Genomic DNA, 53,850 nt, shown 5'->3' with positions numbered 1-53,850 from the left:
GACGATCTCGATCCCGCAGGTCTCCTTCAGGTACGCACGGGCGACGGCGCCCAGCGCGACCCGGGCCGCCGTCTCACGGGCGCTCGCGCGCTCCAGGATCGGGCGGGCCTCCTCGATCGAGTACTTCTGCATCCCCGCCAGATCCGCGTGACCCGGACGGGGACGGGTCAGCGCCTCGTTACGGGCCAGGCCGGCGAGAACCTCGGGGTCGACCGGGTCGGCCGACATGACCTGCTCCCACTTCGGCCACTCCGTGTTGCCCACCATGACCGCCACCGGGCTGCCCATCGTCAGACCGTGCCGGACACCGCCGAGGAACGTCACCTCGTCCTGCTCGAACTTCATCCGCGCGCCGCGACCGTAACCGAGCCGGCGGCGCGCCAGCGCGTCGGCCACCACGGCGGTGGTGACCGGTACACCAGCGGGCAGGCCCTCCAGCGTCGCGACCAGTGCGGGACCGTGCGACTCCCCCGCCGTCAGCCAGCGCAACGTACCCAACGGAGCTCCTTCATCAGCGGGCCGGGAACAGCCGGCGCAGTTCGGCGTGGAAGCCGGGGAACGTCTTGGTCACGCACGCGGGGTCGTCGAGTTCGAGACCGGGCGCGCGCAGGCCGAGGACGGAGAACGCCATCGCGATCCGGTGGTCGCGGTGGCACCTGATCCGGGTCGGCCGGACGCCCCCGGGGTGCACGGTGATCCGGTCCTGGCGCGTCTCGACCGCGACGCCGCAGGCGGCCAGGTTCCCGGCGACCGCCTCGATGCGGTCCGACTCCTTGAGGCGCGCGTGGGCGATGCCGCGGATGGTGATCGGCGCGTCGGCCAGCGGGGCGATCGCGGCGAGCGTCATGAACGTGTCCGAGATCCCGCCCATGTCGACCTCGAAGCCGCCGCGCAGCCGCCCCGTCCCGGTGACCGTCGTCGCGTCCGGGCCGACCTCGACCCGGGCGCCCGCGGTGCGCAGCACCTCGACGAAGCCGAGGTCGCCCTGCAGGCTGTCCCGGCCCAGGCCCGGGACGGTGACCGCGCGCCCGGTGACCGCCGCGGCCGCGAAGACGTAGGAGGCCGTCGAGGCGTCCGGTTCGACGGCCAGGTCGGTGGCCGTGTATCCGCCGGTGCCGATCCCGATGACGCCGGGGTCCACCTCGGTCACCGAGGCGCCGAAGCGGCGCATCAGTGCGATGGTCATGTCGACGTACGGCCGGCTGACCAGGTCGCGCACGGTCACCGTCAGCGGAGTGCGCAGCAGCGGCGCCGCCATCAGCAGGCCGCTGAGGAACTGGCTGCTGTGCCGGCCGTCCACGGTGAGTTCGCCACCGCGCAGCCCGTCGGCGTCCACCCGCAGCGGCAGTCCGCCGCTCCCGCCGGCGCTGACGCGCGCGCCGAGCCGGGTCAGGGCGTCGGCGAGGGGGCGCAGCGGGCGGGCGCGCAGCTGGTCGGAGCCGTCGAAGAGGTAGCGGCCCCGGCCGGTCGCGGCGAACGGGGGCAGGAAGCGGGCGGCGGTCCCGGCGTCGGCGCACCGGATCGTGGCCCCGCCGGACGGGCCGCCGCCGATCCCGGTGACCCGCCACTGGCCGTCCTGCGGGCCGGTTTCGACGGGCACGCCCAGGTCGGTCAGCGCCGTCCGGAAGGCGAGCGTGTCGTCGCTGGTCAGCGGTGCCCGCAGCCGGCTGGTGCCGGTCGCGGCCGCGGCGAGCAGCAGGGCCCGGTTGGTGATGCTCTTGGAGCCCGGGATCCGGGCGGCGAGCGGCGGGGCGGCGGCCGTCACCGGTGGACCTCCCGGGCCGTTCCGGTCAGCGGTCGCACGAGCGCACCACTTCGGTCAGCAGGCCGGCGACGATGCGCACGCCGTCGCGGGTGAGCACCGACTCGGCGTGGAACTGCATGGACGCGAAGCCGCGGCCCCGCAGGGCGTGCACCTCGCCGGTGGCGGCGTCCCGGCTGAGCTCGACGACGCCGAACTCGGGGTGCGTGATCTTGTCGTCGTCGCTGCGGGCGGCGAACGTGTTGTAGAAGCCGACCCGCTCGGGCGCGCCGAACAGGTCGATCTCCTTCTGGACGCCCTGGTTGGGCACGTCCCGCCGGGCCAGTTCGAGGCCGAGCAGCGTGGACAGCACCTGGTGGCTGAGGCAGACCGCGAGGAACGGCCGCTGCTCCCGCAGGAGCCGGGAGACCGCGGCCCGCAGGTGGGCGATCTTGGGGTGGCCGGTGTCCCGCGGGTCGCCGGGGCCCGGGCCCATCACGACCAGGTCGTGGTCGTCGGTGTCGTACGGCTCGTCGAACCGACGAACCGTCACCTCGAGGCCCATGGCGCCGAGTTGGTGGCCGATCATCGACGTGAACGTGTCCTCCGCGTCCACGATCAGCACCCGGCGGCCGATCAGTTCCGCCACGCCGCCCGCGCCGCCCGCCCCGCCGGCAGCGTCCGCCCGGCCCGCGCCCTCCCGCAACCAGAAGTCGGCGATACCGGCGTTGCGCTGCTCCAGCGCCTCGCGGACCCGGGGGTGCTCGGCGAACCGGCCGGTGCCCCCGGCTTCGAGCGCGGCCAGCAGCCCGGCCGCCTTGGCACGGGTCTCGGCGACCTCGCTCTGCGGGTCGGAGTGCCGCACCAGGGTCGCGCCGACCCCGATCCGCACCAGGCCGCCGCGGTCGATGTCGGCGGTGCGGATCAGGATGGCCGAGTCCATGGTGCGGCCGCCGTCCTCGTCACGGCCGATCAGCGCCATCACGCCGCTGTAGTAGCCCCGTCCTTCGGGCTCGTACCTGCTGATCACCTTGCAGGCGCTCTCCAGCGGGCTGCCGGTGACGGTCGGGGCGAACATCGTCTCGCGCAGGATGTCCCGGACGTCGTGGGAGGTCCGGCCCTCGATGAAGTACTCGGTGTGCGCGAGCCGGGCCATCTCCTTGAGGTAGGGGCCGACGACGCGGCCGCCCCGCTCGCAGATCCGGGCCATCATCTTCAGCTCTTCGTCCACCACCATGTAGAGCTCGTCGGCCTCCTTGCGGTCGGCGAGGAAGGCCATGACGCCCGCCAGGTCGGGGCCGGCCGCCGGGTACCGGTAGGTGCCGCTGATCGGGTTCATCACGGCGGTGCCGTCGCGCAGGCTGACGTGCCGCTCCGGACTGGCGCCGACGAAGGTGCGGTCGCCCGCCCGGACCAGGAAGGTCCAGTACGCGCCGGACTCCCGCTCCACCAGCCGCCGGAAGAACGACAGGGCGCTGCGCGGCGTGTAGTCGGTGATCTCGGCGACGAACGAGCGCTTGATGACGAAGTTCGCGCCCTCGCCGTTGCCGATCTCCCGGTCGATGACCCGGCGCACGGTGGCCGCGTACGTCTCGTCGTCCACGTCGAACCGCCCGCCGGACAGCGTGATCGGCTCGTTCGGCAGCCGGCGCAGCGCCTGGGCGAGCGGCAGGGCGGCCTGCTCGGCGACCGTGAGCGTGATCAGCGGCGCGCCGTCGTCGACGCCGGCGTAGCCGCGCTCGGTGATCTGCCGGTACGGGACGACGGCCAGCACCTCGTGCCGGGCGCCCCCGTGCGCGGCGGCCCCCGGGCCGGACGCCGGCGCGTCCGGCACGGGGATCGCGGCGAGGGTGTCCACGGCGGAGGCCTCGCCGAGCAGGACTTCGATCACGTCCTGCCCGGCCGCCTCGGGTCGGTACAGCAGGGCGTAGGCGCCGGGGAGCTCGGTGAGCACCCGGTCCAGCAGGTCCGCCCCCATCGGGCTCTCCTCTCGGTGTTGCGACTGGTTCACCGGCCGGCCTCCGCGAACGGGGCGAGCCCGGCGAGCAGGGACTTGGTGGAGGTGACCACCGCGCAGCGCTCGGCCGCGTAGGTGAGCGCCAGCCGGTGGTAGGCCTGCGAGAAGTCGGCCACCGCGTCGGCGACCAGGAACGCCTGGATGTCGTTGGTGAAGGCCTCCACCGCCGTCATCAGCACTCCGACGTGGGCGTACACGCCGCAGACGACGAGCTGGTCCCGGCCGTGGGCGCGCATCCGCTCCAGCAGGTCCGACTTGTGGAACGCGCTGTAGCGCCATTTGGTGAACACCCAGTCGGACGGGCCCGGTCCGAGCGGCTCGACGACCTGCCGGTCCTCCGGCGACACCTCCATGCCGGGCCCCCAGAAGTCCTTGAGGAGGCCGCGCTGTTCGGCGGTCATGCCGCCGGGCTGCGCCGTGTAGGCGACCTGGGCGCCGAGCGCCGCGAACTCCTCGCGCAGCAGCGCGGTGTTCTGCACCAGTGGCCGCCCGGGAGACTCGTCGGCCGGGAACGGCCGCAGGAAGTAGCGCTGCATGTCGTGGATCAAGAGGACCGCCCGGTCGGGATCGACCGTCCAGCGCGCGGTGTTGGCCGGCAGGTCGTTCTCGGAGGGCATCGGATAGGGGTCGATGGACGGAAGGCCCGCCATGGTCGTCCTTTCGGTGGGCGGCCTGCCGTTGAGGGGCGGCCGCTTCGGGGCTTGGGGGAGGTGGCCGGGCGTCAGCCGAGCCAGGCGGACACGACCGAGACGGCCTGGCGCGGGTTCAGCCGCGGATCGCAGAAGCTCGTGTACTTGCCGCCGACCTCGTGGAGCCGGTCCCGGTCCGCGACGCACTCGGTGACCTCGTCCGGCGTCGTCTCCAGGTGGATCCCGCCCGCCGTGCCGCCCGCGCACGTGACGGCCCGGTGGAAGTCCACGACCTCCTTGACGACCGTCGTCACCAGCCGGGTCTTGAGCCCCCCGGGGCCGCTGACGGTGTTGCCGTGCATCGGGTCGGTCAGCCAGACGACCGGGTGGCCGGCCAGGCGGACGGCCCTGACCAGGTCGGGGAGCCGCTCGCCCACCGTGTCCGCTCCCATCCGGGCGATCAGCGTGAGGCGGCCCGGGGTCCGCTGCGGGTCGAGCTTCGCGCACAGCGCCAGCAGCTCGTCGGCGGTCATGGTCGGGCCGACCTTGCACGCGACCGGGTTCGCCACGGCCGCGAGCATCGCGACGTGCGCGCCGTCCACCTGCCGGGTGCGCTCGCCGATCCACGGCCAGTGGGTGGAGCCGAGGAGCAGCCGGCCGTCCGGCTGGGTGCGCAGCATGGGGAGCTCGTAGTCGAGCAGCAGCGCCTCGTGACTGGTCCACGCCGGGGTGTCCGGCCGGGCGCTCCGTCCCCGGCCGCCCCAGCCCAGCAACCCGACGATCTCACGGGCGGACTGATAGCCAGTCAGCATTCGCGTCGGGTCCGGCCGCCGCAGTTCGGCGTCGGGCTCCGGCGAGTTGACCATGTGGCCCCGGTAGACCGGGAGTTCGACGTCGCCGACGGTCTCGGTCGGCTTCGAGCGCGGCTTGGCGTACTGGCCGGCCAGCCGGCCCACCCGCAGGACCGGCTTGTGCGAGGTCATCCGCATGACGCCCGCCAGCACCTCCAGCAGGCCCGCCTTGCGGGCCACGTCGCCCGGCGTGGTCTCGGCCCAGTCCTCGGCGCAGTCGCCGGACTGGATGATCTGTATTCGGCCGACCGCCGCCTCGGCGAGCAGCATGCGGAGCGCGTCGGTGTCCTCGACGGCGACGAGCGGTGGCAGCGAGGCGAGTTCGCCCCTGACCGGGCCGAGTTCGGGGTGACCGGCCCAGTCCGGCTGCTGGACCGCGGGCAACGAGCGGAGGAATTCGTCGACACTGGGCACCTGGTGCCTCCAAGGAGAGGGGAAACCGCCCGTTCGGCATCTCCGGAGCGGCTGCGCACCGACTCTCCGGGAGGGAACGGCCCGACCAGAAGCCGCGGCCCCGGACTCCGTCAAATGGCACCGGACTTCGCCCCGACTTGACGGAGTCCCGCGGCCGGCGTTGCGAACGGGCCACCGCCCGAACAGAGTCCAGTGCGGCGGCCCCGAACGGCCGCCGGAATTCCCCGATCCCCGTGGAGGTCACCGATGTCCGAGGCCGAGCAGCCGCCGGCATTCCAGAACGACGACGAGATCCGCCGGCACAACCGGTCGATCGTCGAGCAGTACATGAACACCCGGGGCGAGGACCGCCTCAAGCGGCACCTGCTGTTCACCGAGGACGGCTGCGGCGGGCTGTGGACCACCGACACCGGCGAGCCGATCGTCACCCACGGCCGGGACCGGCTGGGCGAGCACGCGGTGTGGTCGCTGCAGTGCTTCCCGGACTGGGTGTGGACCAACGTCGAGATCTTCGAGACGCAGGATCCGAACCGCTTCTGGGTGGAGTGCGACGGCGAGGGGAAGATCCTGTTCCCCGGCTATCCGGAGGGTCACTACCGCAACCACTTCATCCACTCGTTCGAGTTCGAGAACGGGAAGATCAAGCGGGAGCGGGAGTTCATGAACCCGAACCAGCAGCTGCGCGCGCTCGGGATCCCGGTGCCGGCCGTCCGGCGCGAGGGGATCCCCACCTGAACCGGCCGACGGCACCGGAGGAGACGGACCCGTGAAGGCCGACATCGCCTGGTGGGAGCTGGACGGCTCCCCGCAGACCATCGAGTCGCTCGCCGAGCACCTGCGGGACGGCGCCGTGGCGCCGTGGGCCGACGTGCCCGGACTGCGCCTGAAGTTCTGGATCGCCGACCGGGAGAACAACCGCTGGGGCGCGGTCATGGTCTGGGAGACGGACCGCCCCGCGGACCGGCCGCTGCCGCCGAACCGCGCGGCCGAGCTGATCGGCGCCCCGCCCACCCACCGGATGCGCTTCGACGTCGAGGCCGTCGCCGAGGGCCTGCACTCCCTGCCGGTGCTGCACGGCCTCGGCACCGCCCTGGCCCCCTGACCGGATCCGTCGACGATCCGTCGGCGGGCCGGCGGCGATCCGTCAGGGATCCGTCAGGGATCCACTGCACCACCTCTCCAGGAGACCCCTTGCACGACTACATCGTTGTGGACGCCTTCTCCCGCAAACCGCTGGAGGGCAACCCGGTCGCCGTCTTCTTCGACGCCGAGGACCTGCCGGCCGAGCGGATGCAGCAGATCGCGAAGGAGATGAACCTCTCCGAGTGCACCTTCGTGCTCCCGGCCGAGCAGGGCGGCGACGCGCGCATCCGGATCTTCACCCCGGTCAACGAACTCCCGTTCGCCGGGCACCCCATGCTGGGCACCTCGGTCGCCCTCGGCCGGACGTGGAAGGCCGACCGGCTGCGGCTGGAGACCGCCATGGGCGTCATCCCCTTCGAACTCGACCACGGGGAGGACTCCAGCTCCTCCCGGATGCGGCAGCCGATCCCCACCTGGGAGCCGTACGAGCACGCGGAGGAGCTGCTCGCGGCGCTCGGCGTGACGGATCCGCTCACCCCGGTGGTGGCCTACCGCAACGGCCCGCGCCACGTGTTCGTCGGCCTGGAGAGCGTCGAGGCGCTCTCGGCGCTGCGCCCCGACCACCGCGCGCTCACGCGCTTCCCCGACATGGCCGCCAACTGCTTCGCCGGCTCGGGCACCGCGTGGCGCACCCGGATGTTCTCCCCCGCCTACGGCGTGGTCGAGGACGCGGCGACCGGCTCGGCGGCCGGCCCGCTCGCCATCCACCTGGCCCGGTTCGGGCTCGCCGCGTACGGGCAGGAGCTGGAGATCCTCCAGGGGGTCGAGATGGGCCGCCCCTCGCTCATGCTCGCGCACGCCGAGGGCGACGGCGACCTGCCCCGCGTCGTCCACGTCGGCGGCCACGGCGCCGTCGTCGCCCGCGGCACCATCTACGTCTAGGAGACTCCGGTGAGCACCACCGCCAACCAGACCCCGACCGGCAACTCCAGCAGGTTCGAGTCGCTCAGCGGGGAGACCGACCTCCCCTTCCCCGAGTACGACGCCCCGCCGGCCGAGCCGATCGGGCTGCTGCAGTCCTGGCTGGCCCGGGCCGCCGAGCGCGGCGTCCGGGAGCCCCGGGCGCTCGCCCTGGCCACCGCCGACGCCAAGGGCCGCCCCTCCACCCGGATCATCGCGATCAGCCGGGTGACCGAGAGGGGCCTGGTATTCCTCAGCCACACCAGCAGCCAGAAGGGCCGGGAGATCGCCGAGACCGGTTGGGCGTCGGGCCTGCTGTACTGGCGGGAGACCGCGCAGCAGGTGTCCGTCTCCGGACCGGTCGAACGGCTCGACGACGCCGAGTCCGACGCGATGTGGTCGGCCCGGCCGGTGCCGATGCACGCGATGTCCACGGCCGCCCACCAGAGCGACCCGCTGACCGACGTGGCCGCGCTGCGCGCCGAGGCCGAGCGGCTGGAGGCCGCCGGCGTCGCGCTGCCGCGGCCCGAGCGCTTCGTCGGCTACCTGCTGGCGCCCGCCGCGATCGAGTTCTGGGCCGCCAGTTCCGACCGGCTGCACCGCCGGCTGCGCTACGACCGCCGGGACGACCTGAGCTGGACCACCACCAAGCTGCAGCCGTGAGCTGACGCAAGGCGCGAGAAGGAGAGCGGCCGGGACATGGACGTGATCATCATCGGGGGCGGGATCGGTGGCCTGACCACCGCGCTCAGCCTCCACGCGGCGGGCATCCGCGCGACCGTGCTGGAACGGACCCGGGAGATCCGGCCGCTCGGCGTGGGAATCAACGTGCAGCCGCACGCGGTGCGGGAGTTGACGGAACTGGGGCTCGGCGACGAGCTCGCCGCGCTCGGCGTGGCCACCGCCGACATGGTCTGGGTCGACGCACACGGCGAGGCCCAGCACCGGGAGGAACGCGGACTCGCCCGGGGCTACCGGTGGCCGCAGTACAGCATCCACCGCGGCGGGCTCCAGCTGCTGCTGCTCGACGCGGTCCGGGCGCGGCTGGGCGCCGACGCGGTCCGCACCGGCACGGTGTTCGAGGCCGTCGAGCAGACCCCGGAGGGCGTACGGGTCAGGGTCACCGACCGGACGACCGGTGAGCCCGGCCTGCTCACCGCCGACCTGCTCGTGGGGGCGGACGGGCTGCACTCCGCGGTGCGGGCCGGGCTCCACCCCGGCGAAGGGCCGTTGCACTGGTCCGGGGTCATGATGTGGCGCGGGGTGACGCCGACCGCGCCGTTCCTCACCGGCCGGACGATGATCCACGCCGACGCCGGCCGCGGCGCCCGCCTGATCGCGTACCCGATCGGCCCGGCCGCCGGGGAGCCGGGCCGGGTGCTGACGAACTGGGTGTGCATGGTCTCGACGGCCGAGCCGCAGCCGCTCGGCGGCGACGCGCGGTGGAACCGGCCGGGCCGACTGGAGGACTTCCTCCCGCACTTCGCCGACTGGGACCTCGGCTGGCTGGACGTGCCGGCGCTGCTGAGCGGCAGCACCGGCGTCCTGGAGTACCCGATGGTCGACCGCGACCCGCTGCCCCGGTGGGGAGAGGGACGGGTGACGCTGCTGGGCGACGCCGCGCACCCGATGTACCCCGTCGGCGCGAACGGCGCCTCGCAGGCCGTCGTCGACGCCCGCGTCCTGGCCCACCGGCTCGCGACGACCGAGGACCCCGTGGCCGCGCTGCGCGGCTACGAGGACGAACGGCGCGAGGCCACGACCGCCGTCGTGCTCGCGAACCGGCGGATGGACCGGTCGAAGCCGAAGGACACCGGCGACACCGCCGGCGCGCCCGCCGAGGGCGTCTACACCGCCATCGCCAAGACGTACGGCCGGGCCACCGGCGACGACGCGGCCGAACTCAACGCCCGGGCCTCGCTGACCCCGCCGGTGCGGGCGTCGGCCGGCGCGGACCCACGCCGAAGGACGAGAGGAAGCGACGACATGAGCGTCAACCCCGTGGACGTGACCGCGACGTACTACGCGGCCTGGAAGGCCAAGGACTACGACACCCTGCGCTCGGTACTGGCCGACGACATCGAGTTCACCGGCCCGTTCGGCAACGCCAGCGGCGCCGACGACCTCCGGGAGAAGATCGAGAAGGCACCGGGCTCCTTCACCGACATCGTGATCCGGAAGGTCTTCAGCGACGGCCCGGACGTCGTCACCTGGTTCGAGATGCACACCAGCTTCGCGCCCCCGGTCCAGGTCGCCGCCTGGAGCCACGTCGTGGACGGGAAGATCGCGCGCCACCAGGCCGCCCTGGACCCGCGGGCACTGCTCGGGCTCGGGCAGGAGTAGTCCGGCCACACCCCTGCGCGCGACCGCCGGGCCGGGCGGTGGACGGGTCCGCCCGCCACCCGGCCCGGCGGTCGCGCGCAGTGCCGGGACACCCTTCCCCCGGCGCGACGGGGTGGCCCCTGCACCTGGCCTGCGGCACCCCTCCCGGGCGACGCTTGAGGGGCTTGAGCAAGCCGCAAGAGCAGTGCATAGAGGGGGATTCTGTGAACGCTGCTGGCAACATCAGAGCCGTCCGACACCGACGCACCGCGCCGTTCCACCTGGGATCGGTGCGGCCGGTGTCCGACTGCGAGTTCGTCCTGAGGGACCTGAGCACCACCCTCTTCGCGTCGCTACCGCGAAGGGACCAACGGCACAAGGGGGAACAGTACCTCCGTGGACTGCTGGCCGCGCAGGGCCGCAGGTCGATCAGGAACATCGCGGCCTGCCTCGGGGACCCGGCGCTCGACCAGAGCCTCCACCACTTCATCTGCAGCTCCACCTGGGACTGGATGCCGGTGCGCGAGGCGCTCGCGGACTGGCTCGAACCCACCGTCCGGCCGCAGGCCTGGGTGGTGCGGCAACTGTCGATCCCGAAGTCGGGACGGCACTCCGTGGGCGTGGGCCGGGGCTTCGACCACCACCTGGACCAGGAGTTCCACGGACAGCGGGCGTTCGGCCTGTGGGCCGCCGCGGAGCGGGCCAGCGCCCCGGTCAACTGGCGGCTGCTGTTCGCCGACCGGCGGACGGCGGACGGCGCCGGCCGGGGCCTGCCCGCGCGGCCCCGGCGGATCGGGGAGCCGCAGCACGGGGAGACCCCCGACGACTGCGCCAGCGCCGTGGCGCTGGACTTCGCCCGGCTCCACGACGCCACCCGGCGTCCGGTGGTGCTCGACGTACCGGTCGAGGACCCGGTCGGCGTGCTCCGGCGGTTCGACCGGGCCGGCGTGCGCGCGCTCGTCCGCGTCGGCGCCACCGAGCGGCTGACCGTCGAGGACCCGGCCCTGCCCGGCCACGGCCCCGGACCGCAGGAGGCGCGACGGATCCTCGACTCCGCCGCGGGGCTGCGCCGGCTGGTCGGCTGGCCCGACCCGACGGCGCCGTCCGGCATGCGGCGGGCGTCGGCGGCCGCCGTACAGGTGGGCCTGCCGGGCGCGGACCCGGGCCTGACCGGCGGACGCGACAGCGGGCTCGTCCTGGTCGGCGAATGGGACGACCCGCGGCGCCGGCCCACCGGGCTGTGGCTCGGCAACCTGGCCGGGGCGCCCGCGGCCACGCTGCTGCGGCTGACCAAGCTGGCCGACCGGGTCGGGCGCGACCTGGCCGGCTTCGGGGACCGGGCCGGGCTGCGGGACTTCGAGGGACGTTCGCTGCGCGGCTGGCACTGCCACAGCACGCTGGCGTCCGCGGCGCACGCGGTGGAGGTGCTGATGGCGGCCCACCGCGAGACCGCGGAGCACGCCCCCAAGATCCCCGCCTGAGGTGCCCCGTGCGGCGGCCGCGAGGCTCCGGCCTCCCGGCCGCCGCACGGCGCCCCGCTACGGTGCCAGCGCCGTGTCCCGCTGCCGCCACAGCACTTCCCTGGCCCTCAACAGCCGCAGCGCGAGCTGGACTTCGAGCGTGCGTCCGGGCTGCTGCCAGGCGGGGCCGAGGAGTTCGGTGATCCGGTCCAGGCGGCGGGCCACCGTGTTGGGGTGGACGTGCAGGTCCTCGGCCGCCCGGGTGGGGCTGGCGCCGGACGCGAAGTAGGCCTCCAGGGTGGCGATCAGGCTGGTCGCCCGCTCGGCGTCGTGCTCCAGCAGCGGACCGAGGAGCGAGGCGACGAACCCCTCGACGTCGTGGTCGTCGGAGAGCAGCAGCCCCAGGAAGCCGAGGTCGGCCATCGCCGCGGCGCTCCCCGCGCCGTCCAGCGCGGTCAGCGCGTCCAGGCAGCGCAGCGCCTCCTGGTGCACCCGGGCGACCGACGCGAGCCCGGTGGCCGGACCGGCCGCCCCGACGGTGACGGGCTGCCCCAGCAGCGGGGAGAGCTCCGTGGAGACCGAACGGGCGGCGGCCGAGGCGTCCGTACCGGGCAGCAGCAGCACCACGCACCCGTCGCGCGCCGTCTTGAGCCCGGACCGCCGGTACGCGTACGACGCGGCCCACACCGCGGCCTTCCCGTGCTCGCCGCCCTCCGGCCGGGCCACCACGACGACATGCGGCCCCTCCGGGTCGATTCCGAACTGGCCCGCCTGATAGGCGATCTGACTCGACGGCTGGACGGGGGCCGCGAGCAGGACGTCGAAGAACTCGTCCCGGCCCGGCCCGGCCGCGACGGGCACGCTGCGCCGGCCCACGACCTGCAGCGCCACCGCCCGCCCGACGAAGGCGAGGAAGCCCTCCTCGTCGGAGCCGAGCGGTCTCGCGACCCGGGCCACCACCACCCCGAGGTCCTCGACACCGGCACCGACCGGCGCCACCCAGAGGTCCTGCGCCGGCGTCACCGGGGCCCGTGCCGCGTGCGCCTCCAGGGCGGCCCGGCCGGTCAGCACCTCCGCGAGGCCGGGCACCTCCCCGGTGGAGGCGAGCACCTGCCCGTGCGCGTCGCCGATCGCGAGCGTGGCGCCCAGCGCCTCCGCGGCCGTCCTCGCGACGACGTGCAGGTCACAGCCGTTCAGCACCTGGTCGGCCAGCCGGATCCGGGCCTCGGCCAGCTCCCGGGTCCGCGCGATCGTGTCCCGCGCGCGGGCGCCCGCGGACTCCAGCTCCGCGATCTCCAGCCGCGTGCGGTCCAGCAGCCTGGCCCGCTCCAGCGCGACCGCCGCGAAGTCCGCCAGGGAGCGCATCAGGCTGATCTCGTCGGGCGTGAAGTGGCGCACCACGCGGTCGGCGCCGTAGAGGGCGCCGATGGAGTCCGTCCCCACCTGGATCGGCACCGCGATCACCGCGCGCAGCCCCTCGGCGCGGACCACCTCGTCGATCTTCTCGCTGTGCGGGATCCGGTCGTCGTTCAGGTAGTCCGGCGACCAGAACGCGCCGCCCTGCCCCTGCGCCATCTGGCCGAGGCCGTGGTGCTCCTCGACCACCAGGCCCACGTTGAGCGTCGTGGTCTGGCCGTCCGAGCAGTGCACGTACGACCCGCCCCGGGGCAACGGCAGGCTGATGTAGGCCATGTCGAAGCCCAGCAGCCGGCGGGTCCGGCTGGTGATGACCCTCAGCAGGGTGTCCGGGTCGTACGGGGCGGTCATGTCGTGGATCATGTCCACCAGGGCGGCCGTGGCCGCCTCCCGCTGCCGGCGCTGGTCGAGCGAGGCGTGGATCCTCAGCCCCAGCTGGACGGCCCGTTCGAGCTCCGCGCGCCGGCCCGGCGGCAGCCGCTCCCCGCCGGGATCCGCCGCGCGGTACAGCAACTCGTGGAAGCGGCCCAGTGGCGCCTCCGCGGCGAGCAGTTCGAGAATCGCCAGGGCAGGCGCGTCCTCGAACCCGGAATCCAACGGCATGGTTCCCCCTCCACAGCCGGTGAAGATCATCAACACCCGAGCCTAGGCGGCCCGCGAGAGGGGGGTCAAGCCGCTGGCCTGCGATTTAACACGCCCGTAGTGCCCCGGACACCGCCCCGAACACGGGGTGCTGTTACGCCGCCACCTTCCCGGAAGCGGACGGCGGGAGGAACAATTCCAGGCGGGCGCCGCGGGAGCGGTGCCCGCTCGCATGACAACGGGGGACATATGAATAGGCTCACGGACTACGGGCGTTCACTCGCCCGCAGCCGGGCCGCACGGCTCCACACCGACCGGCGCGATACCTTCACCCTGGCCGGGCGCGAATGGGACCTGTTGGACGAGGTGTTCGCGCCGCCCTTTTCGGCGTCGTCCGGGATCGCCCTGGAACTGCTCGGCCTGGACGGGACGCAGGGAACGCCCGCAGCGCCCGGAACGCCCGGAACGCCCTGGCACGGCTCGTTCCTGGAGGTCGGCTGCGGCACCGGCATCATCGCCGTGTCCGCCGCACTGGCGGGCTGTGACCGCGTGACGGCCCTGGACATCAGCGAACCGGCCGTCCGGAACACGGCGCGGAACGCCGAACGGCACGGCGTGGCGGACCGGCTGACCGTCCTGCACAGCGACCTCTTCGGGAACGTTCCGGCAGGCGAGCGGTTCGACACCGTCTACTGGCACTCGAATCTCGTGCTCGCCCCGCCGGAGTACCGGCACAAAACGATCCACGAACGCGCCTACGTGGACCCCGGCTACCGGGACCACCGCAGATTCCTCGCCGACGCACCGTCATTCCTGACCGAACGCGGGAGAATCCTGCTGCATTTCAGCAATCGCGGGAACGCGGCCCGGCTCCACGAGATCGCCGCCGAATACGGCCGGGAACTCCGGGAACTCCGCAGTCTCCGGGTGCGCGAAGGGGAAGACCTGGTCGAGCACGTTCTCCTAGAGATATCCGTCGCGCCGCGGCCATGAGAACACTACTGGTCGACAATTACGATTCCTTCACCTTCAACCTCTACCACTACCTGGCCCGGGTGAACGGTTCCGAGCCGGTGGTGATCCGCAATGACGACCCGTCCTGGGACCTGTCCCGGCTCTCCGGCTTCGACAACGTCGTGCTCTCCCCCGGTCCGGGCGATCCGGCCCGGGCGGCCGACTTCGGGATCTGCCGCGACATCGTCGAGCGGGGCGAACTGCCGCTGCTGGGCATCTGCCTCGGCCACCAGGGCGCGGCGCTGCTGCACGGCGGCACCGTCACCCGGGCCCCGGAAGCGCGGCACGGCCGCACCTCGCCCGTCCTGCACGACGGCACCGGCCTGTTCCACGGTCTCCCGTCCCCGTTCGAGGCGGTGCGCTACCACTCGCTGACCGTGTCCGAACTGCCGGACGAAATGGAGGCCGTCGCCCGGACGCCCGACGGGGTGCTGATGGGACACCGGCACCGGCGCCGGCCGATCTGGGGGCTGCAGTTCCACCCCGAGTCGGTCCTCACCCGGTTCGGCCATGAACTACTCGCCAATTTCACCCGGCTGAGCCGGGAATGGCACGCGGCCCGGGGCTCGGCCGTCCGCCCGGCCCCGCCCGCGCCCGCGCCGGCCCCGCCGGAGCCGGCGGGCGCGGCGGGCGCGGCGGGCGCGGCGGGTCCGGGCGGCACCCGACGGCTCCGGGTCCTCGCGGAGCGCCTCCGGACCGAATGGGTCGACGAGGTCGCCTTCCAACGGCTCTTCGGCGCGTCCGCCCACGCGTTCTGGCTGGACAGCAGCCGCCCGGACGCCGGCGCGGGCCGGTTCTCCGTCCTCGGGGACGCCTCCGGCCCGCTCGCGCGGATCGCCGAGGGCGACGTGCGGAGCCGGACCGTCACCGTGCGCTCCGCGGCCGGCTCGCGGAGCGTCACCGGCGACTTCCTCGACTGGATCGACCGGGACCTACGCGGCATCCGGACCGAACTGCCCGACCTCCCCTTCGAGTTCGCCCTCGGCTGGGTGGGATACCTCGGGTACGAGCTGAAGGCCCAGTGCGGTGCCGCGGCGGCCCACCGGGCCGAGGACGCCGACGCCACCATGGTGTTCGCCGACCGCGCGGTGGTCCTGGACCACCTCACCGGCACCACCCACCTGCTGGCGCTGGCGCAGGACGGGGACGAGGACCCCGCCAGGTCCTGGCTGCGGGGCGCCGCGCGGGCCCTGGCCTCCGTGGCCGGCCGCCCGGCCGCGGAGCCCGTCCCGCCAGCCCCGCTCTCCGCCGTCCGGCTGCGCCACGACCGCGAGGCCTACCTGCGGCTGATCGCCTCCTGCCAGGAGGAGATCGCCGCCGGGGAGACGTACGAGGTCTGCCTGACCAACATCGCCGAGGCCGGCGGCGACCTCGACCCCTGGGAGGGCTACCGCGTGCTGCGCCGCTTCAGCCCCGCCCCGTACGCGGCGCTGCTCCGCTTCGGGCCGCTCGCGGTGCTCAGCACCTCGCCGGAGCGCTTCCTGCGCGTGGGGGCGGACGGCGTCGCGGAGTCCAAGCCGATCAAGGGCACCCGGCCGCGCGGCGCGACGCCCGAGGAGGACGCCGCGATCGTCGCGGACCTGCGCGCGGACGAGAAGGACCGCGCGGAGAACCTGATGATCGTCGACCTGGTCCGCAACGACCTCGGGCGGCACGCCGAGATCGGCTCGGTCGAGGTGGCGGGCCTCTTCGACGTCGAGACTTACGCGACCGTCCACCAGCTGGTGAGCACGGTGCGGGCGCGGCTGCGGCCGGACCGCACCGCCGTGGACTGCGTCCGGGCCGCGTTCCCCGCCGGTTCGATGACGGGCGCACCCAAGCTGCGGACCATGGAGGTGATCGACCGGCTGGAGGCCGGGCCGCGCGGCGTCTACTCCGGGGCCATCGGCTACTTCTCGCTGTCCGGCGCGGCCGATCTGAGCGTCGCGATCCGCACGGCGGTGGTCACGCCGGGGCGCGTGCGCTACGGGGTCGGCGGGGCGATCGTCGCGCTGTCGGACCCGGAGGCCGAGTTCGAGGAGACGGCGGTCAAGTCGGCGCCGCTGCTGCGGCTGACCGGGTCCGCGTTCCCCGGGCGCCGGCCGGTGCCGGCGCCCGGCTGATCCGGCCGGTCCCCGGGGTCCGGCGCGCTCCCGGGGTCCGGTGCGCCCGCGGGCTCCGGCGCGCCGCGGCCGGTGCGCCGGCCGCCGGCCAGCAGCGCGGCGGGGCCGGCCTCCCGGTACCGGGCGACCAGGTCCTCCAGCAGCCGCCTGGTCTCCGGGTCGCCGGGCGTGTGGATCCACATCTTCGTGTCGGGCGCGGAGGCCGCCGTGAACGCGTTGGTCACCACGCTGAGCCGCTCGCCGTCCACGCTCCAGAACGACTTGCGCCGGGTGTTCGACGCGGCGACCTCGTGCCTGGCCCACATCTCGGCGAAGCGCGGGCTGGCCTCCCCGAGCCGCCGCACGAAGTCGCTCCAGTGCGGGTCCTTGAGCCGGTGGCCGGACTCGGCCCGCAACTGGGCCACCATGACGGCCGTCTCGTTCTCCCACTCCACGAGCGGCTGGAGCCGCCGCTCGACCGTGAACAGGTGCCACAGCACGTTGCGCTCCCCCGGCGGCAGCAGGACGATCGCCGGATCGAGCGCCCCGTACGCGTCGTTGAAGGCGAGCACGTCGTAACGCGCCGTCACGATGCAGGCCGGCAGCGGGTTCAGCGCGTCCAGGATGGCCTGGTTCTCGGCCGGGTCGGCGAGCCGCGCCGACGCGTCCAGCGGCACGGCCGGCACCGCCGCGAGCCGGTAGAGGTGGCCGCGCTCGGCCCGGTCGAGACGCAGCGTGCGCGCGATCGCGTCGAGCACCTGGACGCTCGGGTTGATCCGCCGGCCCTGCTCCAGCCACGTGTACCAGGCCGCACCGATGCCGGAGAGCTCCGCAACCTCCTCGCGCCGCAGGCCGGGCGTGCGCCGCCGCAGACCGGGCGACAGCCCGACGTCCTCGGGCTTGGTGCGCTCGCGTCGGAGCCTCAGGAACGCGCCCAGCTCCGCGCGTCGCTGGGCCTCACCGGTCGGAGGGGGGCCGTCGGTCGCTCTGGTCACCGGACGATTCTCCCGGACGGCGGGCCGGTCCCGGTAGCCGGGTACTCCCGGTTCCAGGATCACTGGATATCTGGTACCCCCCACGCGGCCACCGGGATCATCGCTGCCATGACCGAGAAGACTCAGGAGCGGGCGGCGTCCGCCGCCCGGCCCACGCCCCCCGCAGGTCCGGAGACCGTGCTCCCGACCCCCGACGCGGCCGCACGGACCCGCCGGAACAACCAGATGCTGGTGGTCCTGCTGGGTGCGGTCTTCATGGCCCTGCTCGACTCGACGATCGTCAACGTCGCCACCCCGACGATCCGGACCGACCTCGGCACCACGGGGTCCGCGCTCCAGCTGATCGTCTCCGGCTACACGATCGCGTACGCCACGCTGCTCGTCACCGGTGCCCGGCTCGGCGCCCGCAACGGCTTCCGGACGGTGTTCCTGGCCGGACTCGTCACCTTCACCGTGGCCTCGCTCGCCTGCGGCCTGGCGCCCGACGAGGGCACCCTGATCGGCGCCCGGGTGGTCCAGGGCGTCGGCGCGGCGATGATGATGCCGCAGATCTACAGCCTGATCCAGCTGAAGTTCGAGGGCGCCGCCCGGGCCCGGGCGCTGAGCCTGTACGCGGCCACCATCGGCCTCGGCGTCGTGGTCGGCCAGGTCGCCGGCGGACTGCTGGTCAGCGCCGACCTGTTCGGCACGGGCTGGCGCCCGGTGTTCCTGATCAACGTGCCGGTCGGGGTGGTCCTGGTGGCCGCCGGTCTGCGCGTGCTGCCGAAGGGCCGCCCCGAGAACCCCAAGGGCCTCGACATCCCCGGGCTGATCACGCTGACCGCCGCACTGCTGCTGCTGGTCATCCCGCTGGTGCTCGGCCACGAACAGCACTGGCCGGCCTGGATGGTGGTCTCGCTGGTCCTGTCCGTCCCCGTGTTCGTCGCCTTCGCGTTCGTCGAGCGCTCGGTCGCGCGCCGTGGCGGTGCGCCGCTGATCCCCGGCCGGGTCCTGAAGACGCCCGGCCTGCTGCCCGGGGCGAGCGCGATGTTCCTCGCGATGGCCGGCTACGCGGGCTTCCTGTTCTCCTTCTCCCAGCACATGCAGTCGGGGCTCGGCGAGTCCGCCACCCGCACCGGCCTGACCTTCGCGCCGCTCGCGCTCGGCGTCGCCACGGGCAGCCTCACCTGGCAGAAGGTCCCGGCCGCGTGGCACCGCCGGATGATCGTCATCGCGTGCACCGTCACGGCCGTCGGCCACTTCGGCATCGGCTTCGCCGTCCGCTCGGGCGGGCACGGCGGCGTCGCCCTACCGCTGCTGCAGCTCGTGGTCGGCCTCGGCATGGGCTACATCACGAGCCCGCTGCTGACCGTCTCGCTGGCCCGGGTCACCCCGGCCGACGCGTCGGACGCCAGTGGCGTGATGACCACGTCGGCGCAGATCGCCCAGGTGCTCGGCATCGCGACCTACGGCAGCGTGTTCCTGAGCACCGCCGACGGCCAGGGGGCGCACCCGTCGGCCCACGCCATGTTCGTCACCGCGATGCTCGTGGCCGCGGGCGCCCTGTTGAGCGCCGTCGCGTCGATGAAGCTGCCCCGCCCCCAGAAGGCCTGAATCCGGCGGTCCCCGGAGGTCGTTGCCGCGAGCACGGCCGTTCCGACCGGACCGCGGCGGATTCGCGCGAGACGCTCGGCCGGGAATTCCCGTCCGAGCGTTTCGCGTGCGCGGCGCGGCCCTCGCCCCTGACGGCACGGCCGGTTCTGCCGTTCCTTCCCAGCTCAGGGGCTTGATCGACCATCCGGCGCCAGCAGAAGGTCAGCAAGACGCCCGGGATTCGACAACCATGGCCACCATCAACCTCGTCCGCGGCAGGGGCAGCTTCTTCACGGAGTGTGAGCACTCCGAGAGCAGATGGGTACGACCCCGACGCCGAGGAGACCCCCAGGCCGCAGCATCGCTCCATGGTGAGCGGCGAGGCGCTGCACTCCGTGCCGACCGGGGCCGAGCGCTGTCCCGGGTGCACGCCGACGACGCGGCGCGGGCCGTCGCCGCCGCGATCGAGGGCGGCCGAGCCGGCGAGGCGTACAACATCGCCGACGACACGCCGCTCGGCTTCGGCGCCCACATCCGCGCGGTGGCCGACGCGTTCGGCACGCCGGAGCCCCCTGTTGGAGGGCCGCCGGCCGCTCGGGACGCCGGGTCGCCGGAACAGCCGCTGGTCGTGCCGGGACGCCGACCGCGTCACACGGTCGCGGCGGCCGCCCGCCGAAGGGCGGTCGTCGCGCCGTGGACGATCGGCTCGCCGTGTCCGAAGACCGCGGTCTCGACCTCCAGTTCGGCCAACTTCCGCAGCGATCGGACGGCCCTGGCGCGGTCGGTGTTGAAGACGCCCATCATGGTCCGGCCGCCATTGGCGACCGCGTCGCCGGTGAACAGCACCCTCGGGCCGGGGAGATGGAGCGCGATCGACCCGTCCGTGTGGCCGGGCACGGCGACCACGACAGCCCCGTCGCCGAAGTCCAGCACCTCGCCATCCTCCACCTCGCGGTCCACCCGGCAGGGTGGAGCCGGCGGCAGCGGCGGGAGCGCCGCCCTGATCGGTACCTCGAAGTCCTCCAGCACCGCCGGCGCTCCGGCCGCCCGCCCCCGGATCACCGGCGCCTCCAGCCGGTGCGCCACCACCTCGGCACCGTGCCGGGCGGCCAGGGCGGCGGCCGAGCCGGTGTGGTCCTCGTGCCCGTGCGTCAGCACGATCCGGAGGAGGTCGCCGTCCAACACCTGCTCGATCTCCCACGCGCAGTCGGCCGTCCCGGTGTCGATCAGGGTCAGCCCGTCGCCGTCCCGCCACAGATAGGCCGCACCCACGGCGAAGCGGAGCATCCGAAGCCTCGGCAGCACCTCGACAACATCCATGGTCCGAGTCTGAGCGTCCTGGGCCGCCGCCATGCTCCCCTTCGCTGACAGCCAACCCGGTGGCAGGACAGGACCGGACCCGCCCTCGCACAACCGATCCGGCGTTCCGGCGGGTCGGGCGGCGCGCCGAGGGCTACCCGGGCAGCGGCATCCGCAGGATCAGCCGGTCGCCGCCCGCGCCGAAGTAATCGGCCCGGTGGTCGACCTGGACGAAGCCGAGCGACTCGTACAGGCCGCGAGCGGCACGGTTGCCCGGGGCGACGGTGATCATCACCTCGCGGACACCATCGACGGTGAGACGGTCCAGGCCCTCGGCCATCAGCGAGCGCCCGTAGCCGAGCCCCCGCGCACCGGGGACGACGCCGAGGGCCAGCACCCAACTGCGCCGACCGTCCGGGGTGGTGGCGAACAGCGCGTACCCGCCGAGTTCGCCGCCGCGCTCCACGACCAGCAGCCGGTCGCGGTACAGCTCGTACAACTGACGGAGCACGAAGTGCGGGTAGGGCATGTCCGGGAAGAGCCGGTGGTCCATCCGGACCAGTTCCGGAAGTTCGTGCTCGGCCACGGGCCGCACGGTTCCACGGTCGGGACCGTCGGGTCCCCTGCTCAGGTGCACAGTCATCACCTCTCGTTGGTAGCCTCGTCGAACCATGCCCCCAGCCAACGGCGACCTACCCTGGAACGACTTCGACCCGGAGTCCTACGCGGCGTACAACTACCGGTCGCTGCGCGCCGACGACGGCCAGATCCTGGCCGCCGTCCGGGACCACTTCGGCGCCCTGGCCAGGGACCTGCCGTCCGGGGCGCTGCGCGGCGTCGACGTCGGCTCGGGAAGCAACCTCTACCCGGCGCTCGCCATGCTGCCATGGTGTTCCAGGATCTCCCTCCTCGAACGCGGCAAGCGCAACGTCGACTGGCTCCGGCGCGAGCTCGGGCGGTACTCGGAGAACTGGGACGAGTTCTGGCGGGTACTGGGCGAGGACCCCGCCTACCGAGCGGTGGCCGACCCGCGCCGGCGGCTCGCGCAGATCGCCCGGGTGGTCGACGGGAACCTGTTCTCCGACCTGCCGGAGCACAGCGCCGACATCGGCACGATGTTCTTCGTCGCCGAGTCGGTCTCCGCGCACCACGAGGAGTTCGCGGCGGCCGTCGACCGGTTCGCCGCGGCACTGCGGCCCGGCGCGCCGTTCGCGGTGGCGTTCATGGAGAACTCGCTCGGTTACGAGGTCGGCGACCTGCGGTTCCCGGCCTGCCGGATCACTGCCGAGGACGCCCTCGCCGCGCTCGCCGGACACGCCGCGAGTGATCTAGGAGTGATCCGGATAGAAACCCCTGAGACCGGACCGCTGCGGGACGGATACACCGGGATACTCCTGGCACTCGGACGAAAAGGGGCGGAGGGACAGAACATTGACATGCAGTCAGTTCGAGGTGATCCGCCGGACGCCCCTCCGCCCCGAACGCCGGGACCGCGACCGGCGCCGTAAGGCCGGGCCGTGACCGCCCGCGCCCGGGAGGGGACGGCCGAGCAGGCACTCCCGGAGCAGGGCCGCAGGCCGGGCGAGGCCGCGCCGCCGTTCGCCCATCTCTCGCTGGAACTGGGCCACTTCTACCCGAGCGACCTGCGCGCCGGGCCCGCGCGCCTGCGTGAGCGGTTCGACCGGGTCGCGCCGTGGGCCGAGGCGGCCCGCCGGGCGTGCGCGGCCCAGGTCGGCCCGGCGGCCAGGATCAGCACCTGCGTCCTGATCGACGACCACGCCGCCCGGCGCACCGCACCGAGCGAGGTGCTGCCCAAGCTGCTGGCGGTGGCCGCCGACGCCGGGCTCGACATCGACTACCTGGCCCGCGAGTCGGCCTGCGCCCGAGCGGGAGCGGTCCGCCCGGCCCGGCTGGTCGAGGCCCGGCTGGCGCCCTCCCTGGCGGCCGGCCCCGACAGCTCCCGTCCGGCGCCGAGCGTGAACGGCTGGCTGAGCAACGGCGAGCGCTCCCCGTCAGCCGGAGCGCCGGGCGGCGGACCGCTCTGGCGGCCCCCGCGGGAGAGCGGGAGGCACCGCCACTCGGTCTTCGTGGACATCGAGCTCTGGAGCGAGCGGAGCGGCGGCCGGGCCTGGTCGTGCTCCTTCCTGGCCGCGGTGTGGCAGCTCCTGCGGCTCGGCCTGCTGCGCGATCGGAGCCGGGCGGTCCTCGAAGCCGTTGCCGCCACCGGGGAGTTCCCGGACTCGTGGCGGGACCTGCCCCCGCTGATCCGGATCCGGCCCGAGGCCGAGCCGTTCACCGCGTACCGCACCTGCTCGGTGCTGCCCTCCGGGTTCCTGCCGGTCGAGCACGCCGTCAAGGTGGTGCTGGACCACTGGGCCCCGCCGCCGGAGGCCCTGGCACAGCTCGCCGCGCACGCCGCCCACGAGGGCCGCACGTTGCCCGCGGAGGTCGCCCACCGGGTCGACTACGTGTTCTACGGGCCGTCGTGACGGTGCCTCAGTCCCCGCGTCAGCCGCTGCCACTGCCGCTCCAGGCGTCGGGAGCTCGCTGCCGGCCCGGACCCGACCGACTCACACCTGGGGGGAACGAGTGACACAGGAAGCTTCGGCGCCACCGCTGGTGCGGATGCCTCCGATCGTCCGCAAGATCCTCGTCTCGCTGACGGGCGGCGGGATCGCCTACCTGCTCACCAACGCGACGGCGCAGCCGCAGAGCATCACGCTGATCCTGTCGTCGTTCGTCGGCGGCACGCTGCTGATGGTCCAGTTCCTGGTCGACTTCGAACGCCGCCTGCTGTCGGTGGAGGGAGCGCTGGTGAACGGCCTCGCGGGCGTCAGCGAGGCCTCCCGGCAGATGCGGCAGCTCCGATCGTCCCGGCTCGACGCCGCGACCGTGACCCGACTGCTGAACCAGACCGCGGAGGTCGGCCAGAACGGACCGGCCGTCATGTACGCCTTCCTGGAACAGGAGATCCGGCGGCTGGCCGAGCTCATCCGGGAACTCCCCGCCGGTGAGGCCGCCTACGACGGCGAGGACCGCGACTGGCTGCTCTCGCTCACCGCCGTCGCGGTGGGCAGCATCGACGCCACCAGTGCCGCCGCGGACTCCGAGTTCTGGGACTCCGAGCTCGGGCTGCGCTACCTCGCCCTGCAGGGCGAGGCCGTGCGCCGCGGTGTGACGGTGCGTCGGGTGTTCATCCTGGACAGCGAGGACCCGGCCGCCCTCCGCGAGGTCGAACAGGTCTGCCGCCAACAGGCCGAGGCGGGCATCGTGGTCCGGGTGATGCGGTCCAGCGGCCTGGCCGCGTCCTCCCGGGTCGATCCGATGTTCGACTTCATCGTGTTCGACCAGACCCTGAGCTACGAGGTCTCCTCGGCCCGCGCCCTCGACCAGGGCGGCCGCCTGGCCATCGCCAACACCCGCCTGGTGGTTCGTCCGGAGCGGGTCGAACGCCGCATCCGCCGCTTCGAGGAACTCTGGAACGCCGCGAGCCCGCCCGCCCGATGACCCCCACGGATCGACAGCTCTCAGCACCTACGACAAGGCGAGTTCAAGCGGAGTGGACGCCGTCACACGTGGCCGGACATGAGATTTGGCAGGCCCTCATTTCGAACCTCCAGAGCGGCCCGCACGACGCTGGGGTGCCCCTCATGCCGGGGCCTGAGGGGCACCCGGAGCGCACCGGCCAGCAAGCACCGGGCATAGTCCCGCGAACGGCGCCTTCGCAGGTCAGCGCGCCCGCCCGCGAGGTTTCAGGGGGATCGACGGGAGCTCTGGGGCCCGCAACCGGGCGCCGTCGTAGCCGTGGACCTCGCCGAAGCGGGAGGTGGTCATCCAGTCGGCCCTGGCCTGCGCGATGTCCTCGGTGGAGCGGCCGATGAAGTTCCACCACATGACGATCTTCTCGTCGAACGGCTCCCCGCCCAGCAGCAGGACGGCGGCGTCGGTGCGGGCGAGCAGCGGGAGTTCGGGGCGGCCGCAGCCGAGGTAGAGCATCGAGCCGGGTTCGATGCGGACGCCGTCGACGTCGACGCTGCCGGACATGGCGAGCACGGCGTACTCGAAATCCGGCACCAGCGGCAGCTCGAGGTCCGCGCCGGCGGCGAGCGCCAGGTCGGCGCCGACGAGCGGGGTGTAGGTGGTGCCGGGCGAGGTGGCCGTGTCCAGGGTTCCGAGGATGACGGTCGCGTTCAGGCCCGGGGCCGTCACGACCGGCAGATCGGGGTGGTGCTCGAACGCGGGGGCGGCGTGCCGGTGTGCGTCGGGGAGCGCGACCCAGAGCTGCGCGCCGTGCAGGTAAGGGGCGTGCGGGCGCGGGGACTCCTCGGAGTGCGAGATGGCCCGGCCGGACGTCATCAGGCCCAGCTCGTACGGGCGGACGGTCTGCAGGCTGCCGAGGCTGTCGCGGTGCAGCACCTCGCCCTGGTGGAGCCAGCTGACCGTCTGCAGGCCCATGTGCGGGTGGGGCGGCACCTGCATGCCGGGCTCGTCGGCGATGTCGTCGGGGCCGTAGTGGTCGACGAAGCACCAGGCGCCGACCATCCGGCGGCCCAGGTTGGGGAGCAGGCGCCGCACCACGGTGCTTTCGCCGAGGGGGACCCGGCGCCCGGTGAGGAGTTCCTTCACCGGGCCGCCGCTGGCCTCCCGGCCGCAGGGGGTCGGGGCGGGCTTGAGGTCGAGGTTGCTCATGTGCGGGTCCACCACCGTACGGAGAGGGGCGACGAGGGGCGTTCGTCAGTGATCGTCCCTCACCTCGCCGGGAACCCGCGGCCGCGACGCGGACTCAGCCGGACGTCGAACGTCGGGCTCAGTGCGCGCAGGCCCACCAGGCGTCGGTGGTGGCGGCGGTCGCCAGGTCGCGCAGCTTGCGGACGGCCTCGGCCGGGTCCTGCGCGCCGTAGACGGCCGAGCCGGCCACGAAGACGTCCGCGCCGGCCTCGGCGCAGCGCTCGATGGTGCTCGCGGAGACGCCGCCGTCGACCTGGAGCCACAGTTCGAGGCCGTGCTTGGCGATCAGCTCCCGGGTGCGGCGGATCTTCGGCAGCATGATGTCAAGGAAGGCCTGGCCGCCGAAGCCGGGCTCGACGGTCATGATCAGCAGCATGTCGAGCTCGGGCAGCAGGTCCTCGTAGGGCTCGATCGGGGTGGCGGGCTTGAGGGCCATCGAGGCGCGGGCGCCCTTGGCGCGGATCTCGCGGGCCAGCCGGACCGGCGCGGCGGCGGCCTCGGCGTGGAAGGTGACCGAGCCGGCGCCGGCCTCGACGTACTGCGGGGCCCAGCGGTCCGGATCCTCGATCATGAGGTGGCAGTCGAGCGGGATGTCGGTGGCACGGGTGAGCGACTCCACGACCGGGACGCCCAGGGTGAGGTTGGGTACGAAGTGGTTGTCCATGACGTCGACGTGCAGCCAGTCCGAGCCCCGGACGGCCTCGGCCTCCTCGCCGAGACGGGCGAAGTCCGCGGACAGGATGCTGGGGTTGATCTGCGCCATTACCAATACCTTCACACGAGGGCTCGGGCACCACCGTGAGCGGGCACCCCACCCCATCATCTCCCGCAGCGGGACCGGCCCGCGCACCGGTCGGGCGCCCGCGTGACCGTCATCACACCCGGGGCTGGGTTACCGCACCCGTCGCCGTGGTCATCAGCACTGGAGCGACCGCCGGTTCAGTCGCCCACCTCCGATTCCGAGGAAGGTCTCGCGATGGCCGATCTCGTCCACCCCGCCCGCTCTCTCTGGTGGCTCTTCGAGCCGGTGCACTCTCTCACCTACTTCTCGCCCGAAGGCCAGGCGGCCTTCGAGGCGGCCGGACTGCGGGGCGGGTGGCGCGGCTACTTCGCCAGCCGGTCGGCGCCGCTGGGCGCGGTGGACGCGCCGCCCGTGATCGCCGCGTTCTTCAGCTTCGCGCCGGCGGTCGTCGAGCGCGCGGTACCCGAGGTGTGGACGCACGCGAGCCCGGAGAAGGCGCTGGCCGCCCGGGCCGAGGGGTCGTCCGCGGCGCTGGCCCGGGTGCTGAAGCACGTCGACCCGGCCCAGGTCGAGCTGGCCGCCGACGCGCTGGAGCGGGCGGCGGCCCGGCTGGACTGCGCCGGGCGCGTCCTGGCCGCCGCGAACGCCGCGCTGCCCCGGCCGGCCGACCTCTACGGGCGGCTGTGGCAGGCCGCGACCGTGATGCGCGAGCACCGCGGGGACGGGCACGTGGCCGCGCTCGTCACGGCCGGCCTCGACGGCTGCGAGGCGCTCGTCGTCCGCTGCGCGCTGGACGTCCGGCGCGAGGACCTCCAGCCGCGGCGCGGGTGGACGGACGAGGAGTGGGAGGCCGCGTCGCGGCGGCTGGTCGAGCGGGGCTGGCTGACGGCGGGGGGCACGGTCACCGAGCTCGGCCGGATCCGGCACCAGTCCCTGGAGGCCGCGACCGACCTGGCCGCCGCCCGGGTCTGGGAGGACTACCCGCGCAGCGAGCTCGACCGGCTGGCGGCCGCGTTGAAGCCGATCTCGGCCCTGTGTCGCGGCGAACTGCCGGTCGACCTGCTGGGCCTGCCGAGCATCAGGCCGTAGCGCTCCCCGATTCGCCGGACCCTGCCCGCGGACCGGATTCGCCGGACACGCCGGACCCGCCCCGCGGACCGGATTCGCCGGGCGGGCCGAGGACGATCCCCCGCCCGGCGAAGAAGCGCCCGAAGTCCCGCCACGGCACGTGTGCGAAGGACTGCGACCCGCCCGGGAACCCGGACGGGTTGTGGATCACCAGCGCCGTGCTCGTGGCGCCCACCGCGAGCACCAGGTGCCCGCCCCGGCGCGTCGGGTCCGGCCCCTGCGGCTCGCGGATCGACGGGTGCACCGACAGCATCGGCAACCGCCCGCCGGCCACCTCCGCCGCGATCTCGCCGGGCGCCAACTCCCGTGCCTCGGCGGCCAGTCCCCACCGCTGTCGGACGTGGGCGGCGAACGGCGCGTGGATCAGCCCGCGCAGGCCGCCGCCCTCCCGGACGTACGCGCCCGCCGCCTCGCACTCCCGCGCGAGCACGAGCGCCGGGGGCGCGAGGCCCCACCAGAAGTCGAGCGCCATGCGCAGGCAGGCCACCCCGCACAGCCGCCACGACCACCACCCGTACTCCTCGGGCGTGGCCGCCCCGGACTGCCCCCACCGCGGATCGTCGGCGGCGTCCACCGCGCCGCCGACGATCTCCCGCACGAGCTCCGCCGACTCCCACTGCGCGTAGTACGGCACGTCGTGCACAACCGCGTCGTCACCCATCCCCCGACGCTCTCACGCACCGCCGCCCCACGCGACCCGCCACACACGGCCGGCCACACACAGCCCGTGCCCTACCAGGCGTAGTCCTCCGGGGCCGGGCGGTGGCCCGGGAAGAGGTCGTCGAGGCGGTCGAGGGTCTTGCGGTCGAGTTCGACGTCCAGGGCCCGGACCGCCGAGTCGAGGTGCTCCTGCGTCCGCGGGCCGATGATCGGGGCGGTGACGGCCGGGCGGCCAAGGAGCCAGGCGAGGGCGAGCTCCCCGGGGGCGACGCCGAGTTCGTCGGCGAGGTCCTCGTAGGCCTGGATGCGGTCGCGGTGGGTGGTGAGGAGCTCGTCGGCGTGCGCCTGCGCGGCCCGCACCCGGGTGCCCTCGCGCTCCTTGCGCAGCGCGCCGCCGAGCAGCCCGCTGCGCAGCGGGGACCACGGCAGGAGGCCGAGGCCGTAGTGCTGGAGGGCCGGCACGACCTCCAGTTCGACGGTGCGGTCGAGCAGGTTGTAGAGGGACTGCTCGCTGACCAGGCCGAGGAAATGGCGGCTGCGGGCGGCCTCCTGGGCCTGGGCGACGTGCCAGCCGGCGAAGTTGCTGGAGCCGACGTAGATGATCTTGCCCTGGGCGACCAGGACCTCCATCGCCTGCCAGATCTCCTCCCAGGGCGTGTCCCGGTCGATGTGGTGCATCTGGTAGAGGTCGATGTGGTCGGTGTTCAGGCGCCGCAGGCTCGCCTCGACGGCCCGCCGGACGGCGAGCGCGGAGAGCTTGCCCTCGTTGGGCCACTCCCCCATCGCGGCGTAGGCCTTGGTCGCGAGGACGGTCCGCTCGCGGCGCCCGCCGCCCTGGGCGAACCAGCGGCCGATGATCTCCTCGGTACGGCCCTTGAGGTTGCCCTCGCCGTCCCGGCCGTAGGCGTTGGCGGTGTCGAAGAAGTTGATGCCCCGGTCGTGGGCGACATCCATGATGCGGTGGGCGTCGGCCTCCTCGGTGTGCGGGCCGAAGTTCATGGTGCCCAGGCAGAGGCGGGAGACGGTCAGGCCGGTGCGGCCGAGGTGGGTGTACTCCATGGCCTCCACCTTCGACCGCACCGGCACGGGTGTCCAGCACCTTCACCGGACCGGCGGGTCAGCTCCCGTACGCCTGCACGCCCTCACCGCCCGTGGGTGGCGAACTTCCGTACGGCCAGCGGCATGCAGAGCACGAGCAGCACCGCGCTCCACAGCAGCGCGGCGAGCACCGCGTGCTGCATGGGCCAGGCCCCGCCGGGTGCGGAGGGGTTGCCGAACAGGCTCCGGCTCGCCTCGACCACCGCGCTGATCGGGTTCCAGTCCGCGACGATCCGCAGCCAGCCCGGCATGCCGCCGGTCGGCACGTACGCGTTGGTGATCATCGCCAACGGGAAGACGGCGACCGAGAGCTGACCGGCGGCCTCCTCCTCGCCGACGGCGAGGCCGAGGCACGTGCCCACCCACGTCATGACGAAGCGGAAGAGCAGCAGCAGCCCGAACGCCCCCGCCGCGTCCGCGAACCCGTGCCGGACGCGCCAGCCCGCGGCCAGCCCGACGGCCGCCAGCAGCGCGAGCACGACGATGCTGACCAGCAGGTCGGCGAGGGTCTGGCCGAGCAGGAGCCCGGTGCGCGAGACGGGCATCGAGCGCAGCCGGTCGGTGACCCCGCGCCCGACGTCGCGGGCGGCGCCGACCATGGTGGGCATGATGCCGTTGGTGGCGACCATGGCGAACAGACCGGGCATCAGGAACTCCCGGTAGTCGCCCCCGCCCGGCACCCGCATGGCACTGCCGAAGACGTACCCGAAGACCACCACCATGATCACCGGCACGCCCAGTGAGGCGGCCAGCAGGCCCGGCGAGTGGCGGTAGTTGAGCAGGACGCGGAGCATCGACGTCCCGGTGTCGGTGACCAGGCGGGACGGTCCGGCGGCGACCGGCGCCGCGTACGTGGCGGCCATCAGGCGGCACTCCTCAGGTCGGCGGTGCGGGTGGCGGTGAGCGCGAGGAACACGTCGTCCAGCGAGGGCGCCCGGACCGCGACGTCCTGCGCGACGACGCCCTGGGCGTCCAACTCCCTCACCAGTGACGGGAGCAGGACCTCGGCGCCCGGCGGTGTCACCACCGTGACCAGGCGCTCGGCGACGTCCACCTGCGCGTCGCCGCCGGATAGGCGGGACAACACGACTGCGGCATGGCCCAGTTGGGCCGCGTCGGCGAGGGTGACGGACACCCGACTGCCGATCTGCGCCTTGAGCCGGGCCGGCGGACCGGTGGCGATCGCGGCGCCGTGGTCGACGACGACGATGTCGTCGGCGAGCCGGTCGGCCTCCTCCAGGTACTGGGTGGTGAGCAGCACGGTGGTGCCGTCGTCGGCCGACTCCTTGACGGTGTCCCAGATCTCCTGGCGGCTGCGCGGGTCGAGCCCGGTGGTGGGTTCGTCGAGGAAGAGCACCGGCGGGCTGGTGACGAGGCTGGCGATCAGGTCGAGTCGCCGGCGCATGCCACCGGAGTACGTGCGGACGAGCCGGTCGCCGGCGTCGGCGAGGCCGAAGCGCTCGAGCAGTTCGTCGGCGCGGGCGCGCGCCCGGCGGCCGCCGAGGTGGTGCAGCCGGCCGAACAGGCGCAGGTTGTCGCGCCCGGTGATGCCCTCGTCGACGGCGGCGTGCTGCCCGGCCAGGCCGATGGCGCGGCGCACGGCCTCGCACTCGCGGGCGACGTCGTGACCGGCGACCCGGGCGGTGCCGCGGTCGGGGGCGACGAGGGTGGCGAGGACGCGGACGGCGGTGGTCTTGCCGGCGCCGTTGGGGCCGAGGAGGCCGCAGACGGTGCCGGCGGGGACGGTGAGGTCGAGGCCGCGCAGGGCCTCGGTGGCGCCGAAGCGTTTCGTCACGCCCGTCATCTCGATGGCGGGCCCACGGTGGTCGGAGCGGTCGGGCATGGCGGTCTCCACCCTTCTCTAGGTACAGCGTACGTAGAAGCGCGTGCGGACACATCGTACTACGTACGCCGTACGTATCTAAGATGGGTGAGCGAGGTGATCTTCCAGTGCCGTCCAGCAAGCGCCCCACCAGCCCGGAGGAACCCGGGCAGCAGACGACCGCGGCCGACAACGCGGCCGGGAACCCGGCTGACCACGGGACCGGACCCGCGACGCCGACGCCCCCCGACGCGCCCGAGCTGATCTGGCTGCGCCCCGAGCGCACCGGCCGCGGCCCCCGCCCGGCCCACAGCCGGGCGTCCATCGCCGCCGCCGCGATCGCCATCGCGGACGCCGAGGGCCTGGACGCCGTCTCGATGCGCCGCGTCGCCGCCGCCCTCGGCGCGGGCACGATGTCGCTCTACAACTACGTGCCGAAGAAGGAACACCTCCTCGACCTGATGCTCGATGCCACCGCCGGCGAGTACGAGCTCCCGCCCGCGCCCGGCGGCGACTGCCGGACGGACCTGATCGCCCTCGCCCGGCAGCAGCTCTCAATCTTCCGCCGCCACCCGTGGCTGCCCGGCCTCGTCCTGGCCCGCCCCGGCATCGGCCCCAACGCGCTGCGCTACACCGACCACTTCCTCGCCGTCACCGCCCCGACGGGCCTCGGCGGCGGCGCGCGGATGGAGGCGATGGCGCTGTTCAACGGCTTCGTCTGCCAGTTCGCCCAGTACGAGCGGACGGCGGCGGCCGGGGCCAAGTGGCAGGCGGAGCTGACGGGTTACCTGGCCCGGGCGGCGATGAGCGGCGAGTACCCACACCTGGCGCAGGCGTTCACCGCTCCCGGCCCACCCGCGGACCCGTCCACCGCCTTCGAGCGCTCGCTGGACCGGGTGATCACCGCCATCCTCGCGCCGCCCCCGTGACCCGCTCGCGCGTAATACGCTCGTGCGCGGCGCACGACTCCCGTACGGTGGGCCGGTCGATGATCTTGGCGCGACACCACCCCGGCGGCGCGGTCACGTGGCATCGTCGACGTGACACCGGGCGGGAACAGGCGGAGGACGGACAGCAGCATGCAGCAGTACGAGGGTTGGGCCGACGAGCGCTTCGGGCCCGTCGCGGACGAGTTCGCCCGCAACTTCGCCGAGTTCCCCGAGCTCGGCGCTGCCGTCACGGTCTACTCGGGCGGCCGCAAGGTCGTCGAGCTGTGGGGCGGCACCGCCGACGAGCGCACCGGCAGGGCGTGGACGCGGGACACGGTCGTCCCCGTCTTCTCGGTCGCCAAGGGCGCGGTGAGCATCGCCGCACACCTCCTCGCGCAGCGCGGCCGGCTCGACCTCGACGCCCCGGTCGCCCGCTACTGGCCGGAGTTCGCCCGGCACGGCAAGCAGGACGTCACCACCCGCATGATCCTCGGCCACCGGGCCGGCCTGCCCGCGCTCGACGCGGTGCTCCCGTTCGAGGAGATCGCCGCGTGGGAGCCGGTCGTGCGGGCGATCGAGGAGCAGCCGCCGCTGTGGGAGCCGGGCACCACGTACGAGTACCACGGCCACGTGCTCGGCTTCGCGGTCGGCGAGGTGATCCGCCGGATCACCGGCCTCACCCCGGGCGCCTTCCTGCGCGAGGAGATCGCCGGACCGCTCGGCGGCCTGCCGGTCTGGATCGGCCTCCCGGAGGAGCAACTCCCGCACCTGGCACGGCTGGTGGAGGCTGACGGCCGCCGCCCGATGCCCGGCCCCGAGCACCTGCTCACCCGGATCGTCACGATGAACGGCGCCCTCGTCTTCCCCGGCCTCGACGCGCCGCACGGCTGGAACGACCCGGCCCTGCACGCGATCGAGCTGCCGGGCGCGGGCGCCGTCGCCTCCGCGACCGGGCTCGCGGCCCTGTACGCGGCCGCCGTCACCGGCCTCGACGGCGGCGAGCGCCTGCTGTCGCACGACACCGTGACCGACGCGGTGCGCGAAGTCTCCTCCGGCGCGGGCTTCCTGGGCTTCGACATGGGCGCCCGCTGGGGATCCGGCGTCCTGCTGGACTCCCCCGCGTTCCGCCCGCTGTACGGCCCGCGGAGCTTCGGCAACGACGGTGCCGGCGGCCAGTTCGCCTTCGGGGACGACGAGTTCGGCATCGGCTTCGGCTACGTGGCGAACCGGATGATCGGCCACGGCGACGCCCGCGCCACCCGGCTGATCCAGGCGGTCCGCGGGTGCCTGGGGTGACGGAGTTCCTCGCCCGCCTCACCGAGCTGGCCGCCACCGGCGGCCTCGGCCCGCTGCGCTACGACGCCCCGCTGCCCGAACTCGCCGCCCGCTACGGCGATCCGTACGACTGCGGGCGGATCCACAAGGACACCCGCTGGCCGCACGCCTTCGGCTGGGGAGACGCGTGGACGGTGTTCTGCAGCTGCCGCCGGCTGCGCTCGCTCTCGCTACCGGCCTGGCACGGCGAGCTCGAACTCCCCTTGCACGAGGGCGGGTTGCGCACGGTCGACACGCACGTCACGCAATCCGCGCTGGTCGCCGCGCTCACCGGGGCCGGCTGCACGTGGGAGACGGTGACGTACGAGAACATCCCCGGCCAGCGCACCCTGGAGGTCGCGCCGGCCGAGGACGTCCGGGTCGCCTTCGTCCTCACCGACCAGGACGTCCACGACGAACTCCCGTCCGACGGCTGGCTGTTGAACAAGGTCGGCCTGTGGGGCTACGACCACCCCGACTGCCCCGAGCCCGACCGGGCCACGCCCGACGACGGCTGGGGCGCATAGGGCCCGACGACCGACCCGGACCGTTCCGCCCCCCGCGCGGAACGGTCCGGGGTTCCCCGCCGTGCGGCCTCAGCCGCCGAGCAGGAAGTCGTACACCGCCTGCCGCCCGATCTCGTTGGTCGCCCGGGTCTGGACCGAGTGCGACGCCCCGGGGACGACCACGACGCGCGGCGCGTGCGCCATCGCCGCCTCCCGGAACATCCAGGCCAGCGGCGTGGACAGGTCGCGGTCGCCGCCGAGCAGCAGCACCGGCACGTTGGGCAGCTTGTGGTGCTCCGACGGCGTCGCCGGCACCTCCTCCCGCGGCCAGTCCAGGCAGGTGAGCAGGGTGCCCGTCCCGGTCGCGGTGGCCGGGTCGAACGGCCAGGTCTCCGCGGGGCTCAGCTCGTCCCCCGCCTCGGCCAGCGCGGCCGCCCGCCCCTCGACCGGGGTGTCCGAGGTGCCCCACGGGAAGTGCCCGTCGGCGCACAGGGTGCTGGCGTGCAGGCCCTGGCTCAGGAACTCGGCGGGCGCCGCGTTGCCCTGGTGCGCGCCGTCGATGTAGCGCTGGAGCATGGCGGGCTGCCCGGCCGCGGCCTCGTGCAGCGCCTCCGGGACCCCGCGGTAGTCCGGGTCGACGAACTCGAAGCTGGTGATCGCGTCCAGCACGTCCGGCCCGTCGTGGTACCGGCGGACCGTCTCGGCGAGGTCGGCCGCCGGGTCGGTGGTGCAACCGGTGGCCGCGCACGCGGCGGTGAGCACCCGGGCGGTGGCCTTCAGCGGCACGGGGTCGAGCGGGTCGTAGCCCTGCTGCGGCACCACGGAGTCCAGCACCAGCCGGGCGACGTGCGCCGGGTGCGCCATCGCGTACCGCTCGGCGGTGAACGTGCCGTACGAGACGCCGTCCAGGGTCAGGCGCTGGTCGCCGAGGGCCCGGCGCAGCTGGTCGATGTCGGCGACGGTGTCCGCGGTGCTGTAGAACCGCCGGTCCGGGCCGAGCGCGGCCGCGCAGTCGGTGACGGCCTTCGGTGTGGGCGGGGCGAGGTCGGAGGCGCCCATCTGCTCCTGGAGCTCCGGGCACTGGAGGGCGTTGCCACCGGTGCCGCGCTGGTCGAACATCACCAGGCGGTAGTCCTTGAGGACGGGCGACAGCCGGCTCACGATCCGGTTCACCAGCGGGACGCCGGGCTGGCCGGGGCCGCCGGTGAGGAACAGCAGGTCGCCCCTGGGCGCGTCGGTGTTGCCGCCGACGGCGACCCGGAGGTCGAGGGTGCCCGGGGCGGCGCCGCCGTGGTCGAGCGGGACGGTGAGCGTGCCGCAGGTGAAGCCGGGGCTGCCCGCACAGGGCGCCTGCCCGGTGAGCCCGCCGCCCGCACCGCCTGCCGCGGCGACGGCCGGGGAGACCAGCGTCGTCCCGGCGACCACCGCGACGGCGCCCAGCAGGGCGGCGACGCGGCCGCGCGTTCTCGTCATGTTCGTTCGTCCTTCCCCGTGCCGGATGTCCTGGAAGAGCTTGTGCCGCGGGGGCACCGCGGCGCGACGATTCCTGCGAGGATTCGAGCAGATTCGAAACGTCGGCGCCCGGAAAGGGCCCGGACGACGGCGATTCGATCAGGGTCGGCGCGGCCCGGAACCGGCCGAACCGTCCGACGGGGGGAAGGACACCGATGATCACGCTCACCATCGACTCGACCGGCCTGGCCCGCTCGCGCTTCGTCGTCTCGCCGCTGCACGAGGCCGTCAACACCCTGATGTCCTGCGGCCTGACGTCCCGCACCGGCCCGTACGCCTGGGTCAGCCGCACCCGGCGGGTGCTGCGCCGGGAGGGGCTGGAGCTGCTCACCGGGCTGGCCCTGGACAAGGACGGCGGCTACCTGCCCGACTTCCTGTCCCCGCATCCGAGCGGCCCGGCGCCCGAGGTCGCGGAGCAGTTGGCGGCCGTCCGCGCCACACCGCCCGAACGCGTCCTCGGCGAGCTGCTGACCGTCCGGTACGGCCGTCCGGAGGCCGGCCTGACGGGCCGTCCGCTGCCGGAGGCCGTCGAGCGGGCGATCGACCGCGGCGCCAGGTACTTCGCGCACCGGGTCGCGGACGAGCTGGGCCGCTACTGGGAGCTCGCGATCGCGCCGTACTGGCCGGACGCCCGCGCCGTCATCGACGCCGAGATCGACCGGCGGGGCCGTTTCCTCGCCCGGTACGGCACCGGGGCCCTGATCAACTCCCTCGCCCCGCAGCTCTCCTGGGCGGAGGGCCGGATCGAGCTGGAGAGCCGGTTCACGGTGGCGCTGCCGGCCCGGATGGTGCTGCTGATGCCGACGCTGGTGACCCGCGAGATCCACGTCATCCTGGACCCGATCGACGGAGTCCACCGGGCCCCGACGCTGATGTACCCCGTCGCGGACCGCCGGGCGGCCCGCCTGGAGCCCAGCCCGGCGCTGGCCCAGCTGCTCGGCCCCACCCGGGCGGACCTGCTCAGCGCCCTGGTCGGCCCGGCCACGACGGCGGCGCTGGCGGACCGGCACTTCCTGAGCGCGGGCACGGTCTCCTACCACCTGGGCGTGCTGCACCGGTCGGGGCTGGTGAGCCGGGTGCGCAGCGGCCGGGAGGTGCTGTACCGGCGGACGCCGCGCGGCGAGGAACTGGCCTGCGCGCGCCCGTAGGGCCCGTCTCGGCTACAGGTGTGTCACATCAGCGCCCGCGGGAGCACCACCCGCACCCACTCCTCCGGCTGCGACAGGTGCGGAGCGTGACCGGCACCCTTGTAGAGGTGGCGCTCCGCCTTCGCCAGGGTGAGGTCGATCAGGTCCAGCACCTCGCCGAACATCGGCGCGCTGTCGTCGCTCTGCGTGAGCAGGGCCGGGTCTCCGTAGCGGGCCAGGCCGGTGAGGTCGAGGTCCAGGGCGTCCGGGTCGCGCAGCTCGTCCAGATAGGTGGGCGCGTTGCGGACGTACGTGTGCCGCACGGGCGCCGGCAGCTGCGCCCACGCGCCGGGGCCGAAGGCGAGGGTGTCGACGTACAGTTCGGCCGCCGCGGCCGACTCGGCCTGCTCCAGCAGTTCGCGGACGGCGGCGATCCGGTCCGCGAAGGCCGTCCCGATCGGGCGCAGGTCCGGGTCGGCGAGCAGGATGCCGGTGCCGGGCGGCTCGTGGACGGCGATGCCGCGCAGGAGGTCGGGGCGGGCGGCGGCCAGCCGCAGGGTGACCAGCGCGCCGTAGGAGTCGCCGGCGACGAACGCCGGGGCGAGTCCGAGGCCCTGCACCAGGCCGGCCAGGTCGGCGGCGTCCTCGTGCACCGATCCCTGGGTGAGCAGGTCCTCGCTGCGGCTGTGACCCCGGCGGTCGTAGGTGACGACGGTGGTCGACCCGGCCAGTCCGGGGACGACGTGCGCCCACGTGTCGCCGTCGCTCCAGGAGCCGTGCACCAGGACGACGCCCGGTCCCTCGCCGCTGGCCTCGTAGTGCAGCGAGACCCCGTTGACCCTGATCCCGGCCATCACGAGCCTCCCGGTTTCGGCGGTGCTCCCCCACCAGCCTGACACAACCGGCCTGCGGGGTCAGCTCAGCGTTCCGGGGCCGCCGCAGTCACCGAACGTGACGGCGCGCGGCGCGATCACGGCCGTCGCACTGCGTGACGACCGGCGGCCCGGAGGACGTCCGGCGCCGCCGTCGTCACCGTCCGCGCCATGCGCTAGCTTGATCGACTGTCAGTCGGCCGACTGACCACTCCCTGCACACGCGTATTCGGGGGAATACCTGCCATGCGTTCTCCGCGCATATCCGTCGCCGCCGGCGTCATCGTCCCGCTCGCCCTGCTCACCGCCGCCTGCGGGCCCAACGACGACAAGTCCGGTGGCACCACCGCCACCACCGCGGCCACGGCCGCCGCCACCGGGGGTGCGACCGGCGCCGCCACGGGCACCACCGGAGCCACCGGCACCACCGGCAGCAAGGCCCCGGCCGCCGGCAAGGCCCTGACGCAGGACCAGCTCGTCAAGGCCCTGCTCACCACCGCCGACCTCAAGGCCGACGCCCAGCGCTCGTCCCTCGGCGCGACCAGGCCCGACCACCGGCTCACCGCCGGGAAGCCCGCCTGCCAGCCGCTGCTCGACCTCGTCGACAACGGCAGCGCGGCCACCCCCGCGCCGTCCGCCACCGGCGTGTACTACGGGCCCAACGGTCGCGAGTTCACCTTCGTCCAGCTCACCCAGCTCGGCGCCGGCCAGGCCGCGAAGGCGCTGACCGCCGCGGACACCGCGCTCGCCGGGTGCGCGTCGTTCACCGCCACCGGCGCGGGCGGGGCCCCGGTGAAGGTCACCTTCGCCAAGGCCACCGCTGCGGCGGTCGGCGAGTCGACGCTCGCCCTCAACGCGACGTTCACCGCCGACGACTGCGCCACGGCGCTCTGCGAGGCGCGCGGCTACGTCATCACGCACACCGGGGACGTACTGACCCAGGTCTCGGACTCCGCGCTCGCCGACCCGGGCCTGCCGGAGCAGGCGCTGGTCAAGAAGCAGCTCGACAAGGTGCAGGCCGCCGCCAAGTGACGTCCGCGCCGCGTGCCGCGAAGGAAGTCGGCCGGTCCGACTTCCTTCGCGGCACGCCCGCTACTTCCGCCGCCCCGCCGTCTCCTGCCACCTGCGCCCGATCGACCGCAGGAGCCCCGGGTACACCACGACGTACCGGAACGGCTTGATGCCCAGCAGGTACGCGGCGCCGAGCAGGCCGTTGGGCTTCACCAGCACGGCCATCTGCCCGCGGTACCCGCCCGCGCCGTCCGGGACCCAGCCGAGGTGCAGCACCGCGTGGACCGTCCGGTTCGCCAGCTCGGCCGCCCACTCGTCGTGCAGCAGGTAGACGGAGCGGAACGGCAGCGCGTCCGAATCCGGCCCCCGCGGCGCTGCCAGCAGGTCCGCCGGCAGCCGGTCGCGGAGCGACGCCACCCGGCCGCCCACGCCGCCGTCGGCGTCGTCCAGGTGCAGCAGGCGCCCGAGCCGCCGGCGGACCGCGAAGAGCGTCCGGTAGGCGAACGAGGAGCCGGCCATCCCCGGCTCCTCGCCCTCGGTGAACTGGCCCACCAGGTGCGGGAGGTCGTCGGGCCCGCCCGGCGTGGGCAGCGCCCACACGTCCTCCACCCGGAAGTCCGGGGCGATCCCGTGGATCCGCCACGGGCGCGAGGTGTGCGCGGTGCTGGGGAGTCTCATGCGTCGGCCCCTTTGTCTATACGATGCCGTATACAAGCAGGCTAGACCCGTTTATACGGCAGCGTATAGACCGGCACCGCAGTGCGGCTCGCGGTCGTGCACGTCGTGCGAGTCGCGCAGGACGTGTGAGTCCTACAAGTCGTCGATCGGAGAAACCCGTGGCCAACTCCCGCACCCCGCGCGAGGCGTGGATCGTCGAAGGCCTCCGGGCGCTCGCCGGCGGCGGGCCCGACGCCGTGCGCGTCGAGGTCCTCGCACAGTCGATGGGCGTCACCAAGGGCGGCTTCTACGGCTACTTCCGCAACCGGGACGCCCTCCTCGCCGAGATGCTCGACACCTGGGAGCACGCCGTCGCCGGGAACGTGATCGAGGAGATCGAGCGCGGCGGCGGCGACGCGCGGGCGAAGCTCACCCGCCTCCACGCGCTGGCCTCCGCCCCCGGCGACCCGCTGACCGACATCTCCACCGAACTCGCCGTCCGCGACTGGGCCCGCCGCGAGCCGAGCGTCGCCGAGCGCCTCCGGCGCGTCGACAACCGGCGCATGGCCTACATGCGCACGCTGTACCGGGAGTTCTGCACCGACGAGGGCGAGGTCGAGATGCGCTGCCTGATCAGCCTCTCCACCCGCATCGGCAACCACTTCGTCGCCGCCGACGACGGCCCGCGCAGCCGCGAGGAGGTCGTCGCCCTGACCCGCGCGTGGCTCCTGAGCTGAGCGACGCCGCTACGGCTGCCCCGGCACCCACCCCTGGAGCGTCGGCAGCACCGCCTCGGCCACCCGCTGCACCGCCGCGTCGTCCACGGCCCCGTCGCCGCTCCGCCAGACCGCGACCTCGTACGAACCGGCGTCCTCCCGCGGGCCCTTGGCGACGACGAGGTGCCGCGCGATGCCGCCGGTGCCGGTGGTGGTGGTCTTGCCGTTGAAGGCGAGCGACATCGTGTGGTCCGCGTACGCCGCGGCCGGGTGGCCGAGCACCGAGCCGGGCAGCGCCGTCGGGGCCAGGAGGTCGGTGAAGGTGCGCAGCGAGAGGTCGCCGTTGTCGGCGACGCGTACGAAGTAGGTGTCCAACTGCACCTCGGCCGCCGGGTCGTGGCCCTTCCCGTCCTTGGCGGAGGCGCTCACGAAGCCCGCCGAGTGCGCGCCGAGGGCGTGCTCGCCGGGCGCCCCGACCAGCGAGGCCAGGTCCGGGCGGTTGAGGGCGGCGCACAGCGCCGGGTAGCCGGGCGCGTCCGTGTCCTTCGGCGGAGTGCACACGGCGGGCTTGGCCACCGGCGCGGCCGTCTCCTCCCGGCCCTGCACGACCACCACCACCGCCACGACGGCCAGCGCCAACACGAGCGCCGCCCCCACCTGACCCGCCGCACCTCTGCCTTCGTTCACCGACGGACCGTATCCCGACGAACGACCTCCACGCACGGGTTTTCGGGCCGGAAACGGATCTTCGCCGATTCGCCGACCCGTCAATTCCGTACGTTCCCGACCGATTCGGACAAGGCCCGACCAGGGGGGCCTCCCCCGCCCGGCGGCACACCGACGTGGGGCCCCGCCGGGGCGCCACCCTCCGCCGCGTCCTCGCGACCGACCGAGCCTCTCACCCAACTGCACCACGACACTGGCGCCTTGTCACCGCACGGCTTCGACGCCGCACTCCGGCCGTTGCGCCAACCGGGTGGGCGTCGCGCCTGATCAGTGTGCATGCGAAGGGCCGGCTCGTTCTGCTGTGCATGCCCCCCTTCTCCTCCGCATGTCCCCCTCTGTCCGTACACGACGCTCCGCCGGGGCTCCGGTGGCCCTGATCGGCCGGGCCACGGCGGCCGCCCTCTCGCTGACGATCCTGCTCGTCCCCGCCGCCGTCACCGGCGGCCCGCGCCCGCCCGAGGTCGGGACCGGGTGGTGGGAGGTCTCCGCGAACGCCGCGAACGTCCGGCTCGACCACTCCGGCGGCGACACCGTGCTGGGCCTCGCCCGCTACGGCGACCGCGTCGAGGTCGTGGACACCTGGACATCACCGCTCGGGGCCCGCTGGGCCGAGGTCATGGTCGTGCGCACCAGGGTCACCGGCTGGGTGCTGTGGTCGCTGCTGAGCCACCACGACCCCGTCGCGGAACCGTAGAATCCGCCGACAGGCACCAGGAGGGGATGCACGTGTTCCGAAGGCGGCGGGGGCTCCGGTCCGCACGGTTGACGACGTGGCAGGGCGCGGGCTCCGGCGGCCCGGCGAACGATTCCGCGGGTTGCGCCGGTGGCTCCGGGGACGCGGGTCCGGTGCGCGGTGTCGCCCTGCTGCTGCCCGGCGGGTTCGTCCGCGGGCACGGCGGTCCGCTGCGGATCGCCGAGCTCGGCCTGCGCGACCTGGCCGCCGGACTCGCCGAGCGCGGACGCGCCCACGGCGTCGCCGTGCACCTGCTGCGCTACCGCCACAGCGGCTGGAACGGCGCGGACGCCGACACCGCCGTGGACACCCGCTGGGCGCTCGGCGAGCTCGAACGCCGCTACGGGCCGGTCCCGGTCGTGCTGATCGGCAACTCGCTCGGCGGGCGCGCCGCGTTCTGGTGCGCCGGGCACCCGAACGTCACCGGCGTGGCCGGCATCGCACCCTGGCTGCCCAGTGGGGACGGGGTCTCCCACCTCGCCGGGCGGCGCGTGCTGATCGTCCACGGCACCCACGACCGCAGTGAGGCGAGTGCGACCGGGTCGCTGGAGTACGCCCTGCGGGCCCGCGAGGTGGTGCCGGACCTCGCCCGCTACGAGGCCCCGGGCGGCAGCCACTACCTCGTCCGGCAGGCCGCCGACGTCGGCGCGCTGACCACGGACTTCACGTTGGCGGCGCTCGGCGCCGAGCCGGCCGCGCTCGCCGAGGGGAGGGTCTGCACCCCACTGCCCTCCCGGGCCTGAGGGGCACCCGAGGGGTTCCCGATGGGCTCCAACCCTGCTGAACGGCAGGGTCGGTGACGCATCTTCCGGCGTAGGTTATGCCGATCGGCACATGTATCGGAGGGGGTGCGGCGGCCAGGCTTGGGACATCGAAGCGGCGGCCGCAGGGGCCACCGCAGAAGAGGAGCCGACCGTGTCCCCCACCCGCCTCCGCCCCGGCACCCACATCCGCGTCCGCACCCGCCTCCGCGCCGCGATCGCCGCAGCGGCCGCAGCGCTCGCGGTCACTTCCGTGACCGCCGCCGTCCCCGCCCAGGGCGCCGACGCGGCCCCGCACGCCCGTCCGGCGAGCGTCAGCGGCTCCGGCCGCATCGTGTACGACTACGCACCGGCCGACGAGATCCGCTTCACCGTCGACGCCAGGGCCGTCCCGTTCAGCCGCCCGTTCCCCGACATCCCGGCGCTGGCGCACGGGCTGCCCACCGACGCCCGGGGCACGGTCACGATCTCCCACCGGGTCGCCGCCACCGGCCAGGTCGGCCACGCCGAGGCCGCGGTGGACTGCCTGGCCACCGGCGGCCCGGTCGCCGCGCTGACGGCCGTCGTCACCGAGTCCGACGTCCTGCCGGTCGGCGAGCGCATCGGCCTGAGCGTCTACGACAGCCACGGCAAGGGCACGGACCGCCTCGGCTTCTCGTGGGGCGTGGTCAACCTGGATCTGGACACCGAGGGCCGCCCCCGGCCCGGCATCACCGGCACCTGCATGGCCCCGGCCCCGTTCAACCCGGTCGTCGAGGGCGGGTACCACGTCCACCACACCGAGCTGCCGACCTCGTGACCGTCCCCACGACCAGCCCCGCGACCAGCCCCGCGACCAGCCCGGCACACCCCGGTCCGGGGCCCCCGGAATCCTGTGGCCCCCGGCCGCCCGTCCTGCCTATCGTCGGAGGATGACCACTCGAACCTTCCGCATCATGGTGCGCGGCGTCTTCGACGGCCTGAGCCCCGAACAGCGCGCCGAGCTCCTCGCCGACGCCGCCGAGCACGACATCCTGCACGCGGCCTTCACTCCCGAGGGCCACCTCGCCTACGACCTCACCGCACGGGCGGCGTTCACCTTCCGCTTCGTGGACTCCGGCGAGGAAGAACAGGACATCCTCGCCGCGAGCGAGCGCGCCCAACGGGCCGCCGAGGCCTGGCTCACCGAGCGTGGCTACGGCTTCAGGAACCTCCGCACCCAGGCAGAGGACCTCTCCCAGGCCCCGCTCGGCAAGCGCCGGCGCCGCGCCGCAGCCACCGGCTAGCCCTACCCCCTCCCCCCGCCCGCCGCCTCCTTGGCCGCTCAGCACCGGTATATACTTGAGCGCTCAAGGAGGTGGCAATGACAGCCCCGCAGCCCGATGTCCCGACGCCCGATGTCCCGCAGTCCGGTGTCCTACGGCCCGACGCGCCGCAATCCGATGCCCAGCAGTCCGACTCACCGACGCCCGACCCCCTGGACACCGCCCTGCGCCTGGTCCGTGCGCAGGCCACGCTGGTCAAGCGCTTCGACGCGAGCCTCAGTGGCCTGCACGGTGTCAGCCTCTCCGACTTCACGATGCTGCTGCGCCTAGGCGAGGCCCCTGGCGGCCGAATGCGGCGCGTCGACCTCGCCGAGGCCCTCGGCCTGACCGCCTCCGGCGTCACCCGCGGGCTCGCCCCGCTCGAACGCATCGGCCTGGTCAGCCGCGAACCCGCCCCGCGCGACGCCCGCGTCGCCTACGCCGCCCTCACCCCGACCGGCCGCGAACGCCTCGCCGAGATGCGGACCACCGCCCGCCAGGTCGCCGCGGACGTCTTCGCCCAGTGGCCCGCCGGCGACCTCACCACCCTCGCCGCCCTCCTCGGCCCCCTCACGGGCTCCCTCCGCTGAGGCGCCCGCGCACCCCCGCGCACCCCCGAGGAGTCCTCCGAGGAAGCCCCGCGGAAACCCGCATGCGCCGCCCGACACGGCTCTGGGATCATGCCCGAATGGCGCAGCACCTCGAACCCCTCGTGGTCCGGCACACGCACCGGATCCCCGCCCCCGCCGGCACCCCCGTCCCCGCCGGGGGCCAAGGGGCCGATGCGGCGCGGCAGTTCGACGCCGCGCTGATGTCCGCGGGCTTCAAGCTGTCGGCGGGCCTGCTGGAGCACCTCTCCGAGCTGCCCGCGGCCGCCGTCGTCGAGACGGCCGCCCGCACGCTGGACACCCTCCGCGCGATGGTCGGCGCCCACGTCGCGCACAACGCCTACTTCATCGACTTCCCCGCCAACGTCCCGGACACCGTCGACTTCTGGACGCGGTGCATAGCCGAGGCGCTCGCCGACGACGCCACGCGCGAGAACACGATCGCCCAGCTGCGGACCGGCGTGGTCGACCTCCTGACCCTCCCCACCTACGGCAACTACCGCCACACGTACGCCGAGTTGCTCGCCGCCCACGACGAGCTGATCGCGGCCGCGGGCGACCGCCTGACCGTCCTGCACCTGGGCGGCCCCCTCGACGCCGAGGTCACCGCGCTCTACCTGGCCCTCGCCGGCAGCACCACCCCGCTCGGCGAAGAGGCCCTGGCCGACCTGCGCACGCTCGCCGCGCACTGCGTCAACGGCCCGCAGCCCGAGGCGATCCCGGTCCGCGAGAACCGCGCCGTCGTCAACCTCGCCCGGCTCGACGCCGGTGCGGACCTCCTCCTCGACACGGCCACCGACGTGCTGCGCCTCGCCTGCGCGCTCTCCGACGGCGACGTGACGCTCGCCGAGCCCACCCGCTTCCGCTCGTTCTCCCGGCGCGTGCGCCGCACGCTGCTCACCGGCCTCGACACGGTCATCGCGGGGAGCCCGGCCAAGCTCGCCGACGTCACCGCCCACCGCGAGCAGTTCAAGCGCCTCGGCGAGCGCCTGCACCCCCACGAGTACCCGCGACTCCCGCACGCCGCCGACGCGTTCGCCGTCGCCCGCGGCGAGCAGGCGGCCCGCTCCTTCGAGAGCCGCGTCGAGGAACTCCTCCGCGCGGACGACGTGACCGGGGCCGTACGGTTGCTCGCGTCCGCCCCCGGCAAGCTGTTCCGCGCCCTGGACCGTCTCCTCTGCGCGTGCCGCACCCAGGCCGAGCGCGACACCGTCGTGTCCGCCGCCGAACGGGCCGCCCCGAACACCGCCGGCCGCGTCCTGCTCTCCGTCCGCGAGCACCTCCAGAACCGCGCCGACGACAGCAGCCGCGCCGACGACGGCCGGACCCACAGCGGCAACCGCACCGACGACGACCGCACCCACAGCGACAACCGCAGCCACACCGCCGGCACCCAGGTGTCCACCCGCCGCGTCTTCGCCACCCGCCTCGGCCGCGCGTGGGTCACCGGCGACACCCGCCCACCCCTGCCCGCCGCCGAGCGCAAGCACCTGATCGACGTCCTCGACGCCGAGCTGCGCCGCCGCCTGCCCGCCCCCGGGCACCTGCTGATCGACCCGGCCGTCCTCGACGTCGCCCTCCCCCTCAGCGGCAAGGCGTCCGCCGCCGGCCTCGGCGTGCTCCCGCGCGGCTCCCGCTCCCCCGTCGACGGCGAGTTGCTGCGCTTCTTCGTCCACTGGAAGCAGACCAGCCGCACCACCGACTTCGACCTCTCCGCGCTGCTCCTGGACGACGCCTACGAAACGGTCACCTGGCTCTCCTACACCCAGCTCAAGGAGGTCGAGGGCGAGCACTCCGGCGACATCACGGACGCCCCGGACGGTGCCTCGGAGTTCATCAACCTGCGCCTGGGCGCGGCCCGCGGCAGCTACGTCGTGCCACAGGTCAACATCTACTCCGGCGAGGGCTTCGAGCAGGTCGAGGAGTCCTTCTTCGGCTACATGCTGCGCGAGGCCGAGCAGCAGGGCCTCCCCTTCGAACCGCGCACCGTCCGCATGAAGTCCGACCTGCGCGGCCCCGGCAAGGTGGCCCTTCCGCTCGCCTTCGTCCGCACCCCGGACGGCCGCTGGCACGCCACGTGGCTGCACCTGTACCTCCAGGGCGATCCGGACGCCAACCGGGTCGAGGGCAACCAGGTCTCCGTCGCCACCCTGCTGCGCGGCATCGTCGAGCGCGAGTACCTCACCGTCCGCTACCTCTGCGACCTCATGGGCGCCCCCACCACGACCCTGTGGGACACCACCGGCGCCGCGCCCCCGCCCGGCCCGGTCACCTACATCGGCCTGGAACGCCCCGAGGGCCTGCACCCGGACTCGGTCGTCATCACCCCGGAAAACCTGCGCGACCTGATCCCCGCCTGACTGCTACGGTGAGCCCGGGCGAGGCCATGAACGGGCTTCCTTCTCACTTCCCTGACCCTAGTCCGTTCGCTTTCCTCGCCCCCGACGTCACCGATGCCGGGGTGCCCACCACAGCACCCCGGCATCGGCGTTCCCCGCCACCCTCGCCACCCCGCCCCCACGCCGTCCCGACGCGACGACCTAGGCTGGACACGCACCACCGACCCGGACCAGCGCGAGGGGCGCCCATGACGCACGGCAGCGACGACGGCGAGGCGCTCGACACCCGACGTCAGCCCGATCCGGCCTGAAACGGCTGCGGGCCACGGCCGCCGCCCCGGAGCTCGCCGACCCGTCACCACCGCCGTCCACCCGGCACACCCCCGCCTCACCGAGAGCACCCCCGCCTGACCACCCCGCCCCGGCAACCGCCCCGGCCCTCCGGAGACCCGACGATGACCACCGCCCAGCACCCCGCCCCCGACCTGAGCATCGACGGCACCGGCCTGCTCTGCGTACAACTGCTGCTGCGCCTGCGCGGCCGGATCGCGGGCCGGCCGGCCGGTGCGGTGATCCACATCCACACCACGGACCCGGCCGCGCCGCTCGACCTCCCGGCCTGGTGCCACCTGACCGGCCACGAGTACCTCGGCCCGGTCCCCCACCCGGCCACCGACCGCGAGGTGTACGCGATCCGCCTCACCGCCGCCGCCCTCCCCACGCGCCCCGACCGCCCCTGGCACCCCGCCCCCGCCGACGGCACGACAACTGGCTGACGAGCGACGGTCGCGAGGCGCCCGCCATACCTCCCGGCCCGCCGGTGTGCCACCATGGGCAAATCGAACGGCCAAGCGCCATAAGGAGGTTGACCACCTTGGATGCGAATCAGGACCTGATCCTCGACTGCCAGTGGCACGATCCTCAGGGCGACTGGCACCTGAGCGTCATCCGCAACGGGTCGGCCTGGGAGCTTCGCGCGGCCGCGCCCGTCCACTCGGAGACGATCCCCTTCGACGGCCCCGACGACGTCCGCCGCCTCGCCCAGGCACTGCTGGACCTCCCCGCCGAGCCCGAACCGTACGAGTTCGAGTGGCACCTCGCGCGCGGCGAGGACGCCCGCCCCGGGGACGGACCCACGATGTTCGCGACCTTCACGGTCGGACTCGACCCGGCGGACGACCACCGCCCGTACCTCGCCTACCAGTCGTACTACCACCGGGGCCACTCGACCGCCCTCGGACTGGAGGTGATCTGCGAGGACCCGCCGATCGACCGCCTCCAGGCCCAGGCACACGCCCTCCTCACGAGCCTCCCGCAGCCCCGGCCGCTCCCGCCGCACCACACCCGACGGACACCCTGATCCCGCCGGCCGGGCGAAACGCGTGCGCCGCACGCCCGCCGAAGCGGGCGTGCGGCGCACGAAAACCCTGCCGAGGGGACGGACTCAGGCCGTCCGCCGCAGCAGCGCCAGGTACATCGCGTCCGTCCCGTGCAGGTGCGGCCAGAGCTGGACGTCCGGCCCGTCCCCGAGCGCGGGCACGCCGGGCAGCAGCGGCCGGGCGTCGATCCAGTCGACGCGCCCGCCCTCCGCGCGCAGCACGTCGTCGACGACGGCCCGGGTCTCGGCCAGGTGCGGGGAGCACGTCGCGTACCCGACGACGCCGCCCACCCGGGTGGCCTCGATGGCGGAGCGCAGCAGGTCGCGCTGGAGCGGCCCGAACGCGGCGACGTCCGCGGGGCGCCGCCGCCAGCGTGCCTCCGGCCGGCGGCGCAGCGCGCCGAGCCCGGAGCACGGCACGTCCACGAGGACGCGGTCGAAGCCGCCGGAGCGCCAGGCCGGCCGCGTCCCGTCCGCGGCGATCACGGTGTACGGGCCGGGGTTGCCCTCCAGCGCCCGCGCCACCAGCCGGGCCCGGTGCGGCTGCTTCTCGCTGGCGACGAGCGCCGCCCCGCGCTCGGCGGCGAGGGCGCCGAGCAGCGCGGCCTTGCCGCCGGGGCCGGCGCAGCCGTCGAGCCAGAGCCGGTCGGGGCCGTCCAGCGGCGCGGCGGCGAGGGCGAGGGCGACCAGCTGGCTGCCCTCGTCCTGCACGCCGGCCCGGTTCTCCCGGACGGCGTCCAGCGAGCCCGGGTCCCCGCCCTCGGCGAGCCGCAGCGCGAACGGGGACCAGCGGCCGGGCTCGGCCTCCGGCAGGGCGTCGGCGAGTTCGCCGACGGTGACCCGGCCGGGCCGGGCGACGAGCGTGACCTCGGGCCGCTCGTTGTCGGCGCGCAGCAGGTCCTCCAGCGCGGTGCGCCCGGAGGCGTCCGGCTGCCAGCGGCCGAGGGAGTCCCAGAGCGCGGAGACGACCCAGCGCGGGTGCGAGTGGACGACGGCGAGGTGGTCCTCGGCGTCCTGGTCGTACGGCGGCGCGACCTTCTCGATCCACGCGTCGAGGTCGTGGGCGCTGATCCGGCGCAGGACGGCGTTGACGAACTTCGCCTTGCCGTCGCCGAGCACGACGCGCGCGAGCTCGACGGTGGCCGAGACGGCCGCGTGGCTCGGGATGCGGGTGGCGAGCAGCTGGTGGGCGCCGAGCGAGAGCACGTCGAGCACCGGCGGGTCGACCTTGCTCAGCGGGCGGTCGATGCAGGCGGCGATGATCGCGTCGTAGGTGCCCTGGAGGCGCAGGGTGCCGTAGACGAGCTCGGTGGCGAGGGCGGCGTCGCGCCGTTCCATGCCCTTCTGCTCGGCCTCGCGGAGCAGCGACGGCAGGATCAGGTTGGCGTAGGCGTCGCGCTCGTCGACGGCGCGCAGGGCGCGGAAGGCGACGATCCGGGCCGGGTCCTTCTTGGGCCGGCGGTGCGGACGGGGGGCGCGCTGGGCGCTGGGAGTGCTCAAGGGTGCCTCAAAGTGCTGCGGTGGTTATCCGGTGCGGTGATCAACAGCTGCGCTGCTCATCAGCGGCGACGGTCATGGGACGAACAGTCGAACAGTAACGCGAATCCAGGGGCACCGGCCTCTCAGCCACCGAAGCGCTCCCCGGCCTCCAGTCGCGCCCCGCGCGCCCAGTCCGCGGCCCGCATCTCCTTCTTGCCCTGCGGACGGACCTCGCCGAGCTCGATGTCGTGGCTGCCGGTGCCGACCCGGACACTGTTCTTGCCCGCCATCGCGACCTCACCCGGCGCGAGCGCGGTCTCCCCGGGCAGGAGCTTGACCGGCCCGGTGACCTTGAGCCGCTCGCCGCGGAACTCCGTCCACGCGCCGGGCGCGGGGGCGCAGCCGCGCACGACGCGGTCGATGCGCAGGGCGGGGTGGGTCCAGTCGATGCGGGCGTCCTCGACGGAGATCTTCGGGGCGAGCGTGACGCCCTCGGCCGGCTGTGGCACGGCGTGCAGGGAGCCGTCCGCGATGCCGTCCATTGTGGCGGCGAGCAGGCGCGCGCCGGACGACGAGAGCCGGGTCAGGAGCTCGCCGCTGGTGTCGGTCGGGCGGATCTCCTCGGTGATCACGCCGAAGACCGGGCCGGAGTCGAGTCCCTGCTCGATCAGGAAGGTGGACGCGCCGGTGACCTCGTCGCCGGCGAGCACCGCGTGCTGGACCGGGGCGGCGCCGCGCCACGCGGGCAGAAGCGAGAAGTGCAGGTTGACCCACCCGTGCTTGGGGATCTCCAGGGTGCCGGGGCGCAGCAGGGCGCCGTAGGCGACCACCGGGCAGCAGTCGGGGGCGAGTTCGGTGAGCCGGGCGACGAAGTCCGGGTCGCTGGGCTTCGCCGGCTTGAGGACCTCGATCCCGGCCTCCTCCGCGCGCTGGGCGACGGGGCTGGCGACCAGCTTGCGTCCGCGCCCGGCGGGGGCGTCGGGGCGGGTGACCACCGCGACGACCTCGTGCCGGTCGGAGGCGAGCAGGGCGTCCAGGGCGGGAACGGCGACCTCGGGGGTGCCGGCGAAGACGAGACGCATCAAGGGCCTTTCTGAAAAAGGGAATTCGGGCCGGTAAAGGAGCTCAACATCGAGGACTCAACATCGAGGACTCAGCGCCGAGGCCTGGGCGCCGGGCGCTCAGCGCGCCGCGCCGAAGGTGCTGTGCGGGGAGACCTTGACGACCGGCGCCGGCCCGGTGCCCCAGTCCGCCTCCCGGATCGCCTTGAGCGCGGCCTTGCGCTGCTCGGCGTCGAGCCGGTCGATGAAGATGATCCCGTCGAGGTGGTCGGTCTCGTGCTGGATGCAGCGGGCGAGCAACTGGGTGCCCTCCAGGGTGACCGGGTCGCCGTACATGTTGAAGCCCTTGGCGACGACGCCGTACGCGCGCTTGGTGTCGTAGCGCAGGCCGGGCAGGGAGAGGCAGCCCTCGGGGCCGTCCTGCTCGTCCTCGCTCAGCGAGAGGTCCGGGTTGATCAGGTGCCCGGTGACGCCGTCCACGTGATAGGTGAACACCCTTAGGGAGACGCCGAGTTGGGGCGCGGCGAGGCCGGCGCCGGGGGCGTCGAGCATGGTGTCGGTGAGGTCCGCGACGAGCTTGCGCAGCTCCTTGTCGAAGGTGGTCACCGGCTGGGCGGTGGCGCGCAGGACGGGGTCTCCGAAGAGACGGATCGGCTGGATCGCCACGGGGTACGGGCTCCTGTCCGTGAAGGCGCGGGCTGCGGGCAACGGTTGTCCGCAGCAAGTCTATGCAACCCCGCCGACCCGTCTCCCGCCCCTCTCCCGCCCCTCTGCCGCCCGTCCCGTGCCGCCCACACCCGTGACTGGCATATCCCGAGTCCGCTCGGCGGCGTTACCCCGGCCCCCGCTTCGGCGTTGGTCAAGTGAGATTGACCGGGGCCGGGGCGCACGGGACACGGCGCTCCGGCCGAGCTGACCGTACGGAAGGTGGCACGTAGGCCATGGCCGAGCAGATCAACCACGACGCCCGGGCGCGGGCGAGCCTGCACCTGCTGGTGCGGGACATCGAGCGGGTGAGGCGCCAGGTCGACGCGCTGCGGACCCTCACCGCCCAGCTGGGCAACGTCTACCGTCCGCGCCGCCCCAGCACCTCGGCCGGGTTCGTGGTGTACGGCCGGGCGCCCGCGCCGACCGTCCGCCTGGCGCAGGAGCTGCGGGAGAGCGTGGAGACGCTGGTGGCGGCGGCGGTCGAGTTCGACCGGGCCCTGGGCTTCTCCTGGGACTCGGTCGGTTCGGCCCTCGGCGTCACCAAGCAGGCGGTGCACCGGCGGTACGGGATGCGCCGGCCCACCAGCGAACTGCTGGCCGCGAGCGGCGCGGTCCCGGGCCCGAGCCGCCCGGACCGCTCCGAGGAGCTGCCCGCCCCCGTCGAGCGCGGCGGCCTGGCCGCGACCGTCCCGGCGGCCCGCCAGGGCGGCCTGGACCGCAGCGCACTCGACCGCAACGCACTGGACCGCAACGCACTGGAGCGTCCCGGCATGGACCGCCCCACCGTGGACCGCACGCCCATCGACCGCGGCACGCACGACCGCACCCCCGCCGAGCGCTCCCCCATCGACCGCACCGGCATCCCCCTGCGCGGCTGACCCCTCCCTCCCGAGGGCCCCCGGGGCGGGGTGGCCCACTCACCCCGCCCCCGCCGAACCACCCCCGCCGAACCACCCACACCGAACCGCCCCCGGGCCACCCCTGCCCCGAGCCGCCGCCCGCGCTCGAGCGGAGGACCCCCGCAACCCTCCCGTCACCCGATGTCCGTCGGGTCCACCCGCACCCGCACCGCCTCCGGCGTCCGCAGCGCGATCCGCGCGATCTGCGCCGCCTTGAGCGCCGCCGCCAACGCCGCCCCCTGCCCGGGCGGCACGCGCAGCAGCGCGCGTTCCTGCTCCTCTCCGCGCAGCGCCGGCACGGGCACCGGCCCGAGGACGTCGGCGCCCTCCGGCAGCCGGATCAGCCCGAGCAGGTCGGCGACGGCCGACGGGCTCCCCTCGACGGAGGCCATCCGGGAGACCGGCGGGAAGTGCAGTTGGGCCCGCTCGTCCCGCTCCAGTCCGGCGTGCCCGAGCGGGTCCCACCGCACGAGGGCCTGCACCGGCCGCGCGGACGGCTCGGCGACGATGACGACCGTGCCGCCCTCCGTCGACGGCCGGACGAGCGCGGCGGCGGCCAGCCACAGCCGCAGCGCCTCCTCGCCGGCCCGCAGGTCGGGGCGGCCCAGCAGCGCCCAGCCGTCCAGCAGCAGGGCGGCGCCGTAGCCGCTGCCGCCCTCGACCACCGGTTCGGCGCCGGGCGTGGAGATCACCAGCGAGGGCTCATCGGGCACGGTGGCGAGCACCGCGTCCCGCCCGGAGGTCCGCACCGGGATGCGCGGGAACGCCTTCCCGAGCTCCTCGGCCGTCCGCCGCGCACCGACCACCTGGGCCCGCAGCCGGAAGGAGCCGCACTCGGTGCAGTGCCAGTCGTTCTCCGGCTCGCCGCACCACGCGCAGCGCAGCACGGCGTCCGCCGACGGCGCCTCCAGCGGCCCTTCGCACCGCCGGCAGCGCGCGGGCGTCTGGCAGCGCCCGCAGGCGAGCCGGGGCACGTAGCCGCGCCGGGGCACCTGGATGAGCACCGGGTGCCCGGCCGCGAGCGCCTCGCGCGCGGCCTCCCAGGCCACCGACGGCAGCCGGGCGGCCTGCGCGGCGGCGTCCCGGTGCTGGTCCTGGTCGGTGACGGTCCGCACGCGCGGCGCGACCTGCCGGACGGTCTCCCGGTCGGCGACGAGCGGCCGCGCCCAGCCGGTGCTGACCAACTGCGCCCCCTCGACGGTCACGGCGTGCCCGCCGAGCAGCGCGGCAGCGCCCTCCTCGGCGGCGCGCAGCAGCGCCACCTCGCGGACGTGCGGGTGCGGGGCGCGCGGATCGCTGTGGCTGCCGTCGCCGTCCGACCAGACCACGACCAGCCCGAGGTCGCGCACCGGCGCGAACATCGTGGCGCGGGTGCCGATGACGGCGTGCACCGAGCCGCGGCTCACCGCGAGCCAGCGCCGGTAGCGCTCGCGCGGGCCGGCCTCCGCCTCCAGGGCGACGTGCATGCCCTCGCCGAGCACCTCGGTGAGCGCCCGGTCCACCCGCGCCACCGAGCGGCCGTCCGGCAGGACGACCAGCGCGCCGCGCCCGCCGGCCAGCGTCGCCGCGACGGCCCGGGCGATCTCGTAGGGCCAGCCCGGCCCGGGCAGCGCCGACCAGACGGCCCGCGGCGCGCCACCGCCGGCCAGCGCGGCGAGGAAGTCGGGCCCGGCCGGGTAGCGCTGCCAGCCACCGGGGGCGGGCGGCGCCGGGCGCGGGCGCGGCGGCGGGGAGGGCTCCGCCTCGGCCTTGGCGTGCCGGGGCGGGATCGCCAGTTGGAGGACGTCCGCCAGGGTGCCCGCGTACCGGTCGGCGACGGTCCGGCACAGGCGCAGGAGCTGCGGGGTGAGGACGGGCTCGGACGAGAGCACCTGGGCGAGCGGCGCGAGCGGGCCGGGGAAGTCGCTCTTCTCCAGCCGGGCCACGATGAACCCGTCGTGCAGCTCCCCGCCCTCGCGCTGCCCCTTGACGACGCGGGCGCCGAATCGGACCCGCACCCGGACGCCGGGCCGGGCGTCCTCGGCCATCGCGGCCGGGACCTCGTAGTCGAAGAACTTGTCGATGGTCAGCACGCCCTTGTCGACCACGACCCGGGCCACCGGCAGGTGCTCGGCCCGCTTCGCGCCGCGCCACGTCCGCGGCTTGGCCCGCCGGACCGTCTCCCGGATGAACGCCAGCTGCTCCGGCTCGGCGCCCCCGTTCTCCCCTGGTGTGCTGCTCATCGCTCCCAAGTACTACCAGGTCACACCGACAAAAGCGGCGCCCGCCCCCGGAAGGGGGTGGACGCCGCTCTCGGCTGTCGGGCGGCTCAGCCGGCGATGGCGGCCTTCAGCTGCTCCACGCGGTCGGTGCGCTCCCAGGTGAAGTCCGGCAGCTCGCGGCCGAAGTGGCCGTAGGCGGCGGTCTGGGAGTAGATGGGCCGCAGCAGGTCGAGGTCGCGGATGATCGCGGCGGGACGCAGGTCGAAGACCTCGCTGACGGCCTTCTGGATGTCGAGGACCGGGACGGACTCGGTGCCGAAGGTCTCGACGAACAGGCCGACGGGCTCGGCCTTGCCGATGGCGTAGGCGACCTGGACCTCGGCGCGGCGGGCCAGGCCGGCGGCGACGATGTTCTT

General features: G+C 74.3%; 51 protein-coding genes and 2 pseudogenes. 29 read left to right on the top strand and 24 right to left on the bottom strand.

Annotation, left to right across the window (positions count from 1 at the left end):
• The 5 genes from PUR71_RS05505 to PUR71_RS05485 form a co-directional block, all read right to left on the bottom strand.
• A partial coding sequence (locus tag PUR71_RS05505) for a chorismate synthase (protein WP_329925118.1) occupies nt 1-498 on the bottom strand: 498 nt, incomplete at its 3' end.
• 13 nt (nt 499-511) lie between these two features.
• Entirely contained in the window at nt 512-1,765 is a 1,254-nt protein-coding gene (gene aroA / locus PUR71_RS05500) for a 3-phosphoshikimate 1-carboxyvinyltransferase (RefSeq protein WP_329925184.1), read from the bottom strand.
• A 25-nt stretch (nt 1,766-1,790) separates the two neighbouring features.
• Nucleotides 1,791-3,719: an anthranilate synthase family protein gene (locus tag PUR71_RS05495; protein ID WP_329925183.1), complete on the bottom strand. Its 1,929-nt coding sequence runs from the start codon at nt 3,717-3,719 to the stop codon at nt 1,791-1,793.
• A 29-nt stretch (nt 3,720-3,748) separates the two neighbouring features.
• Nucleotides 3,749-4,408, bottom strand: a complete 660-nt coding sequence (locus tag PUR71_RS05490; protein ID WP_329925182.1) for an isochorismatase family protein — start codon at nt 4,406-4,408, stop codon at nt 3,749-3,751.
• A 71-nt stretch (nt 4,409-4,479) separates the two neighbouring features.
• Entirely contained in the window at nt 4,480-5,652 is a 1,173-nt protein-coding gene (locus PUR71_RS05485; RefSeq protein ID WP_329925181.1) for a 3-deoxy-7-phosphoheptulonate synthase, read from the bottom strand.
• Between the two features lie 246 nt (nt 5,653-5,898).
• Here PUR71_RS05485 and PUR71_RS05480 point away from each other — a divergent pair, with 246 nt between their 5' ends.
• The 7 genes and pseudogenes from PUR71_RS05480 to PUR71_RS05450 all read left to right on the top strand — a co-directional run bounded on the left by PUR71_RS05480 (nt 5,899) and on the right by PUR71_RS05450 (nt 11,498).
• On the top strand, nt 5,899-6,387 hold the full coding sequence (locus tag PUR71_RS05480; RefSeq protein WP_329925180.1) for a PhzA/PhzB family protein: 489 nt from the start codon (nt 5,899-5,901) through the stop codon (nt 6,385-6,387).
• Nucleotides 6,388-6,418: 31 nt separating this feature from the next.
• Complete coding sequence (locus PUR71_RS05475; protein ID WP_329925179.1) at nt 6,419-6,754, top strand: hypothetical protein; 336 nt, start codon at nt 6,419-6,421, stop codon at nt 6,752-6,754.
• A gap of 89 nt (nt 6,755-6,843) precedes the next feature.
• Complete coding sequence (locus tag PUR71_RS05470; RefSeq protein WP_329925178.1) at nt 6,844-7,677, top strand: PhzF family phenazine biosynthesis protein; 834 nt, start codon at nt 6,844-6,846, stop codon at nt 7,675-7,677.
• A gap of 9 nt (nt 7,678-7,686) precedes the next feature.
• Nucleotides 7,687-8,358: a phenazine biosynthesis FMN-dependent oxidase PhzG gene (gene phzG, locus PUR71_RS05465; protein WP_329925177.1), complete on the top strand. Its 672-nt coding sequence runs from the start codon at nt 7,687-7,689 to the stop codon at nt 8,356-8,358.
• 36 nt (nt 8,359-8,394) lie between these two features.
• A pseudogene (locus PUR71_RS05460) lies at nt 8,395-9,624 on the top strand (flavin-dependent oxidoreductase); the annotation flags it as partial.
• Between the two features lie 57 nt (nt 9,625-9,681).
• On the top strand, nt 9,682-10,038 hold the full coding sequence (locus PUR71_RS05455) for a nuclear transport factor 2 family protein (protein ID WP_329925187.1): 357 nt from the start codon (nt 9,682-9,684) through the stop codon (nt 10,036-10,038).
• 260 nt (nt 10,039-10,298) lie between these two features.
• The gene (locus PUR71_RS05450; protein ID WP_443077369.1) at nt 10,299-11,498 is read left to right on the top strand and encodes an IS701 family transposase; all 1,200 of its coding nucleotides are present in this window, start codon (nt 10,299-10,301) and stop codon (nt 11,496-11,498) included.
• A 57-nt stretch (nt 11,499-11,555) separates the two neighbouring features.
• Here PUR71_RS05450 and PUR71_RS05445 read toward each other — a convergent pair whose 3' ends face one another.
• A complete protein-coding gene (locus PUR71_RS05445) occupies nt 11,556-13,496 on the bottom strand; it encodes a helix-turn-helix domain-containing protein (RefSeq protein ID WP_329925175.1) in 1,941 nt (646 codons plus the stop codon).
• Nucleotides 13,497-13,841: 345 nt separating this feature from the next.
• Here PUR71_RS05445 and PUR71_RS05440 point away from each other — a divergent pair, with 345 nt between their 5' ends.
• Together PUR71_RS05440 and pabB are read left to right on the top strand one after the other, a co-directional pair.
• On the top strand, nt 13,842-14,468 hold the full coding sequence (locus PUR71_RS05440) for a class I SAM-dependent methyltransferase (protein ID WP_329925186.1): 627 nt from the start codon (nt 13,842-13,844) through the stop codon (nt 14,466-14,468).
• Entirely contained in the window at nt 14,465-16,591 is a 2,127-nt protein-coding gene (gene pabB, locus PUR71_RS05435) for an aminodeoxychorismate synthase component I (protein ID WP_329925174.1), read from the top strand. Before PUR71_RS05440 ends, pabB begins: the two co-directional genes overlap by 4 nt.
• Before the next feature lie 140 nt (nt 16,592-16,731).
• On the opposite strand, the pseudogene PUR71_RS05430 reads toward pabB, so the two are convergent.
• Nucleotides 16,732-17,565, bottom strand: a pseudogene (locus tag PUR71_RS05430) (helix-turn-helix transcriptional regulator); the annotation flags it as partial.
• 108 nt (nt 17,566-17,673) lie between these two features.
• Here PUR71_RS05430 and PUR71_RS05425 point away from each other — a divergent pair.
• Complete coding sequence (locus tag PUR71_RS05425) at nt 17,674-19,158, top strand: MFS transporter (protein WP_329925173.1); 1,485 nt, start codon at nt 17,674-17,676, stop codon at nt 19,156-19,158.
• A 627-nt stretch (nt 19,159-19,785) separates the two neighbouring features.
• Here PUR71_RS05425 and PUR71_RS05420 read toward each other — a convergent pair.
• Both PUR71_RS05420 and PUR71_RS05415 read right to left on the bottom strand, forming a co-directional pair.
• Entirely contained in the window at nt 19,786-20,457 is a 672-nt protein-coding gene (locus PUR71_RS05420; protein ID WP_329925172.1) for an MBL fold metallo-hydrolase, read from the bottom strand.
• Between the two features lie 133 nt (nt 20,458-20,590).
• On the bottom strand, nt 20,591-21,022 hold the full coding sequence (locus PUR71_RS05415) for a GNAT family N-acetyltransferase (protein ID WP_329925171.1): 432 nt from the start codon (nt 21,020-21,022) through the stop codon (nt 20,591-20,593).
• A gap of 85 nt (nt 21,023-21,107) precedes the next feature.
• Here PUR71_RS05415 and PUR71_RS05410 point away from each other — a divergent pair, with 85 nt between their 5' ends.
• The 3 genes from PUR71_RS05410 to PUR71_RS05400 all read left to right on the top strand — a co-directional run bounded on the left by PUR71_RS05410 (nt 21,108) and on the right by PUR71_RS05400 (nt 23,943).
• The gene (locus PUR71_RS05410; protein WP_329925170.1) at nt 21,108-21,944 is read left to right on the top strand and encodes an SCO2525 family SAM-dependent methyltransferase; all 837 of its coding nucleotides are present in this window, start codon (nt 21,108-21,110) and stop codon (nt 21,942-21,944) included.
• Nucleotides 21,945-21,953: 9 nt separating this feature from the next.
• Nucleotides 21,954-22,925, top strand: a complete 972-nt coding sequence (locus PUR71_RS05405) for an SCO2522 family protein (protein ID WP_329925169.1) — start codon at nt 21,954-21,956, stop codon at nt 22,923-22,925.
• A 136-nt stretch (nt 22,926-23,061) separates the two neighbouring features.
• Nucleotides 23,062-23,943 carry a DUF6879 family protein gene (locus PUR71_RS05400; protein ID WP_329925168.1) on the top strand — a complete coding sequence of 294 codons (882 nt, stop codon included), beginning with the start codon at nt 23,062-23,064 and terminating at the stop codon, nt 23,941-23,943.
• Nucleotides 23,944-24,165: 222 nt separating this feature from the next.
• Here the strand turns inward: PUR71_RS05400 and PUR71_RS05395 are convergent, their stop codons facing one another.
• Both PUR71_RS05395 and rpe read right to left on the bottom strand, forming a co-directional pair.
• Nucleotides 24,166-25,125, bottom strand: coding sequence for a pirin family protein (locus tag PUR71_RS05395; RefSeq protein WP_329925167.1), 960 nt, complete (start codon nt 25,123-25,125; stop codon nt 24,166-24,168).
• A gap of 118 nt (nt 25,126-25,243) precedes the next feature.
• Nucleotides 25,244-25,927, bottom strand: coding sequence for a ribulose-phosphate 3-epimerase (gene rpe, locus PUR71_RS05390; protein WP_329925166.1), 684 nt, complete (start codon nt 25,925-25,927; stop codon nt 25,244-25,246).
• Nucleotides 25,928-26,140: 213 nt separating this feature from the next.
• Here rpe and PUR71_RS05385 point away from each other — a divergent pair, with 213 nt between their 5' ends.
• Nucleotides 26,141-26,995, top strand: a complete 855-nt coding sequence (locus PUR71_RS05385) for an SCO6745 family protein (protein ID WP_329925165.1) — start codon at nt 26,141-26,143, stop codon at nt 26,993-26,995.
• Here the strand turns inward: PUR71_RS05385 and PUR71_RS05380 are convergent.
• From PUR71_RS05380 to PUR71_RS05365, 4 genes are all read right to left on the bottom strand, one after another.
• The gene (locus PUR71_RS05380; protein ID WP_329925164.1) at nt 26,985-27,695 is read right to left on the bottom strand and encodes a C39 family peptidase; all 711 of its coding nucleotides are present in this window, start codon (nt 27,693-27,695) and stop codon (nt 26,985-26,987) included. The genes PUR71_RS05385 and PUR71_RS05380 overlap by 11 nt on opposite strands.
• Before the next feature lie 71 nt (nt 27,696-27,766).
• A complete protein-coding gene (locus PUR71_RS05375) occupies nt 27,767-28,753 on the bottom strand; it encodes an aldo/keto reductase (protein ID WP_329925163.1) in 987 nt (328 codons plus the stop codon).
• Between the two features lie 83 nt (nt 28,754-28,836).
• Nucleotides 28,837-29,655, bottom strand: a complete 819-nt coding sequence (locus PUR71_RS05370) for an ABC transporter permease (RefSeq protein ID WP_329925162.1) — start codon at nt 29,653-29,655, stop codon at nt 28,837-28,839.
• Nucleotides 29,655-30,635: an ATP-binding cassette domain-containing protein gene (locus PUR71_RS05365; RefSeq protein WP_329925161.1), complete on the bottom strand. Its 981-nt coding sequence runs from the start codon at nt 30,633-30,635 to the stop codon at nt 29,655-29,657. Before PUR71_RS05365 ends, PUR71_RS05370 begins: the two co-directional genes overlap by 1 nt.
• Nucleotides 30,636-30,742: 107 nt before the next feature.
• Here PUR71_RS05365 and PUR71_RS05360 point away from each other — a divergent pair, with 107 nt between their 5' ends.
• The 3 genes from PUR71_RS05360 (at nt 30,743) to PUR71_RS05350 (ending at nt 33,384) form a co-directional block, all read left to right on the top strand.
• Nucleotides 30,743-31,543 carry a TetR/AcrR family transcriptional regulator gene (locus PUR71_RS05360; RefSeq protein ID WP_443077366.1) on the top strand — a complete coding sequence of 267 codons (801 nt, stop codon included), beginning with the start codon at nt 30,743-30,745 and terminating at the stop codon, nt 31,541-31,543.
• Nucleotides 31,544-31,693: 150 nt separating this feature from the next.
• On the top strand, nt 31,694-32,839 hold the full coding sequence (locus tag PUR71_RS05355) for a serine hydrolase domain-containing protein (protein WP_329925160.1): 1,146 nt from the start codon (nt 31,694-31,696) through the stop codon (nt 32,837-32,839).
• The gene (locus tag PUR71_RS05350; RefSeq protein ID WP_329925159.1) at nt 32,836-33,384 is read left to right on the top strand and encodes a hypothetical protein; all 549 of its coding nucleotides are present in this window, start codon (nt 32,836-32,838) and stop codon (nt 33,382-33,384) included. The genes PUR71_RS05355 and PUR71_RS05350 overlap by 4 nt, the downstream gene beginning before the upstream one ends.
• 69 nt (nt 33,385-33,453) lie before the next feature.
• Here PUR71_RS05350 and PUR71_RS05345 read toward each other — a convergent pair whose 3' ends face one another.
• A complete protein-coding gene (locus PUR71_RS05345; RefSeq protein WP_329925158.1) occupies nt 33,454-34,836 on the bottom strand; it encodes an alpha/beta fold hydrolase in 1,383 nt (460 codons plus the stop codon).
• Between the two features lie 194 nt (nt 34,837-35,030).
• Between PUR71_RS05345 and PUR71_RS05340 the strand changes: the two genes are divergently transcribed.
• Complete coding sequence (locus tag PUR71_RS05340; RefSeq protein WP_329925157.1) at nt 35,031-36,023, top strand: ArsR/SmtB family transcription factor; 993 nt, start codon at nt 35,031-35,033, stop codon at nt 36,021-36,023.
• Between the two features lie 23 nt (nt 36,024-36,046).
• Here PUR71_RS05340 and PUR71_RS05335 read toward each other — a convergent pair whose 3' ends face one another.
• Nucleotides 36,047-36,856, bottom strand: coding sequence for an alpha/beta fold hydrolase (locus PUR71_RS05335; RefSeq protein ID WP_329925156.1), 810 nt, complete (start codon nt 36,854-36,856; stop codon nt 36,047-36,049).
• A 264-nt stretch (nt 36,857-37,120) separates the two neighbouring features.
• Here PUR71_RS05335 and PUR71_RS05330 point away from each other — a divergent pair, with 264 nt between their 5' ends.
• On the top strand, nt 37,121-37,906 hold the full coding sequence (locus PUR71_RS05330) for a hypothetical protein (RefSeq protein WP_329925155.1): 786 nt from the start codon (nt 37,121-37,123) through the stop codon (nt 37,904-37,906).
• Between the two features lie 60 nt (nt 37,907-37,966).
• Here PUR71_RS05330 and PUR71_RS05325 read toward each other — a convergent pair whose 3' ends face one another.
• On the bottom strand, nt 37,967-38,563 hold the full coding sequence (locus tag PUR71_RS05325) for a DUF2867 domain-containing protein (protein ID WP_329925154.1): 597 nt from the start codon (nt 38,561-38,563) through the stop codon (nt 37,967-37,969).
• Between the two features lie 158 nt (nt 38,564-38,721).
• On the opposite strand from PUR71_RS05325, the gene PUR71_RS05320 reads away from it, so the two are divergent.
• Nucleotides 38,722-39,279, top strand: a complete 558-nt coding sequence (locus PUR71_RS05320; protein ID WP_329925153.1) for a TetR/AcrR family transcriptional regulator — start codon at nt 38,722-38,724, stop codon at nt 39,277-39,279.
• Between the two features lie 9 nt (nt 39,280-39,288).
• Here the strand turns inward: PUR71_RS05320 and PUR71_RS05315 are convergent, their stop codons facing one another.
• The gene (locus PUR71_RS05315; protein WP_329925152.1) at nt 39,289-39,945 is read right to left on the bottom strand and encodes a DUF6215 domain-containing protein; all 657 of its coding nucleotides are present in this window, start codon (nt 39,943-39,945) and stop codon (nt 39,289-39,291) included.
• A gap of 406 nt (nt 39,946-40,351) precedes the next feature.
• On the opposite strand from PUR71_RS05315, the gene PUR71_RS05310 reads away from it, so the two are divergent.
• From PUR71_RS05310 to PUR71_RS05275, 8 genes are all read left to right on the top strand, one after another.
• Nucleotides 40,352-40,678: a hypothetical protein gene (locus tag PUR71_RS05310; RefSeq protein ID WP_329925151.1), complete on the top strand. Its 327-nt coding sequence runs from the start codon at nt 40,352-40,354 to the stop codon at nt 40,676-40,678.
• A 152-nt stretch (nt 40,679-40,830) separates the two neighbouring features.
• Nucleotides 40,831-41,460, top strand: a complete 630-nt coding sequence (locus tag PUR71_RS05305) for an alpha/beta hydrolase (RefSeq protein ID WP_329925150.1) — start codon at nt 40,831-40,833, stop codon at nt 41,458-41,460.
• A gap of 172 nt (nt 41,461-41,632) precedes the next feature.
• Nucleotides 41,633-42,277, top strand: a complete 645-nt coding sequence (locus PUR71_RS05300; protein WP_329925149.1) for a hypothetical protein — start codon at nt 41,633-41,635, stop codon at nt 42,275-42,277.
• Between the two features lie 112 nt (nt 42,278-42,389).
• Complete coding sequence (locus PUR71_RS05295; RefSeq protein WP_329925148.1) at nt 42,390-42,743, top strand: DUF6204 family protein; 354 nt, start codon at nt 42,390-42,392, stop codon at nt 42,741-42,743.
• A gap of 77 nt (nt 42,744-42,820) precedes the next feature.
• Entirely contained in the window at nt 42,821-43,351 is a 531-nt protein-coding gene (locus tag PUR71_RS05290; protein WP_329925147.1) for a MarR family winged helix-turn-helix transcriptional regulator, read from the top strand.
• Nucleotides 43,352-43,449: 98 nt separating this feature from the next.
• The gene (locus PUR71_RS05285) at nt 43,450-45,729 is read left to right on the top strand and encodes a hypothetical protein (protein ID WP_329925146.1); all 2,280 of its coding nucleotides are present in this window, start codon (nt 43,450-43,452) and stop codon (nt 45,727-45,729) included.
• Between the two features lie 434 nt (nt 45,730-46,163).
• On the top strand, nt 46,164-46,484 hold the full coding sequence (locus PUR71_RS05280; protein WP_329925145.1) for a sulfurtransferase TusA family protein: 321 nt from the start codon (nt 46,164-46,166) through the stop codon (nt 46,482-46,484).
• Between the two features lie 98 nt (nt 46,485-46,582).
• Nucleotides 46,583-47,068, top strand: coding sequence for a hypothetical protein (locus tag PUR71_RS05275; RefSeq protein ID WP_329925144.1), 486 nt, complete (start codon nt 46,583-46,585; stop codon nt 47,066-47,068).
• A gap of 84 nt (nt 47,069-47,152) precedes the next feature.
• Here PUR71_RS05275 and PUR71_RS05270 read toward each other — a convergent pair whose 3' ends face one another.
• From PUR71_RS05270 to def, 3 genes are all read right to left on the bottom strand, one after another.
• Nucleotides 47,153-48,586 (bottom strand): RsmB/NOP family class I SAM-dependent RNA methyltransferase, encoded by a 1,434-nt coding sequence (locus PUR71_RS05270; protein ID WP_329925143.1) that lies wholly within the window; start codon nt 48,584-48,586, stop codon nt 47,153-47,155.
• 122 nt (nt 48,587-48,708) lie between these two features.
• Nucleotides 48,709-49,647 (bottom strand): methionyl-tRNA formyltransferase, encoded by a 939-nt coding sequence (gene fmt / locus PUR71_RS05265; protein WP_329925142.1) that lies wholly within the window; start codon nt 49,645-49,647, stop codon nt 48,709-48,711.
• A 99-nt stretch (nt 49,648-49,746) separates the two neighbouring features.
• Nucleotides 49,747-50,292, bottom strand: coding sequence for a peptide deformylase (gene def, locus PUR71_RS05260; protein ID WP_329925141.1), 546 nt, complete (start codon nt 50,290-50,292; stop codon nt 49,747-49,749).
• A 275-nt stretch (nt 50,293-50,567) separates the two neighbouring features.
• Between def and PUR71_RS05255 the strand changes: the two genes are divergently transcribed.
• Nucleotides 50,568-51,212 carry a hypothetical protein gene (locus tag PUR71_RS05255; protein WP_329925140.1) on the top strand — a complete coding sequence of 215 codons (645 nt, stop codon included), beginning with the start codon at nt 50,568-50,570 and terminating at the stop codon, nt 51,210-51,212.
• A 155-nt stretch (nt 51,213-51,367) separates the two neighbouring features.
• On the opposite strand, the gene PUR71_RS05250 is transcribed toward PUR71_RS05255, so the two are convergent.
• Together PUR71_RS05250 and PUR71_RS05245 are read right to left on the bottom strand one after the other, a co-directional pair.
• The gene (locus PUR71_RS05250) at nt 51,368-53,455 is read right to left on the bottom strand and encodes a primosomal protein N' (protein WP_329925139.1); all 2,088 of its coding nucleotides are present in this window, start codon (nt 53,453-53,455) and stop codon (nt 51,368-51,370) included.
• Nucleotides 53,456-53,541: 86 nt separating this feature from the next.
• Nucleotides 53,542-53,850 (bottom strand): methionine adenosyltransferase domain-containing protein (locus PUR71_RS05245; RefSeq protein ID WP_329925138.1); only part of this gene is annotated, 309 nt, incomplete at its 5' end.

Origin of the sequence: Streptomyces sp. SP17BM10 (assembly GCF_036322405.1) — a bacterium.
Taxonomy (GTDB): Bacteria; Actinomycetota; Actinomycetes; order Streptomycetales; family Streptomycetaceae; genus Kitasatospora.
Note: the sequence above shows the minus strand (reverse complement) of the source record. Positions and strands in the feature narration are given on the sequence as shown.

Bases quoted from the DNA above. Each gene is read 5' to 3' on its own strand.
- PUR71_RS05495 (WP_329925183.1), bottom strand. From the start codon at position 3,719: ATGGGGGCGGACCTGCTGGACCGGGTGCTCACCGAGCTCCCCGGCGCC.
- PUR71_RS05490 (WP_329925182.1), bottom strand. From the start codon at position 4,408: ATGGCGGGCCTTCCGTCCATCGACCCCTATCCGATGCCCTCCGAGAAC.
- PUR71_RS05480 (WP_329925180.1), top strand. From the start codon at position 5,899: ATGTCCGAGGCCGAGCAGCCGCCGGCATTCCAGAACGACGACGAGATC.
- PUR71_RS05455 (WP_329925187.1), top strand. From the start codon at position 9,682: ATGAGCGTCAACCCCGTGGACGTGACCGCGACGTACTACGCGGCCTGG.
- PUR71_RS05445 (WP_329925175.1), bottom strand. From the start codon at position 13,496: ATGCCGTTGGATTCCGGGTTCGAGGACGCGCCTGCCCTGGCGATTCTC.
- pabB (WP_329925174.1), top strand. From the start codon at position 14,465: ATGAGAACACTACTGGTCGACAATTACGATTCCTTCACCTTCAACCTC.
- PUR71_RS05425 (WP_329925173.1), top strand. From the start codon at position 17,674: ATGACCGAGAAGACTCAGGAGCGGGCGGCGTCCGCCGCCCGGCCCACG.
- PUR71_RS05420 (WP_329925172.1), bottom strand. From the start codon at position 20,457: ATGGATGTTGTCGAGGTGCTGCCGAGGCTTCGGATGCTCCGCTTCGCC.
- PUR71_RS05410 (WP_329925170.1), top strand. From the start codon at position 21,108: ATGCCCCCAGCCAACGGCGACCTACCCTGGAACGACTTCGACCCGGAG.
- PUR71_RS05400 (WP_329925168.1), top strand. From the start codon at position 23,062: ATGCCTCCGATCGTCCGCAAGATCCTCGTCTCGCTGACGGGCGGCGGG.
- PUR71_RS05395 (WP_329925167.1), bottom strand. From the start codon at position 25,125: ATGAGCAACCTCGACCTCAAGCCCGCCCCGACCCCCTGCGGCCGGGAG.
- rpe (WP_329925166.1), bottom strand. From the start codon at position 25,927: ATGGCGCAGATCAACCCCAGCATCCTGTCCGCGGACTTCGCCCGTCTC.
- PUR71_RS05385 (WP_329925165.1), top strand. From the start codon at position 26,141: ATGGCCGATCTCGTCCACCCCGCCCGCTCTCTCTGGTGGCTCTTCGAG.
- PUR71_RS05380 (WP_329925164.1), bottom strand. From the start codon at position 27,695: ATGGGTGACGACGCGGTTGTGCACGACGTGCCGTACTACGCGCAGTGG.
- PUR71_RS05375 (WP_329925163.1), bottom strand. From the start codon at position 28,753: ATGGAGTACACCCACCTCGGCCGCACCGGCCTGACCGTCTCCCGCCTC.
- PUR71_RS05370 (WP_329925162.1), bottom strand. From the start codon at position 29,655: ATGGCCGCCACGTACGCGGCGCCGGTCGCCGCCGGACCGTCCCGCCTG.
- PUR71_RS05365 (WP_329925161.1), bottom strand. From the start codon at position 30,635: ATGCCCGACCGCTCCGACCACCGTGGGCCCGCCATCGAGATGACGGGC.
- PUR71_RS05355 (WP_329925160.1), top strand. From the start codon at position 31,694: ATGCAGCAGTACGAGGGTTGGGCCGACGAGCGCTTCGGGCCCGTCGCG.
- PUR71_RS05345 (WP_329925158.1), bottom strand. From the start codon at position 34,836: ATGACGAGAACGCGCGGCCGCGTCGCCGCCCTGCTGGGCGCCGTCGCG.
- PUR71_RS05340 (WP_329925157.1), top strand. From the start codon at position 35,031: ATGATCACGCTCACCATCGACTCGACCGGCCTGGCCCGCTCGCGCTTC.
- PUR71_RS05335 (WP_329925156.1), bottom strand. From the start codon at position 36,856: ATGGCCGGGATCAGGGTCAACGGGGTCTCGCTGCACTACGAGGCCAGC.
- PUR71_RS05330 (WP_329925155.1), top strand. From the start codon at position 37,121: ATGCGTTCTCCGCGCATATCCGTCGCCGCCGGCGTCATCGTCCCGCTC.
- PUR71_RS05325 (WP_329925154.1), bottom strand. From the start codon at position 38,563: ATGAGACTCCCCAGCACCGCGCACACCTCGCGCCCGTGGCGGATCCAC.
- PUR71_RS05295 (WP_329925148.1), top strand. From the start codon at position 42,390: ATGACCACTCGAACCTTCCGCATCATGGTGCGCGGCGTCTTCGACGGC.
- PUR71_RS05290 (WP_329925147.1), top strand. From the start codon at position 42,821: ATGACAGCCCCGCAGCCCGATGTCCCGACGCCCGATGTCCCGCAGTCC.
- PUR71_RS05285 (WP_329925146.1), top strand. From the start codon at position 43,450: ATGGCGCAGCACCTCGAACCCCTCGTGGTCCGGCACACGCACCGGATC.
- PUR71_RS05280 (WP_329925145.1), top strand. From the start codon at position 46,164: ATGACCACCGCCCAGCACCCCGCCCCCGACCTGAGCATCGACGGCACC.
- fmt (WP_329925142.1), bottom strand. From the start codon at position 49,647: ATGCGTCTCGTCTTCGCCGGCACCCCCGAGGTCGCCGTTCCCGCCCTG.
- PUR71_RS05255 (WP_329925140.1), top strand. From the start codon at position 50,568: ATGGCCGAGCAGATCAACCACGACGCCCGGGCGCGGGCGAGCCTGCAC.
- PUR71_RS05250 (WP_329925139.1), bottom strand. From the start codon at position 53,455: ATGAGCAGCACACCAGGGGAGAACGGGGGCGCCGAGCCGGAGCAGCTG.